Consider the following 54,327-nt stretch of genomic DNA (forward strand, 5'->3'; position numbering starts at 1 on the left):
AATAGAAGTGCGGTGGCGATAGCGAGAAGGATACACCTGTTCCCATGCCGAACACAGAAGTTAAGCTTCTCAACGCCGAGAGTAGTTGGTGGGTGACTGCCTGCGAGGGTAGGAAGCTGCCGCGCTTTTAAAGAGTCGATGATATCGGCTCTTTTTTTGTGCATCATGGGAAGTGGCGGCCAAACCGTGTTAGAATGAGGAACACGACAGAACGGGGGCACGAAATGGCGACGAAGGTAACGAGTGAGACGATGGCGCAACACCTGGGGGCAGGCCTGACGGTGGTGGATCTGTGGGCGCCTTGGTGCGGCCCCTGCAAGATTCTCAGCCCGATGCTGCGCGAGCTTGAGCAGACGCTTGGCTTCACGCTGCTGACGCTTGACGTCGACGGTGACACCGCCGTCGCGACGCAGTACGGTATCCAAAGCGTACCAACTATGCTGGTGTTCAGGGATGGCAAGGCGGTGGAGAAAATCACCGGCGCTTACCCCAAGGCCAAGCTTGTGGCCCACTTCACCGGACTGATGGAGGACGAGCATGGAAAATGAGCTGCTGGCGACCTGCCTCTTGGCGGGGCGCATCATGATTGAAGGCGGCAGCGAGATGTACCGCGTCGACGACACGATGTCGCGGATTGCCCGCAACGGCGGGGCCGGTCGTGTACTAGTTTTCACCACACCGACCGGGCTGTTCATCGCGGTCAACGGTGAGCCGCCGGTCGAGCTGGAGCCGGTGCAAAAGCGCGGCATCGACATGGAAAAGGTCGCCGGGGTCAACCAGCTCTCCCGCGAGTTCCAGGCGGGACGGCTGACTTTGACCGAGTTGCGGCGCAAACTTGAGCAGCTGGACACCAACACGCCGTACTTTCCGGTGTGGCTGCAGATTCTGGCCGCGGCCGTCTGCAGCACCACGCTGATGGTGATTTTTGCCCAGCAGTACGACTGGTTCGACATGCCGCTGTCGGCAGTCGTCGGAGCCCTGGGCTTTGCCGCCTACCTGCGCCTCAGCAGCCTGACGCGGGTGCGGTTCATCTCCGAGCTGATCGGGGCCGTGGTGGTCGGCGTCAGTGCTTGGGCCGGGGTACGGCTGGGCGTCGGGCACAACCTCGACAACGTGATCATCGGCGCCGTGATGCCGCTGGTGCCGGGGGTGGCGATCACTAACTCGATTCGCGACATGCTGGCGGGACACCTGCTGTCCGGCATGGCTCGCGGCATGGAGGCGATTCTGTCGTCCTGCGCCATCGGGGTCGGCATCGCCATGATTTTCAGATTCTTCTAGTCAGGAGGCACCGAGATGCCGTACTGGATTCAGCTGCTCGTGCAGATCAGCTTCAGCTACCTCTCCACGGTGGCGTTCGCCATCATCATCAACGTTCCGCACCGGGCGCTTAACCTGGCCGGCTGGGCCGGGGCCATCGGTTGGCTGGTGTACTGGCTGCTGATGGCGGCCCACAGCGGCCGCATGCTGGCCAACCTACTGGGGGCCTTGGCCATCGGCGTCTGCGGGATGCTGTTCGCCCGGCGCAAAAAGATGCCGGTGATCATTTTCAACATTCCGGGCCTGGTGCCGCTGGTGCCGGGAGCCACGGCCTATCAGGCGGTGCGAGCCCTGGTGCTGGGCCAAATCGACCAGGCGATCTCGCTGACCATTCGCGTCGCGATGGTGGCCGGGGCCATCGCCGTGGGGTTCATGCTCGCCCAGCTTCTGGCCGAGGTCAGCTACCGCAAAACCGCGCCGCAACGGCTCGGCAAGTGAGCGGCCGGGCCGATGCGGCGGTTGCGAGACGCGTATCCATCAGCTGCACCGGAACCGCTGGTTGCGGGACTCGTACCCATTGGCGGTCCTGATGCCGCCTGGTCGCCGGCCTTGTACCCGCCGGCAGCCGCAGCACGGCCGGCCAACGGGACCACGACGAAAGTTCGGCACGGTCGCTTGGTAAGTGATATACTAGATACATGCGATGAGTCGAGTAACCAGCAATGGTGAAAGCGCAGCTGACCGGTTTCCCGCCGGATTTGCGGGGGTCAGTGATCCAAGGTTGTGGAGCCAGCGGATCTTACCTGCTTGCAGGTACTGTGAAGCGGTGAACCCTAGTGGCTCACCGCTTTTTTTGTACGCGAAAACGCGCCGTGGCTGCCTCTTGGGCGGTCGCGGTGCGTTGCTTATTGGTCACCATCTCAGCTGGCTGAGGCCGAGCCCGGCCTTCCTGCCGCCGAGCTGGTAGCCGGCGACGCTGGCCAGCAGCGCCGCGACCGGTTGGCTCAGGCGTTGCTGCACCGCAGGCAGATCCAGGCCGGCTCTCAGCACGGCCAGGACGCGGTCGTCGTTGTGGCCGGCGGCGAGCTCGCGGCTGACCTGCTCCAGAACCGGCCGCTCGGTGGTGTTGAGCGGCGCGGTCGCCAGCAGCGTTGCGACCTCTTGGCTGAAGGCCGTGCGATTGAATTTGGTCATTTTATCCCCTCCAATGCGACTAGTATACACCCCGGGCTCGGCGCAGATTCGGACAATTTTTGCCAAAAGTGAGTTGAAACTCACCTCGGTCGGGCGTACAGTAGTCCCATTGAGTGAGTGCCAACTCACTATTTGGAGGCGAGAGCATGACGGCAACACAGATGAACCTGAATCACGTGGTCAAGCGCTTCGGCAAGCAGACCGTGCTGCAAGGCGTCGACCTGACCGTTCAGGCCGGCGAAATCGTCGGGCTGATCGGGCCTTCCGGGGCCGGCAAGTCGACGGTGATCAAAACTGCACTTGGCATGGAGGTCGCAGACGGCGGCTCGGCCACGGTGCTGGACACGCAGATGCCCAACCGGGCGCTGCTCGGCCGCATCGGCTACATGGCGCAGGACGATGCGCTGTACGAGACGCTGAGCGGCCGCGAGAACCTGACGTTTTTCGGTCGAATGAAGAACGTGGGGAAAAACGCACTACCGGCGGCCATTGCCCATGTGGCGGCGGTGGTCGAGCTGACGGCCGACCTCGACAAGCGCGTCGCCGGCTACTCCGGCGGCATGAAGCGGCGGCTGTCGTTGGCCATCGCGTTGCTCGGCGACCCGGAGCTGCTGATTCTGGACGAGCCGACCGTCGGCATCGACCCGGCGCTGCGGCGCAAAATCTGGCGGGAGCTCGGCGCCGTTCGCGACGCCGGCCGCGGCGTGTTGATCACGACGCACGTGATGGACGAGGCCGAGCTGGTCGACCGCGTCGCGCTGCTGCTCGACGGCAAGCTGATGGCCTTCGATGCGCCGGCGAAACTGGAGCAGCAGTACGGGGTTGCGACCATCGAAGACGTGTTCCTTAAGGCGGAAGGGGTGGCGCTATGATTCACGCATGGTTCATTGCACGGCGCGTGATTGCGGAGCTATTGCGCGACAAGCGGACGCTGGCGTTGATGTTCGTCGCGCCGGTTTTGATTATGTTCTTGATGAAGCTGATTTTCGCCGCGAATTCGACCACCAGCGTCACGGTGGCGACGGTCGGGGTGCCGAGCAACATTCGCACGGCGCTGAACGACGTCAAGCACGTCGCGGTGGTGAAAAAGGGCAGTGAGCAGGCGGCCAAAACCGCGCTGAAGGCGCAAAAAGTTGACGCCTACATCGAAAAAACCGGCAGCGATCGCTACCGCGTGACCTACGCCAACACCGACGCGACTAAGACCGCGCTGGTCAAGCAGGGCTTCGGCGCCGCAATGACCGCCGCCGGGGTCAAAACGCTGCGGCAGACGGTGACCAAGATGGGCAAGACCATCACCGTGATGTCGGCCACCATCAAGAAGCTGACCGCGGCCCAAGCCGCGGCGGCGAAGGCGGCCGCCCAGGCGAGCGGCAGCGCCACTGCAGGGGATACGACGAGCGGCAGCGCCACGACCGGCGTCGGTTCGACCGCCGCAACTGGCAGCGTCGCGGCCAAGGCGGCGGCCGCCGGGAAGACCGCGGCGGTCAAGGTCACCAACCGCTACCGTTACGGGAACAAGGACACCGGCTTCTTCGACAAGATTGTGCCGATCCTGATGGGCTTTTTCGTCTTCTTCTTCGTCTTCCTGATCTCGGGGATGGCGCTTCTGAAGGAGCGAACCACCGGCACTCTGGACCGGCTGCTGGCGACGCCGGTGCGGCGCGGTGAAATCGTCGCCGGCTACATGCTGAGCTACGGCGCTTTGGCCATCATTCAGACGGTGATCATCGTGCTGACGACGGTCGGGTTCATGAACGTCGAGATCACCGGCTCGCTTTTCGCCGTGATGGTGATTAACTTCCTGCTGGCCCTGGTCGCGCTGGCGTTCGGCATTCTGATGTCGACCTTCGCCCAATCCGAGTTCCAGATGATGCAGTTCATCCCGATCATCGTGATTCCGCAGGTGTTCTTCTCCGGCATCGTGCCGCTGGACTCCTTGGCAACCTGGGTCAAGGACATCTCGTACGTGCTGCCGTTGACCTACGCCGGCCACGCGATGACGCAGATCATCATGTACGGCAAGGGGCTGGACGGCCTCGGGCTGGACATCGCGGTGTTGCTGCTGTTCTTGGTGGTGCTGTCGGCGCTGAACGTGCGGGGGATGCGGCGGTACCGCAAGGTGTGACAAAACAGACGAGGCGGCTTGCGGATGCGACGTGCATCCGTGAGCCGCCTCGTTTTTAGTAGGCTGAGATCTTAGTTTTCGGTATAATCAAGCAAGAGACGACTACGACGCCGCGGCGGCGCCAATGACTTAGGAGGGCAGCATGTTCAAACTGATCGGGGCATCAATTACTCACCGAACTTGGGGGCATGGGGTGATTGAGGCGGCGGATAACGAGCTGATCACCGCCGATTTTGGTCTGGCCGGGCATCGAAAGCTGGCGGTGCCACGGGCATTCGAGGCGGGACTCGTGTGGTTCGACAACCCCGCTCAGCAAGCGGCTTACCTGAACGCGCTGCCGGGCCGAAACGCCGGTGGTCAAACGGTGGCCGAAACCGGCGGCGCGGCGCGTGAAGCCACGCTGCGAGCGGATGTGACGCCAACCGTGCCGCGACCACGCAACACGAAGCCCGGCGAGGTCCCGGACAGGCCGACGGTTGGGGCCGCGCTGGTGGTCGGCGAGGTGTATCCAAACGCGACGATCACGGCCACGTTTCAGGTTTCCTCCCAGGCGGGGATGCGGCGATCCAAGAAAACCAATTCATTGGTGCTGATTGCCAAGCACGACGGCGAGCCGGAGCGCAATCCCTACCAGGACGGCTGGGATGAAGAAGGACGCTTTTTGTACACCGGCATGGGTCGCATCGGCGATCAATCGCTGACGTATGCGCAGAACCGAACGCTGGCCGAGTCCGCCACCAACGGCGTCAGGGTCTACCTCTTCGAGTCGCTGACGCGCGGTCAGTACACGTACCGCGGCCGGGTGGTACTGGCCGGCGAACCGTTCGCGGTGCAGGAGCATGACGCCGAAGGCCGACCGCGGCGAGTCTACCGTTTTCCGCTGCGGGTGGTCGACTGATATCAGGCGTATAATGATCTCGGAGGTGTTACCATGACCCGAGACGATTTCATTCAGTACTGCAAGGACCACTACCCGGCCGTGGTGGACCGACCGTTCAAGCATTTTCCGGATTACGTGGCGCTGCGGCACCCCGACGGCAAGTGGTTCGCCCTGGTGATGAACGTGCCGGCGGCCAAAATGGGTCTGGCCGGTGACGCCGAGTGCGACATCGTGGATCTGAAGTGCGACCCGGAGCTCAACTCAATTCTGCAGGCGCAGCCGAATTTTCGGCCCGGCTACCACATGGCCAAGGCCCACTGGCTGACGGCGCTGCTGCCGAACTTCGAAAGGCCCGAGGACCTGGCCGAACTGATCGCCGGGAGCTACGAGGCGACGCGATAAGGCCCAGCCCGACGGTTGCAGCCGAGGCGAGGACAGCAACGCGGCCAGGACCGGTAACGCGGCCAGCATCGGCCGCACGGCCAAGACCGGCCGCATGGCCATGGCCGGCAACGTGGCCAGGATTAGCGCCGTGGTGCGGAATCGGGTTTGCCGGTCGGGGATGCGCTGCGCCGGTAGCCGCGGCGGGTCTGACGGTTCGGTGACGCGACAGTCGCCGGGAGGTCATCGCGTGAGCAAGCCAAGGGCGGGTCGTTATGCGACCCGCTTCTTTTTTGCGCAAACCGAATCTGCACCGAAGCGTTTTCAGCACTTCCCCGCCCGATGATGGTAGAATGGGTTTAACAACGCAACGCGCAAACAGGAGGAATCGGCATGGAGAAGCCATTAGCCAAGTACATCGATCACACGCTGCTGAAACCGGAGGCGACGCAGGAACAGGTCGCCCAGATTCTGGCCGAGGCCAAGCAGTACGGATTTGCCAGCGTCTGCATCAACCCGTACTGGGTGCCGCTGGCCGCGGCCGAACTGGCCGGGTCCGGCGTCAACGTCTGCACGGTCATCGGTTTTCCGCTGGGGGCCAACGCGACCAGCATCAAGGCGGCGGAGGCGACGCAGGCGATTGAAGCCGGCGCCTCCGAGGTCGACATGGTGATCAACATCGGCGAGCTGCGTGCCGGCCACGACGCGGCGGTGCAGCAAGACATCGCCGCAGTGGCGGCCGCGGCTCACGCCGGGCATGCGTTGCTCAAGGTGATCATCGAGTGCGTGTTGCTCACGGATGCGCAAAAAGTTCGGGCCTGCGAGCTCAGCAAGGCGGCCGGGGCGGACTATGTGAAAACGTCCACGGGTTTTGCCGGCGGTGGCGCGACGGTTCCCGACGTCGCACTGATGCGCAAGACGGTCGGCGATCGGCTGGGCGTCAAGGCGGCCGGGGGGATTCACACGCTGAAGGACGCCCAGGCGCTGATCGCCGCCGGGGCGAGTCGCTTGGGCGCAAGCGCCGGGGTGGCGATTATGAAGGAGGCGCAAGCCCATGCCTGAGTTCAAGCGGATCATTGCCATCGTCACGGATTCCATCGGCATCGGCGCGGCGCCTGATGCGGCCAAGTACCAAGACGCCGGTTCCGACACGCTGGGGCACATCGGGGACCATTTTGACGGCCAGCTGCGCCTGCCGAACTGGCAGCGGCTGGGGCTGGGCAACATCGCCCGGCCGCGGCCAATTCCAGGCGTCGGGCCGGTGGCCGCGCCGATCGGGTACTTCGGCAAAATGTTCGAGGTGTCGGCCGGCAAGGACAGCATGGACGGCCACTGGGAGATGATGGGGCTGCCGGTGCTGGAGCCGCTGGGCTTTTTCCCGCACGGTTTTCCCCGCGAGCTGATCGCCCAGATCGAGGCGTTCTCCGGCCGCAAGGTGATCGTGAACCTGCCGTACTCTGGCACCGAGGTAATCGCCAAGTACGGCGAGCAGCAACTGGCGACCGGTGATCTGATCGTCTACACCAGCGGCGACTCGGTGCTGCAGATTGCGGCCAACACGGCGGTGATCCCACTTGAGGAGCTGTACCGCATCTGCGAGTACGTGCGAAGCATCACGACCGAGCAGCCTTACCGCATCGGCCGGGTGATCGCGCGGCCTTACGTCGGCGAGACGGCGGCGACGTTCACCCGCACCAGCGACCGCCACGACTACGCGCTGATGCCCAACGCGCCGACCGACCTCGACCGCCTGCAGGCCGCCGGGGTGGCGACGTACGGCGTCGGCAAAATCAACGACATTTTCTCCGGCCAAGGGCTGGACGCCGGCGTTCACACGGTGTCCAACGCGGATGGTATGGCCAAAACCATTGAGGCGGTGCAAAGCGACCGCACCGGGTTCATTTTCACCAACCTGGTCGACTTCGACGCGATGTACGGCCACCGGCGCAACGCGCAAGGCGACGGCGAGGCACTTGAGGCCTTCGACCGCCAGCTGGGCGAGCTGCTGGCAGCGATGGCGCCGGACGATCTGCTTTTGATCACCTCCGACCACGGCAACGACCCGGGCTTCACCGGCACCGACCACACCCGCGAGTACGTGCCGCTGATCGCCTACAGCAAGGCGCTGCCGGGTGGCGGCGACCTCGGCGTTCGCTCGCCGTTCGCCGACCTCGGCGCCACGGTGCTGGCCAACTTCGGCGTCGCCGGCAATGGCATCGGCGCGTCGTTCCTGGGCCTTTTGCAGTAGCGACGTGCCTGGTTCCGCGGCCGGGGCCACCCGGCGCCGCCGCAACCGGGCCACTTGGTCACCGACCTACCACAACAGTTCAATAGGTAAACTTTCGTCGATTCAATCAAGGAGGCGCATTGTATGAGTACCCACATTGAAGCCCAGCCCGGGGCCATCGCCGACGTCGTGCTGCTACCCGGCGACCCGCTGCGAGCCCAGTACATCGCCGAGCATTACCTCGATCGGCCCGAGCGGTACAACACGGTTCGCAACGCGTTCGGCTACACCGGCACCTACGAGGGCCGGCGCGTGTCGGTTCAGGCCACGGGGATGGGCATTCCGTCCATCGGCATCTACGCCACCGAGCTGATTCAAGACTACGGGGTCCAGACGCTGATTCGCGTCGGCACCACCGGTGGCCTGGCCCCGGATGTCCACGTTCGCGACCTGGTGCTGGCGCAAGGCGCAAGCACCGACTCCAGCATCATTTTGAACACGTTCGGCGCCGGCATCTACTACAGCCCCCTTGCGGACTTCGGGCTGCTGCGGCTGGCCGACCAGCTGGCGGAGCAAGCGGGACAAAAGGTTCACGTCGGCAACGTGCTGGGCGAGGACCGCTTCTACAACGATGAAATCGACCGCCAAAAGCTGTGCGACTACGGCGTGTTGGCCAGCGAGATGGAGACGCCGGCGCTGTACCTGCTGGCGGCCAAGTACCACCGCAAGGCGTTGGCGATTCTCACCGTATCCAATCACCTGGTGACCGGCGAGGAAACCACGGCGGAAGAGCGGCAGACCAGCTTCGACGACATGATCCGCCTGGCGCTGGCCGTAGCCAAAAAGGTGTAACATAAATGTTAAATAACGGTCATGCCCGGCCAAAACGCCGGCATGACCGCTTTCTTTTGCCTTTTTCACCAGTTGCGGCCGCGAACGAACACGCTTTCTGGTGCAATGGCGGGGTCAACGTGGTAATCTTTAAGTAACTCTTTAAGAAATACTAAAAGAACTTACGAAATAATCAAGCACCAAATGGGAGGACTCAGAGCGTATGGGAAAGACAACTAAAGCACTCGCGTTAACAGCAGGGATCGCCGGTGCTGCCGGGCTTGCCGCGCTTGCCACAACCCCGAATCAGGTGAGCGCAGCCACTGGCACGGTGACGTACCAGGAAGGCGCCACCACTGTTTGGCAGACGCCGGCCTTCAACCAGGCCAAGCGTTACGTGCTTTACAACCAACAAATCGAAATCAAGGGCCAAAAGACCATCAACGGCACGACCTGGTACCAGATCGGCGCCAACGAGTGGATCCCAGAGGTCTACTTGAGCGTGGCCGGCAGCACCAAGACCACCGCGACCCAGACCGGCACCAGCCAGCCCGGTGATTTTGCGCTGACCGTGACCTACACCCAAGGCGCAACGACGGTGTGGGGTAGCACCAGCTACACCGCCCCGACCGGCCGCTACCTGACCGCCGGCCAAACCGTCAAGGCGGTGGCCAAGACCACCAACGGCGGCGAGACCTGGTACCGCCTGAGCAACGGTGGCTACGTGCCGGCGCGTTACGCGAGCGTTAATGGCGCGGCCCAGACGACGACCACGCCGGCTACGACGACCACGACGGCCCCAGCCAAGACCACCACGACCACCGCAACGACGACGCCGGCTAAGACCACGACGCCAGCCCAGACCACAACCACACCGGCGGCAACGACGACGCCGGCCAAGACCGAGACCGCGACGACCAGCACGGCCACCACGACGCCGGCCAAGACCACCACGACGCCGGCCGCAACGACGGAAACCCCGGCTAAGACCGAGACCGCGACGACCGACACCTCGACCAAGACGGAGGCCCCGGCTAAGACCGAGACGCCAGCCAAGACCGAGACCCCGGCGACCAGCACCACGACCGAGACGCCGGCGAAGACCGAGACCCCGGCCGCGACGACCACGCCGGTGACGGCCGGCAACTACACGCTGACCGTGTCCAACCCGGGCAGCGTCGTGACCGTCTGGACCACCGCGGGTTACAGCAAGGCCAACGGCACGTACCTCAGCGACGGCCAAAGCGTCAAGGCCAACGGCAAGACCACGGCTGACGGCGAGGTTTGGTACCGCCTGAGCGCTGGCGGTTTCATTCCGGCCCGCTTCACCAAGACCGGCACGACCGCGACGACCCCGGCCAAGGACACCACGACCCCGGCCCAGCCGTCCACCCCAGCCAAGGACACGACGACGCCAAGCAAGCCAACGACACCGACGACCCCAACCACGCCGGCTAAGCCGACCACGCCGACGGTTTCCCGCTCGGCCAAGATCGAGGCCATCATCAAGGTGGCCCGTCAGCAGATCGGCAAGCCTTACACTTGGGGCGCCAAGGGTCCGTCGAGTTTCGACTGCTCCGGCTTGATGTACTACGCCTTCCAAAACGGCGCCGGCATCACGCTGGGCGGCTACACCGGCACCCAGCAGTACAACGGTACCCGCGTCTCCGTGGCCAACGCGCAGCGCGGCGACCTGATTTTCTGGGCGACCGCCGGCACCCCGTACCACGTGGCGCTGTACTTGGGCAACGGCCAGTACATCCACTCCCCGCAGCCGGGCCAAACCGTCACCACGGCGGCGATTTCCCAGTACTTCTACCCATCCTTCGCGGTTCGGGTCTTCTAATTCCGACAAAAAACAACCCGCGTCTCGCTGACGATAGCGAGACGCGGGTTTTTGTGTGGAATCAGACGGAATGGCCGCTGCTGCAATCAAGCGGCTTAACGGTCGCTCAGTTGGCCAGCCACCGCCCCATCACGGTCATGAAGTGTTCCAGCTGCAGTCGCCGCACGGTGCCGAGGCCGGGAAAGTGGCGGGTGGCGGCGAGCTCAAGCAGCGCGGTTGTCGCCGGCGTGGCCGCCTGGGGATGCGCGGCCAGCCACGGGGCCAGCGGCACCAAGGCCTCGAGGAATTTGGCCTTGGGGTTTTGGTAGTCGGCGTTGTTGACCGAGGTGAAGTGGCGCAGGTAGAGCATGCCGCGGTCTTGGTACAGCAGGTGCAGCGCGATGGCGCGTTGCGGGTAACCGTGTTCGTCGTACCAGTGGCTGCTCAGCGGGTAATCGGCGAAGCCCGATCCCGGCAGCAGCGCCTGGGGGTACTGGTAAAAATCGCGCTGCAGCCGGTAGTAGTCCTCGGTGGCCGCCCGGGTCGGGTAGTGGTCGCTCAAATAGATCGCCTGCGGGTGGCCGGCCGCCCGGAACCTGGCGGCGTCCGGCACCACCACGGGTTGATCGGGCGCAAGCGCCGCCAGCTGGGCGGTGGTGGTCGCGATCACCAGGGCGGCCGGCTGGGCGTCGAAGTACCGGGCCGCTCGCACCCAGGTGCCGTCGTAGGCCACGCGGTGCCGCGGCGTTTCGAGTAGGCCGTACGTGCCGACCTGGGGATTGGCGATGATGTACAGCGGGTGCTTGGCCTGGGCGAAGGCCTTGGTCACCCGCGTGAGGCTCGGCAGGTCCTTGACCGGCTCGATGATCGGCACGATGCTTGGCGACAGCGTTGTGGCTAGCCCGGCCAGCGCCAGCAGGTCGAACTGGCGGCCGCGAATCAGCGGGTAATAGATCATGCGCCGGCCGCCTTGAGCTTGGCTGCGGCCAGCTCCGCCGCCAGCGCGTCGACCTCTTCTTGTAGGGTGGCGACGGTGGTGTCCGTCAGCTCGCCGAAGAAGCGGTCGTAGAGGTTGGCCGCCGGGTCGTAAACCGCGTAGTCGCTGCCGCGGCGGCGCAGCTCGCGCATCAGCTCGTCGTCTGAAAACGCGTTCGGGCCCCGGGCGGCGCGTTTGGCCTTTTGGACCTCGCGGTTGAGGCTGGCGATGAAGCGGTCGCACAGCGCGGCCTCCGGCACCTGCAGGGCCTGACGGGTCGGCTTTCGCGCGACCGTCAGTTGCCCCGGGGCGGCCGGTGGCACAAGCGTCGCGGCCATCAGCGCCGCCGCATAAGGCGTGTAGGTCATCACGCCGATGCCGGCCGGAATCTCCGCGACGACCTGCTGGTACAGCTTGACCGGCAGCACGAAGTAGTTGTAGTGGCCGACGAAGCTCAAGGCGGCGCTTGAGTGAAAATCCGCCTTGGTGACCTTCAGCTCAAAGCAGCGCCAGGTGGTGCCGGTCTCGTCTTGCTGGCGAACCAGCGTGTCGACGATGCCGTTGTCGTCGGGCATGGTGACCTCCTCGACGGCCACGGCGCCGAGCTCCTCCCAGTAGGCGTAAAGGGTGCGTTCCAGATCCAGGGTCAGTGCGGTTTTAGACATGCGCGTCCTCCTTTCTCGAGTCGCCGGTCGGCAAGGCGTCATGCGCCGTCCAAAACGCGGTGAGCTGGTCGGCCAGGTCGTCGATGCCGTAAGCGACGGTGGCATGGGCCCAGTGCGGCGGAAACAGCGGGGCATAACGTGGTCCGGCGAAGCGGCTGTCGGCAAGCAGGATCACGCCGACGTCGTGAGCCCCGCGAATCACGCGGCCCCCGGCCTGCAACACGTTGTTGAAGCCGGGCAGCTGGTAGGCGTAGGCGAAGCCGTCCTTGCCCTGGGCGTTGAAGTAGTCGCGCAGCCGGTCGGTCTCGGGGTTCAGCCCCGGCAGCCCGACGGTGACCACCGCCGCCCCGACCAAGGCGGCGCCGCCGAGGTCGATGCCCTCGGCGAAAATACCGCCGAGTACGGCGAAGCCGACCACCGGGCGGTCGTCGTCCGTGAACCGCGCGATGAACGCCGCCCGGGCGGCCGCGTCCATGCCGGCCTCCTGGGCAATCACCGCAAGCGTCGGCGCCGCCGCCTTGAACGCGGCCAGAACCGTCGCCTGGTAGCTGTGCGACGGCAAAAATACCAGGTAGTGGCCGGGCTTGGTGGTGGCCAGCAGAATCAGGCTGGCCACCAGGTCCGGCAGCGAGCTCTCCCGGTTGCGGTAGGTCGGCGTGATGTTTTGGGTGACGACGACCTTCAGGTTTTCCTGGGGGAACGGCGAGGTCAGGCGGTAGGCCAGGCTGTCTGCTTGGCCGCCCAGCAGGTCCTGGTAGTAATCCAGGGGCGAGAGGGTGGCGGAGAACAGCACGGCGCCGCGCCCCTTGGCCAGGCAGTTGGCGACGAAATCGCTTGGGTCCAGGCACAGCTGCTTGATGGTGATGGCACCGGCCGCGATCGCGATCTCGGTTTCGTAAGCCGCATTGTACAGGTCGACGATGCGCAGGTAGCCGGTGACGGTGAAAAACACCGGCAGCACCAAGTCGACCAGCGCCTCGTCGCGGGTGTCGGGCGGCTGGCTCAGCCAGTCGTGGACGCTGCTTGCGAAGCGGTCCAACGCGCCGGCGAAGTCGTCCAGCGGGTCTTTTTGGAAGGTCAAAGGGGTCTGGTCGACGCTGGCCGCCACCGCGTCAAAGGCGGTGATGACGCGCGTCAGGTCGCCCTTGACGGCGGTCAGCCCCAGCCCCCGCTTAGGCCGCAACGCGCGGCTCAGGTCGACCAGCGCGGTGTCGGTCAGCTCGGCGCTGTACATGCTGCGAGCCCGGTCGACCAGGTTATGCGCCTCGTCGACCAGAAAAAAGTTGTCGGGATCCGGGCCGGCGAAGAAGCGCTGCAGAAACACCGCCGGGTCGAACAGGTAGTTGTAATCGCAGATGATGACGTCGCAAAACAGGCTGGCGTCCAGTGAGAACTCGAAGGGATCCAGCGTGTGCTTTTTTGCGTAGGTCTCGATCACGTCGCGAGTCAGCGCCGCCTCGTGGTCCAGCATGTCCTTTAAGGCGGGCCGCAGCCGGTCGTAGTAGCCGAGCATGTAGGGATTTTGGGTCGGGTCGTCCGATTCGTCTGCGAAGCGAATCACGTCCTTGGCCGTCAGGGTGATCGACTTGGCGGCAAGGCCCTGGTCTTGCATCAGCGCCATCGCCTGCTCGGCCACGTGCCGGGTGCTTTGCTTGGCGGTCAGGTAGAACGCGCGTTGAATCAGCCCGGCCCCCATCGCCTGAATGGTGGGAAAAAGCGTCGAGATCGTTTTGCCGGTGCCGGTCGGGGCCTCGACGAACAGCCGCGTCTTGGCCGCGATGGTCTTGTAAACCGCCACGGCGAGCTCGCGCTGGCCCTTGCGGTAGGCGCCGAAGGGGAAGGACAGCCCGTGAATCGAGGCGTCACGCGCCGCCACGATGTCCGAGCGCATCCGCAGCCAGTCCGCCCAATCGGCAATCAGGTCCTCGAAAAACAGGGCGAGGTCCGGCGCCCTCTGCACCTCGCTGAACCGCGTCACCTCGTCGGTTGCGGTTTGGTAGTAGATCAGATCCAGCTGGACTTTATCCCACCCGCGGTCCAGGCAGAGAAAATGGCCGTAGATTCGGGCCTGGGCCCAGTAGCGGTCCTTGGTGTTTTGGGTGACGTCGGCCCAGTCCCGCGCAGATGTCTTGATCTCCTCAATCACCGGCGTGGCGCCGCTGGTGTCGAGGCCATCGGCGCGGCCGTCGATGGTGTAGGTCTGGCCGTTGACGGTGACGTCTTGGGTCAGGTAGACCTCTTTTTCGTAGTCTTCCTTGTGGGCGGCCTGGAGGCGTCGGTGAATCTGGCTGCCCAGCTGCGCGGTGTTGTTCGAGTTGCTGGTGGCCGGGTCGAGGTCGCCGGTGCGAACCGTGAGCTCGACCAGCTCGCGGATACCGATGCGGTGTTCGGACATGGGGACGCCTCCTTTCTTGTTGTTAGGGTGTTTGCGTTGCCGGCAGCGAATGATGACTGGGCTCCGGGCGGCGTGGCGAGGGAGCTGTGCGGCCGGTTTCCGCCCGGTGGGCTCCAACCTAAAGCCAGAGCCAACCGTCGCCTGCGGCTCCATTGGTTGTCTCTGGCTTTACCGGGATTGGCCACGCGAATGCCCCGCAAAAAGCGCGGGTCATCCGGGCGGCCAATCCTTTCACGGCTCCCTCGCCACGCCGCCCTCCGCCCTTGCAGCAAGCGGCTGGTTGGCGCAGCGGGGTCGGTCGAACAATTGATGTACAATCACTGTGGAAAACGCGGGTCAGGTCCAATGCCCGGCCTCACGCTTGGTGGTACCCGAAAATAAAACCAGGCTATTTTTTTCTCGAACGCCGTTGGTTGGTGGATTAACCACTGGGTAGGGCGGAGGCTCGGACGGCACCATTGCTGGAGGCGTAGGGCCGGGGCGAGCCAGCGTGAAATTCCTGTTAGTCGGCCGGGCTTGCCGGCTTACAGGAAGGGCGGGTCCTGAGACCGCAACGGGCTCAGGAGAGCCCCACGCGTTCCGCCGCCCCGGGTCGGAGCCGGAAGTAGTGGTGCGTCCGGGCCGGAGCCCGGATTTTCAGATACGTCGCTACCCGTCCCGCTAAACCCGCCCAGCTTCGCTCTTCCCTGTCGAGCTACGCCGAGCATCGCGGGAGCGGCTAGCTACGCACCGTGATTTGGGACCAGGTGCGGGTCCCAACTCACGGCGCTAGGCTACCCGTCCCGCTAACTCCGCCCAGCTTCGCTCTTCCCTGTCGAGCTACGCCGAGCAACGGCGACGCGCCTAGCTCAGGCCGCCACTTGGGCCAAGTGCAGGCCCAAGTGTCAGCCTCACGCTAGCCGGTCGCCTAAACCCGCTCGGCTTCGCTCTTCCCATTATAGAACACCAGTTTTCTTGCGGGAAGGCGTGGCGGTTGAAACCGGGCGCGAAAGTACGGTAGAATGGGCCGTGATGTGTTGCCGCCGCGGCGGCGACCGACGAACAGTGGGGCCGAGACGGCCGCCAAGCAACGGTCCAGCGGGGCCGACAAACGGAGACGAAAACAATGGAAATCAACGTAACGGCCTTTCAAGAGGCCATCGAAAACGGTAACTACCAAACCACGCAGTTCACGGCGACGCCCGAGCAGGTGAGCCGAGACGGGGTGGAGAAGGCCCTGCAGCCGGCGTTTGCCGCGCTGGACGCGGCGCTTGACCAAGGCGTTTTGGCCCAAGTCGACCTGGTGATCGAAAGCGCGGAGCCGACCACGGTGCGGCTTGAAACCGGCGTGATCAACCTGCCCTTCGCCGACTCGCGCAAGGTCAACAACTTCCTGGCCGAGGACGCGACGGTGCCGCTGCGGGTCAACCTGATCGTGATTTCGCCCTACGTCAATCAGTCCGGGCTGCGCATCGACATCGTGGCGGAGGCCGACGCCTATGTGCAAAACCGCACAGCCAACCAGGCGGCGGTGATCGCCGAGGTCCAAGAGAAGCTGGCCTTGATTGCGGCCGAAGCCGCCGCCCCTAAGCCGGTGGTCAAGGAAGCGCCGGCCAGCCGGGCCAAGGCGACGACGACCAAGAAGGCCACGACCCGCAAGCCGGCGGCCAAGAAGGCCACCACGCGCAAGACCGCGGCCAAGAAGACCACGACCCGCAAGACCGCGGCGAAGAAAACCGCGGCCAAGACGGTGTCGGCCAAAACCGCGCCGAAGCCCAAGCAATAGGCCGCACGGACGGCCGAAGCCCAGGTGGTAGTCGGCGCGAACAGTCGAGGCCCAAGCAATAGGCCGCACGAACAGTCGAGGCCCAGGCGGTAGGCCGCGCCGCAACCGAAGCTAGCGGGGTACCCGATCGGCCGCGGCGGCACCGTGGCCGACCGGGCCCGTGCGTGGCGGCCGCAGGGACCGACAAGCACTGGGTCGCGGTACCGGTGAGGAGGCAAGCATGGCAGAGGACGAAACCATCGGCGCGTTTTTCCGGAAGGTGCGGCAGGGGCTGAACATCACGCTGGCCCAGGCGGCCGGCGCCGGCGGTAGCGCTGCGGGGCTGTCGCGCTTTGAGCGCGGTGCCACCGACCTGTCCGTGGCCAGCGCCGAGGTGGTGATGCACAACCTGATGCTGGACGCGCATGACCTGATGTACTGGCAGGACCGGCAAAAAGGGTCGTGGCCGCTGGCCGTGCCCAGCCTCCTGAACCAAGAAGCCGCCGCCGAACTCGCGCCGCTTTTGGAGCGCTACCTGGCCGCGCATCGAGCCGACTGCGGCACCGTGCTTCAGGCCGCCGCCCGGCTGGTGGCCGCTTACGGCTCGCAACCCGAAGCCGCGGGTCGCGAGCTGACCCCGGCTTCGGAGCAGCTGGTGGCCGACTTGCTGCGCTATCCCGATTCGTGGAACACGCTGCAGACCAGCCTGCTGATCGCCGTGACGCCCTTTGCCAGCAGCGAGCTTTTGGCGCTGCTGTTGACCCGGCTGGCGGCCTTGGGGCAAGCGCAGCAAGGTCAGCCGCGGTGGGGGCTGCGCCAGCGGCTGGACACGCTGGGCTGGGCGATCATCGCAAGCAACGACGCGGGGCTTTTGGCCCAGCTGGACGCGGTGGTGGCCCAGCAGGAAGAAGACCGGGTGCCGGCGAATGTGAACTGGCAGTGCGAGTGCTTGGTGCTGCGCCGCGGCATCGCCTGGGCCAAGGACCCGAGTGCGGCCAACGCGGCGGCTGTGACCCGCACCCTGGCGCTGACGGACAAGTACGCGCATGCGCCGGTCGGCAACCGGGCCCGGTCGCTGATGCAGGCGCGGGTGGCCGGCAAGCGGCCGCATCACAACCCCGACTTGCGCGACACGCCGGCGGATGCGACGCTGGTGTTCGATGGCCGGCGCGGCTTCACGGACGGGCCGCAGCTCGGCGTGTTGCGCCGGCGGCTGGGGCTGACGCTGAGCCAGGCCGCGGTCGCCTGGTCGAGCTCGACGCAATCGCGCTTTGAAAACGGCGAGTCGGCCCTTGGCTTCGGTCGGGTGCTGGCGCTTTACCAGCGGCTGGGGCAGTCCGATCTGTTCACCAACTGGCTGGAAAGCCCCTTGAACCGGCACGTGCGACTGCAAAACGAGCTGCAGGAGGTGCGGGTTCACCCCAAGCGCTTCGCGGCCCAAGACGCTGCCGCCTTGATCCACAAGGTGGCCGAACACGACACCGGGATGCCGACCTGGATGACGCTGATTGAGCAAGAAGGGGTGCGACAGGTGTTCGTCAACGAGGGCATCTTGCCGGATACACCGGCCGACCCCGTGATGGTGCGAGCGGTGCTGAGTGGCACCGCGGCGGTCACGTTTTGGCCGGACAACGTGGCCAAGGCGATGAATGATTTTATTTACAACGCCGGGAACCTGGCGCAGATCGAGGCGGTGTATCGCCGCACCGTTCTTTGCGAACGCACCACCGGCGCGAACATGATGGCCTTCGACTGGTCCAACTACGCCAAGTTCATCGGTGACAACCGCGACGCCGCGTTCGCCCGGCGAATGCGGCGCGACATGGCGCAGCGGCCGCTCGCCGACATGTTCCTCAACCCCGGGGCCAGCTACGAGGTGGCCAAGCTGATTCTGGGCTACACCGTGGCGCCGAGCCAGCACGTGATCGACGCGCTGGTCGCGCTGGTCGCCGACATGCGCTTTTTGGGTAACACCTTCCGCGCCGAATTCTATCCCGAGTGGCTGGTGTCGGTCGGCATTCCCGCGGCGGCGTGGCGCTAGACCGCATCGAAAAAACAACGAATTGGTTGCACCGGCCGCGGGACGTCGAGCTTTTACGACTGGCGAGACGAATTGCTTGACGGCAAATTGGTCTGGTGTTAAGCTACACTCGAATGATTATTCTTGCACGGGGAGGCAGCAAAAGGCCACAGCTGCTTTGTTATCCACCGCGCGGGGCACATCCTGCGGCTCGCACCGCAGCCCCCACCCATGACAAGCCGCAGTGTATTGCCACACGGCTTTTAGCTCGAGAGTTTTAGTGCAACCCCGGAATCAAACGAGGGGAAACCAGGGACCCGGATTCGCACCACCCCACCGGCTGCAGGCCGGCCACCGCCACTCCCAAGCGAGTTAGCCGCGCGGATGACCGGAACCGTTGGGCGCAGTGGCACCACCACGGTAAGACGAAGCCAGGAACGTAACCGAATAGGCCAAGGCCACCGGCTTCACACAGTCCGGTGGCTTCGGCGCGGCCGGGGGATGTGCGTGATTGCGCCGCAGCCCCCGGCCTTTTTGCTGCGCAAGGCCGAGCGGTTGCGACGTGGCGGTGCGAAATTACCCGGGCGACCGGGGCAGAATGCGCGGCGGTCGCCGCGCAAGCCGGTGAATTTTTCGGTGCCTTCGCTTGCACTTTTGGGCGAAAGGCGTCATGCTTGAGATGGTTACAAATAATCAGTGGGAGGTGGCACGGTGAGCGTCATCACGGACTACCTGCGCGACCTGCCGGCGGCCCAGCGACCGCAGACGCAGGCGCTGTACGAGCTGCTGCGCCGACTTTTGCCTGCGGCGGTTGAGACCTTCAGCTACGGCATGCCGGCGCTGCGCCAGCCCGGGGGCCCGGTGCTGGTGTACTTCAGCGCCTTCAAGGGCTGGGTCGGCTTCTACCCGACCAGCGCCCCGCTCGCGGCGCTTGCGTCCGAGCTGGCCAGCTTCAGCCACAGCAAGGGCGCGTTGCGGTTGCCTTACGACCGGCCGCTGCCGGAAGCACTGATTGCCAAGCTGGTCGCGGTGCGGCTGGCGGCGTTGAACTGACAAGTTTTGGGGGAACCGGTAAGCATCGACCGGTAAGTGAACCTTGCCACAAGGAGGGTACTATGAAATCTGCGAACATCATCCTGGTCGGCGACGGGGCCATCGGCTCTAGCTACGCCTTCAACTGCCTGACCACCGGCGTCGGCAAGAGCATCGGCATCATCGACGTCAACCGCGAGCGCGTTCAAGGCGACGTCGAGGACCTAGTCGACGCGCTGCCTTACGTCGCCCAGAAAAACATCTACGCCGCCAACTACGAGGACTGCCGCTACGCCGACATCGTGGTGATCACGGCCGGCGTCGCCCAAAAGCCGGGCGAGACGCGCCTGCAGCTTTTGCAAAAAAACGCGGCGATTATCAAGTCCGTGGTGGCCAACATCATGAAGAACGGCTTCGACGGCATCATCTTGGTCGCGTCCAACCCCGTCGACATCCTGACGGAGCTGACCTTGCGCCTGTCCGGCTTGCCGAAAAACCGGGTGCTGGGCTCCGGCACCGCGCTGGACTCCGCGCGGCTGCGCTCTGAAATCGGGCGGCGCTACAACGTCGACGTTCGCGCCGTTCATGGCTACATCATGGGCGAGCACGGCGACTCCGAGTTCCCGGTGTGGGACTTCACCACCATCGGCGGCCAGCCGATCCGCGAGTTCGTCCCGGCCGCTCGCCAGGACGCCGATTTTGAAGCCATCGGCGAGCGGGTCAAAACCGCGGCCTACTCGATCATCCAAAAAAAGGGCGCGACCTTCTACGGCATCGCGGCCAGCCTGACGCGCCTGACCCAGGCGGTCTTGAACGACGACCACGCGGCCTTTGCGATGTCCGTTCACCTGGACGGCGAGTACGGCCTCCACGACGTCTCGATCGGGGTGCCGGTGCTGCTCGGCGCCAACGGCCTGGACCGGATTTTGGAGCTCGACTTGAACCCGGACGACCTGCGCCGGCTGCAGGAATCAGCCCAGATCCTGCAGGACAACCTGCAGCAGGTGCTGGATTGAGCCAAGCAGACCGTAGTCTTTCGACGCGCGACGCGGCGGCTCGGCGCTTGGCGGCGCTTGACGCGGCGATTCAGGCCGACCCGCAAAACCGCGCCTTCACGCTGGCCGGGATGCGGCCGCTTTACCACATCACCCCGGACGCGACGATGCTCTTGATCAGCCAGGCCCCGAGCAACAAGGCCCAGTCCTCGATGGTGTTTTGGAACGACCCCAGCGGGGTGCGACTGCGCCAGTGGATGGGCATCAGCGATGACGAGTTTTACCGCTCGGGGAAGCTGGCGGTGATGCCGTTGGACTTCTACTACCCGGGCAAGGGGGCCCACGGCGACCTGCCGCCGCGCAAGGGGTTTGCCGCCAAGTGGCACCCGCAATTCCTGCCGCTGATGCCCAAGGTCCAGCTGATCCTCCTGGTCGGCGCCTACGCGCAGAAGTTCTACCTGAAAAAACGGGCGGCTAAGAGCCTGACGGCGACGGTGCGGCAGTTCGAAGACTACGCGCCGTACTTCCCGCTGGTTCACCCGTCGCCTTTGAACTACGGCTGGCTGGCCAAGAATCCCTGGTTCGAAACCACGGTGGTGCCGGCCTTGCAGCGGCAGGTACACGCGGCGCTGAAGGCGTGAGGCTGCCGGGTTGTGGCCCGGCGGCGGCGTGAGCAACGGCGGCGCAACCCGGTGACGTTGGCACAGTGAAACACGAGGTGTGGCATGACGGAAGAGACGAAAGAACGCATTGCCCAGGCGACCAAGGCGCTGGTCGGCACGGTCCCCTTTGCGGACATCAACGTGACCAGCATCATGAAGCAGGCCGGGCTGCGGCGCCAGACGTTTTATGATTACTACCGCGACAAGTTCGACGTGCTCGGCCACATCTATCGCACCGAAATCGACGCGGCGGCGGCCTTTTGCGGGCATTACCGGTACTGGCCGCAGACGCTGCACACGATGCTCGCCTACTTTGCGGCCAACGCGCGGTTTTACCGCATCGTGATCGCCATCGACGAGCAAAACGCGCCGGAGGACGTGATTCGCGGCCACCTGAGCGACATGATCCAGGCGATTTTGACCGACCTCAGCCGCACCCACCACCTCACGATTGACCCGGACTACCGGCGCTTTTTGCAGGACATGCTGAGCACGGCCTTCGTGGACGCGCTCAGGCGCTGGCTGACGGCGCCTGAGCCGGTGCCGGTGGCGACGCTTGAGACGCACCTCGGCACCTTCCTGGACGGCAGCTTCGCCGGCCTCTTGGGTCAGGCGGCCGGCCCGGTGATGAAGCAAGAGGCGTGACGACTGCACGAACAGGCGACTTCACCGCGTGAGGCCGCCTGTTTTTTTTGCGCCAAAAGGCCTTCCGGTCGGGCGGCATTGACGTTCGGGTCTAGCGTCGGGGGTTAATCTCACGGGCTCCGCTTAGCGCGGCGCCGGACACCTGCCGGCATCTGTCCGTTTACTTACTAATCCATAGTGGTAAGCTAAACATGTAAGAACGGAAGGGAAGTTATCATATGACTAAAGTTTTGATTCTTGGCGCCAACGGTCAGATTGCGCAGTTGGCGGAGGCTCAGTTGCTCAAGGACACCGATGCGACGCTCACGCTTTTTTTGCGCAAGGCCAAGCGCCTGACCGTGCAGGATGCGGCGCGTGAAACCGTCGTGGAAGGCGATGCGACCGACGCGGCCGCCATCGCCAAGGCGGCGCAAGGCGCCGACATCGTCTACGCCAACCTCGGCAACCGCGGCATCGAGGCCCAGGCCCAGGCCGTGGTCGCCGGGCTCGACCAGGCCGGCGTCAAGCGGCTGATCTGGATCTCGACGCTGGGCATTTACGACGAGGTGCCGGGCGCTTACGGCAAGTGGAACCACCAGATGCTCGACGGCGGCTACCTGGAGACCTACGCCGCGGCGGCCAAGGTGATCGAGGCCAGCGACCTGGCCTACACCATCATTCGCCCGGCCTGGCTGTCCAACAAGGACCTCGTGTCCTACGAGCTGACCGAAAAGGGTGAGGCGTTCAAGGGGACCGAGGTGTCCCGCAAGAGCATCGCGGATCTGATCGTCAAGCTGATCCAGGCGCCGACGCAGCACGTTCGCGCGTCGCTGGGCGTCAACCAGCCGAACACGGACGGGGCCAAGCCATCGTTTTACTAGTACAATTTTTCACAATTGATTTGTAAAAAATACTCCACAAAAGAAACAGACACCGTGTCACATTTGTGGTAGCATTAGTGAGAATATTGTGTACGGGGCATACTAGTTGTGCCGGCGGCCACCGTCAGACGGGGTGTAAGCTGTCAGCACGAACACGATTACCATTGCCTGTACTGAACGCCGTGGGGGCGGTGCAGCACGGGAGTATGACGCACACACTTCAAGGGCGGCTACTGCGGTGGCGGCCTTTTTTGAGTTGCCCGATAAGAAAGCGCTTGCGGCCGGGCTGCGCCGGTGGGACAATGGGCGAAAATTCCCTGGGGGAACGCGATGACTCACCTCAAGTATGGCTTACTACTGTTGCCAATTCTGCTTTTGACGGCCTGCCGCCAGCCGGCCGCCGCACCGAAGGCCGCGACCGCACCGAAGGCCGCGACTGCGCTGCCGGCCGTCAAGGTCACTATCGGCGGTCAGCCGGTGGCAGACGGGGCGACGGCGGCGGCCGGGGACCTGAGCGTCACCGTGACCAAACTCGCCGCCAAGGCCACGGGCAAGCTGACCGTCGATGGCCACCAGGTCGCGGTGCTGGGGGACGGCGCGGCCGCGCCCGGTAGCGCCAAGCTGACTTACGGTGTCAAGCTTGCGCAGCGCGACCGCCCAGCGATGCTGACGGTCGGCCGCCACCGCGTCGGCTTCACCGTCACGGCCCCGGGCCGCCGCACGGCCAGCGGCCACCTGATTTACATCGTGAAATGACGCACCGCACAAACAAGCGGTCAGGCCTTTACGGGCTTGACCGCTTGTTTTGCGCCACGAGTCGGCGTCCCGCGGTTGCGATTGGGTGATCTGGGTCAGGCCTCGCCCCAAAACGCCTTGGCCAGGCGCTGGCCCTGGTCGATTTTGGCCCATTGCTGGGCCGAAGTCAGCTCGTTGCCGCCGTCGCAGCTGGCAAAGCCGCACTGGTGGGAGAGGTAGAGGTGGTCCTTGGGCAGGATCGCGGCGGCCTGGTTCAGCAGGCGCAAGGCGCGGTCTTCGTCATCCAAGGCGCTGGTCTTGGAGCTCAGGACCCCGAGCACGACCTCGACTTCCGGCCGGTTTTGCAAGGCGGCCAAGGCGCTGATGGCACCGGCGCGGTCGTCGTCCCACTCCAGGAAGAAGCGGTCGTAGTGCTGGTCGCCCAGGAACTTCTTGGCGATGGTCGCATAGGAGCCGCCGGCCGCGTGGCGGGAGGCGTAGTTGCCGCGGCAGTTGTGGGTCCAGACCTTGAGGCCAAGCGCGTGGCCGAAGTCGCAGACCGCGTTGTTGATCGCGACGAACTCGTCGGCCAGCGCCTCGATGTTTTCGCCGTTGGCGGCGTAGAAGCCGGACGGGTTGTCGCTTGAGAACAGCTCCCACAGGCAGTCGTCGAACTGGACGATTTCCCCGCCGGCGGCCTTGTACTCGGTCAAAAATTCCTGGTAGGCGTGGATCAGCCCGGCCTTCAGCGCCGCCTTGGTCTCGTAGACCTGCCCCGCGCCGTACAGGTGATCGAAGAAGGTCAGCTCGGTGTAGGCATGCGCGGCCCCCCACACCGTGGTTTTGACCGCGGTGCCACCGGCCTGGGCCTTCAGCGCCTTGAAAACGTCGATGAAGTGGTGGTGCTTGCCGGACAGCGGCGCCGTGATGGCGAGCCCGATGTCCTTTCTGGTCTCGAAGTCACCGCCGTCGTGGTCCTCGAAGCGGTAGCCGTGGTCCACGATTTTGCGCTGGATGCCGCCAAAGCCCCAGAGAAAATCTAGGTGCCACATCGACTTGGAGTACTCGCCGTCGGTCAAGACGTCGAGGCCATGCGCCTTTTCCTTGGCCACGACGTCTCGAATCGCCGCGGTTTCCGTTGCCTGGTAGCCGGGAAAATCAGTGTAAAACGGGTAGGTGATGTCGTCTCGGTGTTCGATCTGGTCCTTGTAGCCGAGCAGCGCGGCCGGCCGCAGCAGCGAGCCGACAATCTGAAAACGGGTTTGAGTCATGAGCGAGTCCTCCATCGCAATGTGTTTAGGCTTATCTTAGCAGGCACCGCAACAAATAGATAATACCCGCTTTGTTCATGCTATAATAGGCAGCGCCTATAACGAGTCGGCATCAACCGCGCGTCAAGCCGGCGAGCGGTTCGGTGCCGCAAGGAGGACACCATGCGCATTCAACAACTCGAGTACCTGGAGGCCATCGCGGCCACCGGTTCCATCAACGAGGCCGCCAAGCGGCTGTTCATCTCCCAGCCGTCCCTCTCGCAGGCGATGAAGGAGCTTGAAAAAGAGTACCAGCTTCAGCTCTTCTACCGCTCGAAGGTCGGCATCACGCTGACCGATGCCGGGCGGGAGTTTCTCAACTACGCCCGGGGGGTCTTGGACCAAGTCGACCTGCTGGACGGCCATTTTCGCCGCGGTAACGGGCGCAAGCAGCACTTCTCCGTTTCGGCGCAGCACTACGCCTTCGTGGTCAACGCCTTCGTCGAGCTGGTCAAGGAAATCGGCGGGGCGGCCTACGACTTCACGCTGCGTGAGACCCAGACCCGCGCCGTTTTGGCCGACATTCAGACCAGCCAGTCCGAGCTTGGCATCGTCTACCTCAACGGCTTCAACGCGCCGGTGATGCGCCGGCTGATTGCCGAAAAGGGGCTGACCTTCACGCCGCTGTTCGTCGCCCAACCGCACGTCTTCGTCGGCCGCGACAATCCGTTGACGGCCAAAAGCCAACTGACCTTGGCCGACCTGGCGCCGTACCCCTACCTGTCCTACGAGCAAGGCGACGCGAGCTCCTTTTACTTCGCCGAGGAGATCCAAAGCACCCTGGCCCATGCCACGCACGTGCGGGTGTCCGACCGCGCCACCATTTTCAACCTGATGGTCGGCCTGAACGGCTACACCATCAGCTCGGGCATCATCTCAAGCGACTTGAACGACGAGAAAATCGTCGCGATTCCCTTGGCCATCGCCGACCCGATCACCCTGGGCTACCTGCGCCGCAAGCAGCTGGCGCTGTCGCCGACCGCCACGCGCTACCTGGCGCTGCTCAAGCGCTACATTCGCCACTACGGCTTCGCAATTCTGGACTGAGGCCGGCAGCCGGGCCAGGTGAAGCCGGCGGCCGACCAGGTGAAACGGGCAGTTGGCCTGGATGGAACCGGCGGCCGACCGGGCCACGCGGTCACGGCCGCAGGCCACGGCCGCCAGTCGCGGTCGCCCCCAGAACGTGCAAACAGGCGCCGCCACCCGTATGGGCAGCGGCGCCTGTTGGGCTGCAGCTACTTGGCCTGCATCTGGTTGAGCTCCTCGCGGCAGTGAATCAGCGCCGTCAGGGTGTTGTTGATCGGGGTGGGAATGCCGAGCTCGGCGCCTTTTTTGGCCACGTAGCCGTTGAGGTAGTCGATTTCGGTCAGGCGGTGTTTGGCCAGGTCCTGGTACATCGAGGCGTAATGGGCCCCGTTTTGGCCCGGGGCGAACTGGCTCATGATCAGGGCCAGGGTCGCGGGTTCGTCGAACGGCACCTTGAGGCCGGCGGCGACCTGCGCGATTTCGTGCAGGGTGGCGGTGATCAGAGCGTCGCGGTGGGAGAAGCGGCCGAACTCGCCGACGTTGCAGCTGATCAGGCTGGTGTAGGTGTTCAAGACGCTGTTGAAGGCGGCCTTCTTCCAGATCGCCTCGATGACGCTCGGCGACACCGTGACGTTGAGGTGAGCCTGGTTCATCACCGCGACCAGCTGGGTCAAAAACGCGTCGTTGGCGGCATCCGGGGCGACGGCCTGCAGGCTGACGGAGCCGGTGCCGGTCAGCGTGACTTCACCCGGGCCGTCGAGCTCGGCCGACCAGACGGTGACGCCGGCGATGATCTGCTTGCGCGGCACGAACCGCTCGATGGTTTCGACGTTGCCGATGCCGTTGGCCAGCACCAAAATCTTGGTGTCCTGGTCGATCACGCCTTGAATGTCTTCGAGCATGCCGGCCATTTGCATGGCCTTGGTGAACAGAATAATCAGGTCAAAATGCTGCGGCTTGAGTGCGGCCGGGGTGAAGGCCGGAAAGGCGACGGTGGCGTCGCCCTCCGGCAGGTGAAACAGCAGCCCGCGCTGCTGAATCTGGGTGACATGGGCGGCCCAGTTGTCGATCAAGGTGACGTCTTGGTCGGCATCTTGGAGCATTTTTCCGAAGCGACTGCCCATTGCGCCGGCGCCAGCGATTGCGATTTTCATCATGTGTTCCTTCTTTCCGTGTTACTTGCTCAGGTCGACCTTCCAGTCGGCCTCGTTGTAAATGTTTGGCAGGAATTTCTTGAACAGGGCCCAGACGATCAGGCAGTAGACCAAGGGCAGGATGTAGTAGGCCAAGGCGACCACGAGGAGCTTCACCAAGGCGCTGCCGCCGACGGTTGCGTAGGCGTGAATCGCGGCGACGGGCTGGCCGAAGCCGGAGAACTGGGCGACGGCGGTGATTTTGAACAGCAAGGCGTTGGTCAAGCCACCGATGGCGCCGACCACGGCGATGGGAATCATCATGCGGGGATGCTTGACGAAGTTGGCCAGCATCATCTTGACGGAGCCGAAGAACATGGCGATCGACAGGCCGATGCCGTTAGTCTTGTAGGTCGCGATGCCGACGAACATGAAGCAGGCGGTGATGGCGACGCTCGGGGTACCGCCGGCCAGGCCGCTGAGCCCGATCGCGTAGCCCAAGGCGATGGTCGAGATCGGGGTGACGATCAACACCGCGAAGGCCGTGCCGAGCAGCAGGCACATCAAGACGGGCTGCAGGTCGGTGAAGGTGTTCAACAGCTTGCCGATCCAGGTCGAAATCATGTGAACGTAAGGGTAGCTCCAGGTGCCAAAGGCCCCCATCAGCGAACCGCCGACGATCGAGTCGACGATCAAGGCGAAGCTGCCGACGCGCTTGCGAATCAAAAACATCACGACGATGGTCAAGGCGATGATGATGATCGTGTTGATCAGATCGCCCATGCCGACCAGGGTGAAGGTCCCGTTCTTGACGGCGATGGCGCCGCTGCCGATCATCGCGGCCAGGCCGACCGAGGCCGACTCAACCATGGTGAGGTTGAAGCGCGTGGCCGCCAGGATCCCGGCCGCAAGCGGCACGGAGAACTGGCAGAGGCTGGTGGCGGTGCTGATGGCGGCCCAAAACGGACTGGTCGAGGCGAGTCCGGAGATGAACGGCGAGACGATGGCGGAAGGGGTGACCCCGACCACGATGGCCATGGCGACGGCCGACAGCAGGCGCTGCCAGAAGTCGCCGGGTTTGTACTGCTTCAACTCATTCATTGATTGTCCTCCTTGAGGTGACAAGTGTGCCGACGCCGCAACCCGCGGCACCGGGCAAATGATGGCGGCGCGGCGGCGTTGATCAGGCGCCGGTCACGCACGAACAAATTCTGTGAATGATTTCACTCAACAAGGCAAAGATACGGCGTTGCTCAATAATTAACAATGACCAAAGCAGAATCAGTATGATAGGATGAAGCTATCAGATGTGGAAGGGGTTGTCACCATTGAGCTTACGAACGCTGGAATCGTTCCTCGCCCTCAGCAAGATTTTGAATTACCGGCAAACCGCGGAGAGCTTGTTCATCTCTGAACCGTCGCTGTCGAACCAAATCCGCCAGCTTGAGGCGGAGTACAACTGTCAGCTAATCGACCGCTCCAAGCGCCAGATCCGGTTGACGCCGGCCGGCGAGCAGCTGGCGCTGTCGGCCACGCGCATTTTTGACGAGGTGCAGCGAACCAACCGGCTGATGTACCGGTTCAACAGCGCCAACAATCAGCGCTTCACCATCGGCGCGTCGGGGGTTCACCTGGTGTTCCCGCTGAGCCAGGAGCTGCAGGCGGCCTACCCCAAGGCGCGGTTCACCTTCGCCGAGACCTTCAACCGCGACATCATCCAGCGCGTGACCGACCGCTCGCTGACGGTCGGCTTCAGCTTCCTGGACACGGTGCCCAAGACGCTTGAGACCAGCGGGGTGTTCATCGATCACCTGGTCGCCGTCACCCGCGTGGGGGATCCGAACTTCAACGGCGTGGCGCAGCTGTCGGCCCTAGAGCTGCTCGCCCATCCGCTGGCGGTGCTGCGCGACGGGTTTTACATCAACAATTCGGTGACCCAGTTCTTCCGCTTCGCCGGCATCGCGCCGAGCTACACCTACACGCTTGAAAGCTACCACGCCTGCATCGACCAGGTGAAGCAGCAAAGCTGCGTGACCATCGTGCCGCGGTCGTTCTTCGACTCGCTGGCCGATTCGACGCTGCGCGGCATTCCGCTGGCCGGCAAGCAGCCGGCGCTGCCGATGGGACTGGTCTACCTCAAGGAGGAATCGGCCAACCCGATCATTCGCTCGCTCAAGCGCATGGCCCGAGACCTCTACGTCACCGGTGGCCGGTCGCACTAAAAAACGCCGCGTCACCGGCGGCTGTTGCCGCAAGGTGGCGAGGCGTTTTGGAAAATCAATCAATCAGGCGTGGCTGTGGCGTCGGGCCGCGGCCACGCGCCACTGGTGAATCAGCGACCGGTGGTACCACAGTACCGGCACCAGCAGGATCAGCGCTAGGAAGCCGCAGGACGGAAAGCCCCACAAGCCGCCGGCCACGTCCATCACGCCGCCGACGTAGAGGCTGCCGATCGGCGTGGTGCCTTGGTTGAGCAGCACGTAGACGCTCATGATGCGACCGCGCAGGTTGTGCGGGATATCGTACTGGAAGCTCGCGTTGCTCTGGTTGAGAAAGGCCATGTTGCAAAAGCCGACGGCGACCATCACGACGACGGCCAGGGCATAGCTGTGAACCAGAATCATCGCCGCCTGCAGGGTGGCGGTCGCCACGGCGACGGCCACGTACAGGTTGCGCTGCAGGCCGTAGCGCGACAGGTAGCTGAGCAGAATCGCGGCGGCCAGGCTGCCGACACCGGTGGCCGACAGCAGGTTGGCGTAGGTCTGGGCTCCGGAATGCAGGACCTCCTTGGCAAAAATGGGGATGATCACGTTGTTGTTGTAGTTGAGGGTGCAGACCACAAGCATCATCTCGGCGGAAAGTCGCACCTCCGCGTGGGTCCAGACGTAGCGCAGCCCGTCCAGCACGTCGCGCCAGATGCGCTGCTTGGACGGCGTCGCCACCGCGTGGGTCTGGTGAATCAAAAACAGCCCGAGCAGCACGGCGAGGTAGGAAATCGCGTCGACCAGGAAGCAGAAGCCGACGGAGAACTGCACCATCAGCACCCCGGCGATCGAGGGACCGGCGATTTTGGCCAAGTTAAAAACGGTCGAGTTCAAAGAAATCCCGTTCATCAGGTCCTTTTGCCCGACCAGCTCGACCACAAAGGACTGGCGCGTCGGCGTGTCGAAGCTTTGAAGCACCCCGTAGCCGATGGCAATCAACAGCACCTGCCAGTAGGCGACGACCTTGAGGTAGACGATCAAGGTCATGATGACGCCCAGCAGCAGGAAGCCGGTCTGGGTGATCATCAGGATGCGGCGCTTGGGGAAGCGGTCGATCAAAGAGCCTGCAATCAGGGTCAACCCCAGGATCGGCACGAACTGGCAGGCCGAAAGAATCCCGACCAAAAGCGCCGAGCCGGTCATCTGATACACCAACCAGGTCTGGGCGGTGCGTTGGATCCACGTGCCCATCACCGACAGCAGCTGGCCGAGCCAGAAGTAGCGGAAGTTGGGGTTGCGCAGGGAGGAGAAGGTGCTGCGAAGGACGTTCAAGCCGGGTCATCTCTTTTTCTGAAATATAACCAGTCTTGTCCTCCCGCTAACAAAAGTCAAGCGGCCGCGGCGATTGGTCGCGCATGCAAAAAAAGCGCGGCCAACCGCCGCGCCGAAGCACTCACACCCGGCGGCGCCGGTCCCGGTGCCATGCCCCATAGCGTTTTGGATTGGGCCGAACCGCCTTGTGTGTGGTGAAGCGTTCGAAGAAGCCGTCGCGGCTCAGGAAGATTGCGACAGTGGTGGCCAGCACCACGGCCAAAAAGCCGGTGGCCACCCACAAAATAGTGTCTGCCATGCTGATGCGCCCCCTTCGCCCCTTATTGTACCGCCGCGGCGGTCGGCGACGCACGTTTGAGCATCGTTGGTTAGCACTCTTAACCATAAAGTGCTAAAAATTTGCGTCACCGCCCGACTTCTGCGTTATAATAAAGGTGTTCGAAAATATAGTAGAAAACAACGGAGGTAGGAATCATGGCAGAAGATGTTGAGAAGACTTTGGTGCTTGATGAGCCGATGAACGCGGTGTTCGACTGGAGTGACAGCGAGCTTCCTGTTCGCGATGCGTTGTGGGATTACTACATGGAACACAACGGCAAGGACACGATCAAGACCGAAGAGACCATGAAGCCACTGCTTGACCAAAGCGATGACGAGATCAAGGCCTTGGCAGAGAAGCTGCTGAAGAAGTAACCAGAGCGCAGCGCGGCGCATTTAGGCGGCCGGCTAGCGTAAGGCGGGCGCTTGGGCCGCACTTTGGCCCGGGTGCTCGCCTTAGCTGGACGGGCCGCCGTTGCCGCGCGGAGCTCGACGAAACCAGAGCGCAGCGCGGCGCATTTAGGCGACCCGCGTGAACCAGGCCGCCCGTGCAGGCGCCCGTTAATTTTACATCACAGATTTTACACAGGCTCGGCCCCAGCGGTCGGGCCTTTTATTCTGGAAAAGGACTTTGAAAAGACTGTTTAAAGTTTTTTAAAAACGTGATAAAATGTTCTTGAGGTGATTCGCGTGAAAATATTGGATGTGCCAACGGTCAGCACGACAGATGTTAAGAAGAGTCCTGCAGAGGTTGCTAAACTTGCCGAAAAGCTCAACACAGGTGTTTACGTCTTGAATCGTGGCAAGGCCATTAGTGTGACGCTGACGCCGGATCAGTATCGTGAGCTGGTTGAGGATCAGGAACTTCTCCTGGATTTGCAGGCGGAGCAGCAGGCACGACTCAACCTAAGTCGTGATAATGGTCATCGGACGCCAATCGAGGCGGTCGTTAAAAATTTACCGAAAGAGATTGATCCCGATGACGGGTGGGAATAATGAAGCCACCGTATCAGATTGTATTTTTTGACGAGGCGCTAGAAGCGTACGAGCATCTCGATGGCAGTCAGCTTGTTTTTGTGAATAAGGCGTTGGTGCGTCTCGCCAATCTGGGCATGGCAGCCGGCCAGCCATTGGTTGGAGATCTTGTAGGGTATCGGAAACTCAAGAACAAACGGCTCGGCCTGAGGGTTGTGTTTGGCGCGGCCGAAAACGGGGTCGTTCAGGTTATCGACATTGTTGCCATCGGCAAGCGAGATGGTAAGCGTGTGTATCGCGATGCGGCCACTCGAATTAATGATCATCGATAGCTAAGGGACCGACACGCGCAGCCTATTCACTGTCATCACAGATTTTACACAGGCTCGGCCCCAGCGGTCGGGCCTTTTATTTGCCGCGACCCGCGAGGCCAGCCGCCGTGGTACAATGGGGCGAACCCGACAGGAGGCACAATCATGATTCGACCGATTAACCGCGACACCCTTTTTCTGCAGCGCAAGGCCCGACCGGCGACGCCGGCCGACCGCGCCGTCATCCAGGACCTCAAGGACACGCTGGCGGCCCACCGCGCCGGGTGCGTGGGGATGGCCGCCAACATGATCGGCGCCGACTGCCGCATGATCATCGCTGCGGTCGGCCCCGGCGCGATGGTGCTGGTCAACCCGCGCATCACCAAGCGAGCCGGCGCCTACCAGACCCAGGAGGGGTGCCTGTCCTTGAGCGGCGAGCGGCCGGCCGAGCGCTACGAGTCAATCACCGTCGCCTACCAAGACGAGCGGTTCCGGCCGCAGACGCAGGCCTTCAGCGGTTTTCTCGCCCAGGTGATTCAACACGAGGTGGCGCATTGCGACGGGGTGCTGATTTGATTGCCGCACCGCGCGTCGATGCGGCGGCGCTGGTTGACCGCCGCTGGGCCGACCTGCTGGCGGCCGAAGACCACCTGCTGACTGAGGTAAAAATGGTTCCGGAAGTCATTCCCAATGGTACCCTTCACCACGCGACGCTGGAAAACAGCGCCGTCGACCACCTCGGCCTGGCCGGCGCCGACCTCCCGCGGTTCGAGGCGACGGACACCGTCTGGACCGGTTGCGATCTGGCCAACGCTGACGTCGGGTCGGCCAGCCTGCTGCGGGTGGCCTTCACCGGCTGCCGGCTGACCGGCACCGTTTTGGCCGGCAGCTACCTGGCCGACGTCACCTTCCGCGACTGCCAGTTGGAGATGGTGAACCTGGCGGAGACGACGCTCAAAAACGTGCGGTTCGAACGCTGCCGCCTGGTCGCCGCGACGCTGGACGCGGCCAAGCTCAAGGCCGTCACCTTCAGCGATTGCGACCTCGATCGCGCCAGCCTCGCCGGCCTGCGCCTGCGTGGTCTGGACCTGCGCGACTGCCGCTTCCAGACCCTGGAAGTCGAACCCAGCCAGCTGCGCGGCGTCATCGTCACGCCGCAGCAGGCGGCCAACCTCGCCGTGCGGGTGCTGGGGCTGGATGTGCGGGAGTAGGGCCGCGACTTGTTGGGCCGGCACCGGGCGGCACCAGTTGCGGCCGGCACCGGTTGCAGCGGCCAATCCCACTGGCGCTGCTTGGCGCCGCGACGCCGCTTCCGCCAGTCGTCCTCGTGAACGCGGCCGGCGACCGTTCCCGCCACGCCAAAGGCCGGCCGATTCATTCCACCACCATGGTGAACGAATCGGCCGGCCTTTTTGCCGTGCATGCGGTTAGATGAAGTGCAGCACGATGAAGAACAGCGGCGGCACCGCCAGCGCCGGCAGGAGGTTCAGCGTCTTGATGTCGGCGAGGTGCAGCAGGTTGATGCCGGACGCGAAGATTAGGATGCCACCGACCACCGACAGCTCGGTGAGCAGCGCCGAGGAAATCGCACCGGCCGCCAAAAGCGTCAGCAGGTAAATCGCGCCTTGCCACAAGAACAGCACCGGCGCCGCCAGCGCGATGCCAAAGCCAAAGGTCGAGGCCAGCACCACCGCGGTGATCAAGTCGAGCGTCCCGTTGGTGAACAAGAAGGTGTAGTCCTGATTCAGTGCGGCCTGCATCGGCCCGACAATCGACAGGGTGCCGATACAAAACAGCAGGATGGCGGTGGAGAGTCCCTGGGCCAGCGCCGATTGGCCACCGGCCTTGGCCATCAGGCGGTTGAAGCGGGTGTCTAGATCCAGCGCCTGGCCGACGACGGCGCCGATCGCCATGCTGGCCAAGAACAGCACGGGGTACTTGCTTTTGGGCATCGCCTGCACGGTGGCGTTGGCGCCGAGCAGCATCACGGCCAGCCCCATCGCCTGCATCAGGCTGGCCTGGAATCTATCGCCGATGCCTTTTTTGAACAGGGCCCCCAAGGCGCTGCCGACCAGAATCATCCCGGTGTTAAAAATCGTTCCCCACATGTCGTCGTCCTCCCGGTTGTGCGTTAACGGTTAGTATACGCCTGTGAACCCGGAATTTCGGCACCGGTCGCCAAAATTGCCACAAAAAAAGTCCAACACCGTCTGTTGGACTTTCGGGTCAACTCATTTCCAGGCCTTCCTGGACGCTGACGACCAAGACCAATCGGGGATTGGTTAGGGGGGTGGTCGGCAGTGGGATGTTATGCAATGACGTGGTCATTTTAACGCAGAACGGTGGACAAGTAAAGGGTTCCTGAGCAAGCCACAAGTTGTACCCACCAATGAACGACGTGCCTACCAACCGTGATCGCCAGGCATAGACCACTGCGGTTGCCCGGCAGTCAAAAAAGCGGCGCCGCACGAGGCAGCACCGCTTGGGGTTACTTGAGGGCGTCCAGCGCCTTTTGCGGAATCGCGGATTCGTCGACGTAAGACGGGCCCTTGATCACGCGCTTGTCGGAGATCTCGGCCTTGAGGTACTTGCCCTCGGCGTAAGGTTGCGGGTTTTTGCTGGAGAGTTCGAAGTTGACGGTTTTGGTCGTGCCGTCCTTCAGCGCCCAGGTGAAGCTGTAATCGTAGGAGTAGTAGCCGGCGATGACCTTGCCGGAGTCGTCGGTGGTCTTGTGCCGCGCCGGGGTGGTGGTCACCTTGGTGTAGCCGGTTGCGCCGGCGTAGGTGCTGGCGTAGTACTTGTAGCCGAACCAGCCGCCGGCAAAAACAATAACGATGCCGATGACGGCGAGAATTTTTTTCATAAGTGAGACGCTCCCATCTGTGTTTGTCTGAGTCCATCTTACCAGACCTGGCGCCGGCGTCACTAGCAAACCGGTGACAGTCGCCTTCCACTTTTGTCACCTGGGTGTAAAATGGCCAAGATGCAAGGAGGCATGATGGTGGCAAAAACAGCGCGAGGCGGTCAACCGCCGGCTTTTTATTCCTTGGCGGCGACGTCTTTGGGCACCGGCTTCGCCACGTACGGCGTGTCGGCGATTCTGATTCTGTACCTCTACGCGGCGCCGAGTGCGGGGCTTGGGTTCGACCGGGTGGCCGCGACGCAGATTCTAGCGGTGTTCGCCACGGTGGGGTTCATCGCCGGCACCGCCGGCAGCTTTGCGGCCGACCGGCTGGTGGGGATGCGCAAGCTGGTGTTGGCTGGCAACTTAATCAAGGCGGCCGGGGTGACGCTTTTGGCGGTGCCCGGCGGCGGGGCGGCCCTGCTGTGGGGCAGCCTGGCGTTGCAGGTCTGCGGCTCTGCGGTCTGTGGCCAAAGCCTCAACGCGCTGGCCGGGGCCTTGTACGACCGCGACAGCCCCCAACGCGCCGCGGCCTTTTCGCTGCTGTACATCACCGCCAACATCGGGGCGGCGGCGCCTTTGCTCACCGGCGTCGTAGCCCAGCGCTTCGGCTACCACGCGGGATTTGCCGTTGCGGCCGCGGCGCTTTTGCTCAGCCTGATGCCGTATTGGTGGGGGCAGCGGCGGTGGTTCGGCAGCATCGGGCTAACACCGGTCGATCCGCTGCCACCGGTCGCCCGGCGGCGGCTCCTGGCCGGGGCGGCGGCCGTGCTGATCGCGGTCGGGTTGCTCGCGGCGGTGGCGGCAAGCAACCGCTGGCTGAGCGTGGCCGGCGTCACCACGGTGATCGGCTGGCTCAGCCTGGCGCTGCCAATCGGTTACGCCGTCGTGATGGTGAACTCGGCCAAAACCAGCGCGAGCGAGGCCCGGCGGGTGCGGTACTTCGTCGTGTTCATGATCGGCAACGCCATCAGCATCGCCGTTTACGGGCAGGCGACCGGCATCCTGGCGCTTTACGCGGCGGATTCCGTGCGGCTGACCTACTTTGGGCTACACCTGACGCCGGCCGGCTTCCAGACCGTGCCGGCGGTGTTTGCGATCCTGTTCGGCGCCGCGGCGAGTGTCGCCTGGACGCGGCTGGGGCGTCGGCAGCCGAGCGACACCGTGAAGTTTGGCCTGGGGATGGTGCTGTGGGGCCTCGGGCCGCTGTTCATGGCGGTGCCACTGGCGCTTTTTCCTTCCGGGGTGCGGGTGTCGCCGCTGTGGCTGGTCGGCTTCTACGCGCTGATCACGCTGGGCGAGGCGCTGACCTCGCCGATCGGCACGGCCATGGCGACGCGCATCGCGCCTTTGGCCTTCACCACCCAGCTGGTGACCGTCTATGCGCTGTCGCAGGCCGGTGGCAACGGGCTGGCCGCGCTGTTGGTCACGCTGTACCGGCCGGGCCACGAGGCGGCCTACTTCGCGGTGCTCGGCTCGGTCACCATGGTGTTCGGGCTGGGGATGCTGGCCTGGCGCCGGCGGCTCTCGGCTGGGGTGACCAGCGGGTTGACGCGGTAGTCGGGTCGGCAGGCGGCTTGCGGCGGCGGTCGGCAGGCGAATGACCACCGGCCGCCGCTCGCGGCACGGTCACGACGGTCCTACTCGGCACATTCGGTGAATCGTCTCATTGCGACAGCGCTTGCGTTTTAATTAATCACATGGTAATCTAATGGAAACATGAGAAGGAGGGGCCGGGATGAATTTGATCAATCGGCGACTGCAAAAGCAGTCGAATTAGGTACGCGAGACCTAATGGCACACGTTCGGTACGTCTGCGGCGCAATTGCGTCGCGCAGGCGTCATGGTTTCGTGCGCGCCGATGAGATCAGTTCATCCTTGCCCCCGACGGTGGAGTCCGCGGTGCGGGCTCCTTTTTGATGGCCGCAGTTTCGTGCGGTCGCGGCATCTGATCTCCGGGCGCACCCTGGAGGAAAAATGTTCAAACATGTTCTGACGCGAAAGGGCGAATTCACTCGCGTCATCGTTTTGCAGGCCGTCAACAACGCCTTTCTGGTCTGCTGGTCGTTTTTGTTTCAGCTCATCGTCGACACCGCGATGGGCAAGACCCAGTGGCGGTTCGTGCCGCTGACCATTTTCATCATGGGCTACGTCTTGGTGATGGACATCGTCTTCACCGCCGACCACTACCAGACCAACCTGCTGAAGTTCCGCACCACCGCCAGCTTGCGCGAGGCGGTGGTCGCCCAGACCGCGCGGCTGTCCCCGGCGGCGTTCGGCGAGCTCGGCGTCGGCGGCATCATCGCCAAGCTGACCAAGCAGCTAGACAAGGTCGAGACCGACTACTACGGCAGCCTGCTCGGCATGTCGCGCCTGCTGTTCCAGTTCCTGTTCGCCGTCGCCGGCACCCTGGTGATCAACCCGCTGGTGACGCTGGTCGCGCTGGGCCTGGCGCTGCCGTCTCTGGCGTTGCCCTACCTGACGAAAAAGGCGATCACCAACGCCTCGGCCAAGCAGGTGGCGGAGATCGAGCGCTACACCACGCGCATCACGGATCTTTTGGGCGGCTTCACCACCCTGAAGTTCGCGCTGGCGCCGGCCGCGTTGATCGGCCAGCACCGGCTGGCGAACCGCAAGATGCTCGCCGCGCAAAAGGACAACGAGCGCATCAACCAGATCACGTCCGGCCTCGCGATTTTCCTGAACGACGTGACCACCCTGATGATCTGGGTCGTCGGCGCCGTCCTGGTGCAGCGCGGCGAGATGGGCATGGGCCAGCTGGTCGCCTTCGCCAACCTGACCGGCTTCATGGCGTGGCCCCTGACCGAGCTGACCCAGACGATTCCGACCATCATCGGCGGCGGCAAGGCGGCCGCGGTGATCGGCGAGTTCCTGGACCGGCCGACGCAGGCGGACGACGCGCCGGCGCTGATTGGCGGGACGGTCGGCGACCCGATGAACGTGACCGCGGGGTCGGTGGCCTCGGCCGCAGACGGTGAGACGAGCGGCGACAGGGTTGCTGGGACGACGACTGTTCCGGTCAGCGACGGCTTACCGGCCGCCGCCGCACCGGTGGCGGCGCCAACGACCGCGGCCACCGCGTCGCGCGTCACGGCTCGGGCCAGCGGCCTTGGCCTGACCATCGGCGACCGCCGCGTGTTGCAAGGCGTCGACCTGGTGCTGGATCAAGGCAAGAAGTACCTGCTGGTCGGTGCCAGCGGTAGCGGCAAATCGACTTTGGTGCGGCTGCTGCTGGGTGAACTGGCACCAACGGCTGGCGAGTTGACGCTGATGGGTGCGGCCCCGGCGAGCCTGCCGCGAACGGTGGTGTACTCGCGCATCGGGCTTTTGGCGCAAAAGGGTTACGTGTTCGCCGCGACCGTGCGGGAGAACATGACGCTGTTCACCGAAGGCTACGCCGACGCCGCGATTGTCGCCGCCTTGACCCGGGCGGGGCTTGGCCCGTGGCTGGCCGACCACGGCCTGGACACCTTGGTGTCCGAGGCCGGCGCCGAGCTGTCCGGCGGGGAAAAGCAGCGCTTGGCGCTGGCCCGGCTGTTTTTGCGCGGCTACCCATTCTACGTCTTCGACGAGCTGACCACCGGGCTTGACCCGCACATCGCCGACCGCCTGCAGAAAGACATCTGCGCGATGCCGCAGGGCTTCTTGATGATCACCCACACCTACAACCGCGACGCCTTTGCGGCCGTCGACGAGATTTTGGTGATGCGGGCGGGACGTCTGGCAGCCCGCGGCCGGGTCGAGACCCCGGCGGTTCAGGCGGCGCTGCGCGAGCTGGCGATGATCTGAGGAGATGGTGACCATGAATGACTTAACTTACCGGCCGGTCGAACCGACCGACTACCCGCTGATGGCCGCCTGGTACCGGAATCCGCGCGTGATGGCGCCGGTCGGCTTTCCGACGGGCTTGACCAAGACCGTGGATCAGATTACCAGCACCGTGGCGCGGCATCTGGCCAAGCCCGGTGCCGGATGGGAGACCATTGTGTCCGGTGGACGCCCGATTGGTGAGTTCCTGTACGCACTTGAGGCACCGGGCGTGATGACGTTTGACATCACAATCGGCGAGTTCGACTGTCAGCAGTTGGGCCTGGGCACCCGCGTGCTGCGCGAGCACCTGCCGGCTGTGGCACACAAGCTGGGCGCCACGCGCGTCGCCATTGAAGTCGATGCGCATAACGCGGTGGCCCTGCACGTCTACGCCAAGGTGGGCTTTGTCAAAAGCAATCTGCCGGTCGCGCCGTGGCGCGATCCGGCGGGGCAGCTGCACACGGCGGTTGGCCTGGTCCTGGCGGTGACGCGATGAGCAGGTGGCCGATTCTGAGTGCGAGCCAAACGGCGTGGCCAGTGACTGATTGTCCGCTTTAACGGCTGAAACCGCGGCCGGTCGGGGATGGCATGCATTCCCCGAAGGAATCAAATGGCGACACCCGACTGATTGGGCTCATCGGCAACCGCACAGCGGCCGGCCGGTGAGCCCTTTTGGTGTCGGCGCGGTTAGGTGAAAGCCGGCCGGACCACGGCCCAGGTCAGCTCGAAGTTTTGTTGAAAGTCGGCGTCCCACCGCGCGGCGTATTCAGGCGCCGAGAAAAACATGAAGCTGTACAATACGCCGGTGGTGAAGGCGGCGTCCTTGCCCGTCGCGGCCATGAAGCTTCGGCCTAGCGCTTGCGCGTGTTGGGTGTAGGCCGCGGTGTCGGCGGCGATGTAGGCGGTGTAGACCGCAAACATGGCGGGGTCGCGCAGCCGGGCCTGGCGCTTGGCGTCGGCCAGCGTCCAGAGCCAATCGTGTGCGATGGTCGCGTCGTCGGCTGCGACCGTGGCCCGGTACGGGAACAGGGCCGCAAGCTCGCGGTTCAGCCAGCGAAGGGCCAGCGCGGTCCACAGGGCCTGCTTGCTCGCGAAGTGCTTGTACAACGCCGCGTGGCTGACGCCCAAGGCGGCGCCGACGTCTTGCAGCGTCACCTTCAGGCCGCCGGTTTGTCGCACCAGCTCGGCCGCGGTTTGGAGAATTGCATCATCGGTAAGTTTTGTCATGGGGACATTTTACCACGAGTTACAAAAATAAAATATTGTAACTTTAATCAAGTTGCTGTACCCTACTGGGGAGCAGGCGCTTGGACCTGCAATTCCAGATAAAGGATCCACAATCATGAAACTCACCCACAACACCATTCTCATCACCGGCGGCACCTCGGGACTCGGTCTGCGTCTCGCCCAGGCCCTGCTGCGCCGCGGCAATGTGGTCATTGTGACCTCGCGTCGCCAGGCCGTCATTGACCAGGCGGTGGCCGCCAACCCGGGGCTGGTCGGCTACCCGGTCGATGTGGCCGACCGGCAAAGCGTTCAGGCGCTGGCGGCCACGGTGCGAAGCCAGCACCCAGCCCTGAATATGGTAATCAACTCGGCCGGTATCATGCGCGGCGTGAACTTTTTCGCCCCGCAAACGCCGCTGACCGCCGAGATTGAGACCAATCTGATTGGCACCGCCAACGTCGACTGGGCCTTCCTCCCGCAGCTGGTCGCAGCCCCCGAGGCGGCGCTGGTCAACGTCAGCTCGGGTCTGGGCTACCTGCCCAGCACCGCCCATCCGCTGTATGCCGCCAGCAAGGCCGGGGTAAACGCCTTGACGACCGCGCTGCGCAACCAGGCCGCGTATTGGGGCTACCGCCACTTGCACGTCATTCGGGTCGCGCCGCCCTTGGTCGCGGCCACGAACCTGGAGCCGACGATGCATGCCAACGGCGAGCGCAACCCGCTCAACATGGACATCGACGCGTTCGTCGCGGCGGTGCTCAAGGGCATCGGGCAAAATCGCGCCGTGATCAACCCCGGGGCCAGCCGCCTGCTGGCCGCCGCGGGTCGCCTGGCGCCGCGCTGGCTGGTGGCCCGGCTGATGCGCCGCACGATGCAGACCGAGTTTCCAAAGAACGCCGGTGAGGCCAAGGTGTGACGCCTTGCCGGCAGTGGTCCGACGATGATTCGGGGACGGGAGTCGGACTTGTCTGTGCTGGGGTTCGACGTTTTGCCACGGCCGAACCGCGTTCGGACGGCGATTCGGCGCGATTGCGGCGACGGCTGGGCCGGGCTGTGATATAGTAGCGGCAAGGAGGGGATGACATGCAGTACCCGGACAAGTACCACCTGACGCGCGACCAGAATCGGCGCTTCACGCGCAGCAACTTCACGCGGCTGGTGCATACCACGGCGCGGTTCGAAGGGGTCAACACAACGCTGCCGCAGACGCAGACGGTTCCGGATGGGCTCGGGGTCGCCGGCGTGACGCTGGCCGACATCAACGTGATTGTGCAGCTGAAGCGCGGCTTCGAGGCCATCACGACGGTGGATGCGCCCCTCACGCTGGATTTGGAAAAAAAGCTGAACGCGATTGTCGCCAGGAACGATGCCCCGGTGCCGGGCGAGCTGCGTTCCAGCCAAGGGGGCGTCGACATGGGTGCCGCCGGGCTGATCAACGTGCCGCTGGACCGGTGGGGCGAGTGGCACGACCTGATCAGCGCGTTTGACCTCTCGGGCGACGCGCAGGCCATCAAGGATTGGACCTACGCGAACGCGATTCAAGGCGTTACTCTGGCGTAACCCGCCGAAAGGAGCCGCTCATGCAACTGTATTTTCTCTGCACCGGCAATTCCTGCCGCAGCCAGATGGCAGAAGGCCTCGCCAAGGCGCTGCTGCCCAACACCTGGCGCATTCAAAGCGCCGGCGTCGAGGTCCACGGCCTCAATCCGCAGGCCGTCGCCGCAATGGCGGCGCGGGGCCTGGACATCTCCCAGGCCCAGTCCAAGCTGATCGACCCGGCCTACCTGGCGACCAGCGACGTCGTGATCACGCTGTGCGGTGACGCCAGGGACCGCTGCCCGGCGCTTGCACCCGGCACCCACGCGCTGCACTGGCCGCTGCAAGATCCCGCCCAGGCGGCCGGCAGCGCAACCGAACGCGCCGCGGTTTTTGCCACGGTGCGAGACCAGATCGAGACCCTGATCCGCGCGACCTGGCCACAGGCGGTGCAGGCATGAGCAAGCGGCTAATTCTGATCGGGGGGCCGATGGGGATCGGTAAGACCACGCTGGGCCGGTACCTGGTCGACCACAGCTCGGACCGCGCCGTTTTCCTCGACGGCGACTGGTGCTGGGCGATGCACCCGTGGGACTTCAGTACCGAAAATAAAAAAATGGTGATGACTAACATCCAGTTTCTGCTCAACGCGTTCATCGCCAACTCGCGTTTCGACACTATCGTCTTCGTCTGGGTGATGCACCAGCAGGCGATCATCGATTCGCTGCTGGACGGCCTGCGCGGCGATTTCACTGCGTATTCGGTCTCGCTGGTCGCCACCCCGGCCGAGCTGACGCGGCGCTTCGAGCAAGATGTCGCCGCCGGGGTTCGCGAGCAGGCGGCGCTGGCCGAGACGCTGGCACGGTTGCCGCTGTACGACGCGGTCGCCTCGCTGAAGCTGGATGTGACCGGATTTGATTGCGCCGAAAGCGCTGCGCGGCTCTTGGCGCTGGTCGCCGCGGCGACGCCGATTTTTCCGAAAAAATCATGAGAAATCATTGACAGCCGCATGAGAGAGGCGTAGTTTAGCGGTAATCAAAACATTTCGTCCTAAACCGTTGAAGTGGAGATCAAGACTGTTGTGCCCGTAAAGAGAGCGACCGGAGCTGAGAGTGTCGTCGAACGCAGGCAGTTAAATGGACCACTGAGGGTCAGCCCAAAAGCCGCGTGCGGCGAGTCAGGCTGAACGTCGGGCATACGTCAGTTGCCGGGAGGGTGTTGGCCCTTCGCTAAGGGGGAGCGTGCATACGTGTTTGCACGTGCCAATTAAGGTGGTACCGCGGAGCAATTCCGTCCTTAATCAGTCAAAAAGACTGGTTTAGGGCGGAATTTTTTGTATCCAGAGCGCAGCGCGGCGCTTCGCCGCTGCCCGACACCCACCACATTTTTTGGAGGCACAACATGTCAATCACCTTTGCACGAATCGATGAACGCCTGGTTCACGGCCAGATTATGACCACCTGGATCAAGCAGTACCCCGCCGACACCATCCTGATCGTCGACGACGCCTTGGCCGCCGACGACTTCACCAGCTCGATTCTGGCGATGTCGGCGCCGGCCGGGCTGACCATCGCCATTCAAGGCGTGGCCGCCGCCGCGGCGACGTTGAACGACGCCGGCGCCGAGCCCGTGTTCGTTTTGTTCAAAACGCCGCAGGCCGCCTTGGCGCTGGCCCAGGCCGGGGTGGTGCTGTCGGCCCTGAACGTCGGCAACATGGGCAGCCGGCCGGACCGCCAGCCGCTGACGCACCGGGTCTTCGCCAGCGCCGCCGAGGTGGCCGCACTACAAGCGCTGAAGGCCGCCGGTACCGACGTCTACCTGCAGATGCTGCCGAGCGACGCCAGGCAGGAATTGGAGGATGTGAAATGACGACTTTAGTCTTTGCCTTGATCATCGCCGCCCTTTGCTGGCTGACCAGCTCCGCGATTCCGATGTGGTCGCGCTGGGCGTTTTACTTCGGGGCGCCGCTGGTGGCCGGGCTGATCGACGGGCTGCTGCTCGGCGAGCTGACGTACGGGTTGCAGGTCGGCGCCACGATTCAGGCCGCCTACATCGGGCTCTTGGCGATCGGCGGGTCTTTGCCCAACGAGATGGCGATCGCCGGCTACCTCGGCGTCGCGATGACGATGCTGTCGCACAGCGACCCGGCGACGGGACTGGCGATCGCCACGCCGCTGGGGCTGCTCGGGGTGCTGTGCCTGAACGCCAAAATGGCGCTGAACCCGATCTGGGTGCATAAGGCCGACAGTTACGCCGCCGCCGGCGACATCCGCGGTCTGCGGCGCATGAACCTTTTGGCCTCGCAAATCGTGCCGTTCATCACTTACTTCATTCCGGCCTTCCTGTGCGTGTACTTCGGCGGCCACTACTTCACCGCGTTCATGGCGGCGCTGCCGGCGCAGATCACCGCGGTGCTGACTTTGATCGGCAAGCTGATGCCGGCGCTGGGCCTGGCGATGCTGATGCAGGCGTTGGCCAAGCGAACCACGCTGCCGTTCTTGCTGGTTGGCTTCGTCTTGGCGGCCTACCTCAAGCTCAACATCACCGCCGTGGCCATCATCGGCACCGGTTGCGCGTTGCTTCACTACTACTACATGCCGATGGGAGGCAAGCAACATGACTAAGACAATCAGCAAAAAGGCGCTGCGTCAGACCTGGTTCGCCTGGCAGTCCTGGGGGCAGATCTGTTACAACTACGAGCGGATGATGGGGCTGGGCTTCGCGCATGCCATGTCTTACACGCTCGCCGATCTGTACCCCGATGACGATGACGCCTTGGCCGCCGGGCTGACCCGCGAGCTGACGTATTTCAACACCGAAAACACCTGGGGGGCGATGATTCCCGGCATCGTCGCGTCGCTGGAGGAGCAAAAGGCCAACGGGCAACCGGTGTCCGGCGACATGATCAACAACCTCAAGGCCGCCTTAATGGGCCCCCTGGCCGGTATCGGCGACACCATCACCCAGTCGTTGGTCAAGGTGATTCTCTTAGGCATCGGCATCGACATGGCCAAAAGCGGCAGCGCCTTGGGGCCGATCCTGTTCGTCCTGCTGTTTTGCGCCTACGCCTTGATCGTCGGTCACACCACCTTCTACGCCGGCTACCGGCTGGGTAAAACGGCGGTGACCAACCTGCTGGCCGGCGGTCGCATCGCCCGGGTGACCGAGGCCATCGGCGCCTTGGGGATGATGGTGCTCGGCGCCTTGATTCCCACCACCATCACCGTCACCACGCCGCTGAAGGCCACCTTCGGCCAGCTGAAGCTCGAACCGCAGAAGATTCTCGACTCGGTGGTGCCAAGCCTTCTGCCGCTGGTGGCCTTCGTGATCTTGTACCTGCTGCTCAAAAAAGGGGTGCGGCCGACCCGCCTGATGGTCGGCCTGATCGCCTTTGCCGTCGTCGCCGGGCTGCTGGGCATCCTGGCGTGACGATTGGCGGGGCCGCGGCGTAGGCCGTCAACCCGTCGCAACTGAATGCGTCTTTGCAAGCCCGGTGCGGCGTCGTCGCACCGGGCTTGTTCGTGCCGGCGGTTGACTTTTCGGGGTTTCCCGTGCTACCCTGCAAAGGTCGCTAATGAGGAACCGTTACGATTAACGCGGCGTTAATCGTAACGGCCGCGCGGTTTGGACCAGCTTCGACTTACTATTGACAAGCGGATGCAGGCTGGTATGATGGAACTTGTTAATCGTAATGGTTACGGTTATCACGACTCGGGGGGAACACATGCAAGGGAGACACAAGACACACTGGCTAGTCGCGGCGCTGCTGACGCTGGCCGTCGCCAGCGGGCTGAGCGGCTGCGGCAAGGCCGCCGCCCCGCAGGCCAAGGGGCTGCAGGTGGTGGCCAGCGTCGATTTTTACGCCGACGTCGCCCGGGCGGTGGTCGGCGATCACGGCACGGTCACCGCGGTGATCAACCGGCCGGACATCGACCCGCACGACTACGAGCCGACCGTCGACGTCGCCAAGACCGTGGCCAAGGCCCAGATCGTGATCCAAAACGGCGCCGGCTACGACGACTGGATGAATCGCCTGCTGGCCGCCGACGACACCGGCATCACCCAGGTCACCGCGGCCAAGGTGGTCGGCATCAAGGACGGCGACAACGAGCACGTCTGGTACAAGCCCGACGTGATGCCGAAGCTGGCCCGTGCCCTGGCCGCCGCCTGCGCCAAGCAGGACCCTAAGCACAAGGCGGCCTACGCGAAGAACGCCGCGGCCTACATCAAAAGCCTCAAGCCCCTGACCGCCAAAATCGCGGCGCTGAAAAAGGGCGCTTCGGGGCAGGCGGTGGCCGTGTCCGAGCCCGTTTTCGACAACGCGCTCAACGCCATGGGCTACCGCATCGTCAACAACCACTTCGCCCAGGCCATCGAGGAGGGCACCGACCCCAGCCCGGCCGACATTCGCGAGCTGGAGGCCGCCATCGCGGCCGGCAAGCTGGCCTTTTTCGTCCAAAACACGCAGGCCGAGAGCAAAGTGGTCACCAATATCGTCAAAAAAGTTCGCGCGGCCAAGATTCCGGTGCTGAAGGTGACCGAAACCATGCCGACTAACGCGACCTACACCAGCTGGATGATGCAACAATACAACGCGCTGGCCAAGATTCAGCGCGACCACAATGGAGGGAATTGAATGGCAAAACGTTCGAAGATCGAAAAGGCCAAGCGCCAAGAAGCGCTGGTCGTGAAGTTCGCCGCCAAACGCGCGGCCCTGAAAGCCGCCGGCGACTACGCGGGGCTGGCTAAGCTGCCGCGAGATTCCAGCCCGGTGCGGATGCACCACCGCGACGCCCTGGACGGCCGGCCCCACGCCTACCTGCGCAAGTTCGGCCTGTCGCGGCTGAACTTCCGTGAGCTGGCACACAAGGGCCAGATTCCTGGCGTGAAGAAAGCGAGCTGGTAACATGAGCAAACAAGACACCGCAACCGCCTACCGCGAGCTGAAAAGCCCGAACCGCAAGACCCGCAGCCGCGCCTTGCGAACGCTTAAGGACGCCAAGAAGCGCGGCAAGTAACCGCTCTGCGTGAGCGACCCACAACCGGGTCGCTTTTTGCTTGCTTCTGTGACGGACAAGCAGGGGCTTTCACGTAATTTCAAGAATATCAGGGTTGAAGAAACCGCTTTCTCTCCCTATAATTGGGTTGATTCGTGAGCGAGAATTGTTGAAAACAGCCGGAAATTGGCGATGGGGAGGCGTCGAAATGACACGAAAAAGGGATGGGTTGGCTCGCGTGGTCGCGGTTTTGTTGGGGTTGGCAGCTTTGGCCGCCATCGCCGTGGTGGTGGCGACGGCGGCGGGGCAGGTGACGGTGACCCGGGTGGATCTGGGGCCCGGGCACGTCTACCGCGATGCGGTGGTGGCGCAGTTCGACGGGTGGCACCGCGTGGGTAGCGGGGCCGCCGGCTGGTGGTAGGTCGCACTCGGCCTTGGCGTGATGGGACCGGTGACCGCCGGGCTGCGCGTCGGGCTGACCGCAGTCACCTTGGTCGAGGCCCTGCCGACGCTGGTTTTGGTGGTCGCGCTGTGGCCACTGCTTCAGGCGGCGCTGCACCAGCGGCCGCTGGCGACGGCCGCCAAGCGGTTGGTGAATGGCAGCTGGTGGGGGCTTGGCCTGAGCCTGTTCAACGCGCTTTTGCTGCCGCTGGTGGTCAAGGGGCTGTCCGGTGATCACCTTCAGATGGACTTGCACTTCAATTCGCTGGCGGATCTCCTGTTGTGGCTGCTTTTGGCGCTACTGGGGGTACTGCTGGCCGAACGGAATCAGTGAGATGCGACAGTCGCAAGCCAATGCGGCTGTTTTTTTGCGCCGAGTTGCGGTACCTTATAGCCATGCATACGATTCTGGAGGTAGATTATGGACTGGACCATGATCAAGGCGATTATCAGCGTGTTGTACCTGCTGAACGTGATTGCCGCTATTATCACCGTGTTTCGCGAAAAGCGCGACATCGCCGCGACCTGGGCGTGGCTGTTGGTGCTCAACTTCATTCCCGTCGCCGGGTTCTTGTTCTATTACTTCTTCGGCCGCAAGCTGTCGCACCGGCAGTTGGCCAAGGTTCGGGCCCAGCCGCACGGTGAGCTCGGGGCGGTGCTCAAGCGCCAGCAGGAGCTGATCCCCAAGGCCGCGCCGAGCGACACGCAGATGGAGGCGACGGCCAAAAACATGATCACGCTGTTCCAAAACACGGATCAAAGCTACGTGACCACCAACAATCAGGTCGCCATTTTCACCGCTGGCACCGCCTTGTTCACCGACCTGCGCCAGGAGATCGCGGCGGCTGAACACAGCGTCTTCGTGGAGTTCTACACGTTCTACGGCGACAAGCTCGGCGCCAGCATCCTGGCCGCCCTGACCGCCAAGGCCCAAGAAGGCGTGGCGGTGCGGGTGCTGTACGATGCCTGGGGGTCGCTTGGCACCAAGGCCGAGTTCTTCGCCCCGCTTCGCGCGGCTGGCGGCATTGTCGAGCCGTTCCTGGGCATTCACCACCGGCTGGACTTTCGCCTGAACTTCCGCAACCACCGCAAAATCGTCGCGATCGACGGCTGGACCGGCTACATCGGCGGGTTCAACATCGGCGATCAGTACGTCGGCCGCCTGAAGAAGTTCGGCGCCTGGCGCGACACCCACCTGAAGGTCGAAGGCGATGCGGCGCTGGCCCTGCAGCAGCAGTTCATCCGCGACTGGAACGCGACCACCGGCGGGGCGCATCCGCTGGACATCAACCAGACGCATTTTCCCAAGGTCAACAACGGGCTGGGCACCGCGATGATGCAGATCGTCGCCAGCGGCCCCCAAAACGACTTGGCCCAGATCAAGCTGGGTTACATGAAAATGATTAACGCCGCCCGGGTCAGCCTGGACATTCAGACCCCGTACCTGATTCCCGACGAAAGCGTCCTGACCAGCCTTCGCACCGCGATTCACAGCGGGGTGCGGGTGCGGATCATGATTCCGCACATGCCCGACCACGCCTTCGTCTACCGCGCCAGTCAGTACTACGCCCGGGGCCTGGCCCAGGACGGCGCCGAGATCTACTTCTATGAGGCCGGCTTCCTTCACGCCAAGGTGATGGTGGTCGACGGGGCGATCGCCTCGGTCGGCTCGGCCAACATGGATTTTCGCAGCTTCGGCCTGAACTTCGAGGCCAACGCCTTCATCTACGACCACGCTTTGGCCGCCCAGCTGCAGGACATCTTCACGGCCGATGTCGCCAAAAGTCGCCGCGTTACCGCGGCCGACTTCGCGGCGATGCCCCGCTGGCTGCGCTTCAAGCAGACCTTCTCGCGGCTGATCTCACCGATTCTATAGAGGGCGGAAGGCCGCGGGGTTAGCCGGGCGGCTAGCCTAGCGCTGGCGCTTGGGCCGCACCTTGGCCCGAGTGCCGGTGCGTAGCTAGACGCACCGGCGTTGCGGCCTGGAGCCCGTTTACGCAAGCGGCCGCGGCCTCCGGGCCCCGGGACGGGTCGGGCTGTGCGGCCGGTTTCCGCCCGTTGGGCTCCAACCTAAAATTCGAGCCGAGCCGGTGCCTGCGGCCCCATGCTCGTCTTGAATTTTGCCGGAAACAGTGGCGCGAATGCCCCGCAAGAACCGCGGGTCATCCGGGCCACTGTTTCTTTCACGGCCCGACCCGTCCCGGGGCCCTGCGGCTGCTACCGAGTGGGTGAGCGGCAACGGTGCGAATCGGTGTTAGGCCGCAAAAAGCGGCGAAGATGGCCCGATTTGAATAGGCCACGAAGCGAATTCTGTCCGCGACGGCTCGAAAAGGATTGGCGAGGGGCTGTCGGTTCGTGCCTGAAGCGGCCCCGTCGCAGCGGTTGTGACGCCTTGCAACCGGAGCGACCGGCCTCACCGCCTTTATTAGTTTGATTATAAATTGTTTGCAATCAATATTGCCTGAAACGCCCATTTTGCGCGGCCGCCGTGCTATACTGGAGTCATTCAGCGGCCAGTTGGTCGCGGGTTATGGAGGTATCATTGATGCAAAAACTTGTTTCGGAATTCTTGGGCACCTTCCTGCTGGTTTTCCTCGGTAGCGGCGCCGTGCTGTTCGCCAAGGGGGACGCGTTGACCATCGCCATCGGCTTCGGCCTGGCCATCACCGTGTCGGCCTACGCGTTCGGCGGCATTTCCGGGGGCCACTTCAACCCGGCGGTCACCACCGCGATGATGATCAATGGCCGCACCCCGGTCGGCGAAGGGTTCGCCTACATGGTCGCCCAGATTATCGGCGCGATTGCGGCCAGCGGCGCGGTTCGCGTGGTGGTCGGCGCTTTGAAGCTGCCGACCAACCAGCTGGCGCAGACCGATTTTCCTAAGCTCGACGTCGGCACGGCCTTCTTCGTGGAGGCCCTGGCCACCTTCCTGTTCTTGATGGTGATTCTCGCCGTTACGGCCAAAACCGGCAACGGTGACTTCGCCGGCCTGACCATCGGCGTGACGCTGATGCTTTTGATCATCTTCTCCGTCAACCTGACCGGCGCCTCCCTGAACCCGGCGCGGTCGATTGGCCCTGCGCTTTTCGCCGGCGGCTCGGCCTTGAGCCACCTGTGGCTGTACATCGTCGCCCCGGAGGTCGGGGCGGTCGTCGCGGCCTTCGCTGGCCGGTTCCTGCTCGGCACGGAAGACTAGACACGTTGGGTACCCCTGTTGCCACGAATGCGGCGGCAGGGGTTTTTGTTGTGGCCGCCAAAAATAAAAAGTTTCTGGCAACAAATTTCGTATCAAATTTTTGAAACAAAATTTATATTCGGGGTGCCGGCGCTTTCTGCCGAGGTTAGTTGCCATCCTAAACTAATCGTTATAAAATCGCTCGGCACTTATTTTACGTCAGCTTTTGTAAAAAGGCTTTGTTACATTTCGACGGGGAGATAAAGAACGGCCATATTATGAGAATCCCCTTGGAATCAGGGCCGACGGAACATTTTATCGGTTCATATAACGATTCAAGTATATTTTAACGAGATTTCGTTCCGGGCGATCACACCGCCAATTGTGTCCGATTGACGAAATATTTGTGAATTGCTATAGTCAATTTGTTATCTAAGAACTTCGCTGGGCGTTGGAACACCGTGGGGCAGCGAGTCAAATAGGAGGAATTCACTGATGAAGAAATCTTTGCTTGTTAGTGCCGCTGCACTTGCTTTGGCCGCTGCCACCACGGTTGCACCGCTCGGCGTTTCCGCCGCGGGTGAGCCTCAAGGGACCACCAAGGCCGAATTCACCGTGACCGCCGGTGACGAGGGCACCACCACGCCCGGTGGTGACGAAGGGACCGGCGATTACAAGAACCTTTGGCTGGTGAAGGCACCGGATCTGAACTTCGATAAGACCAGCGTGGCCAGCGTCATCGCCGGTGTCACGCTGAACTACAAGGACGGCATCACGCTTGCCAAGACCGGTGATGCCGCCGAGAACCAAGAGGGTGATTTGCAGGTGACCGACCTGCGTGGTACCAGCGCTGGCTGGAAGCTGAGTGCCTCGGTTTCCGACTTTGACAACACCGCCGCAACCGCAGAACAGCTGGACGATCGCGACGCCGCAATTAAGGCCGGTGACAAGCTGACCGGGAGCTTGACCCTCGGGCTCGGGGCCGTGACCGCCGACAACTTTGACCAAGGCGCGACGACCGCTGCTTTGACCACCAACGGCGGGGACGTGACGATCTGGAACGCCGCCAAGACCTTTGGCCAAGGCGACAACAAGGCGACCGTCGACGCCGGCACCACGAAGCTGGCCCTCAACAAGAACGCCAGCGTTAAGGAAGCCCAGTACGACGCAACCGTGACCTGGACGCTTTCCAGCACCGTTACCGCAGAATAAGCCACTCATGTGAGTACGTAACGCGATCGAGGGGCCACCCCTCGGTCGCGTTTTTTCAGAGGTCGTATTTCGTTCCCATCTGTCGAAAGGAGTTTCACCTTGCGTCTTAAAACCTTGCTGCTCATCGCCTTGGCGGCCCTCGGTCTGGGGGTTGCCCAGGCCAACCCCACCCAGGCCGCGACCGGTGCGGCCTACACCGTTAGCCCGGTGATTCCCGCCAACCAGCGCAGCGCGGTGTCGAGCTATTTTGACCTTGTCGTCAAGCCCGGCGCCAACCAGCCGCTGACCGTGGCGGTGACCAACGAGACGGCAGCCACGCGCCGCATCCGGCTGTCTTTGACGCATGCCTACACGCAGGCCAACGGTGAAATCGGCTACAGGCCCAACGGTCCGACCGACCAGTCGGCCCAGTACCGCCTGGATCAGCTGGGCACCAAAAGCCAGGTGATCACGCTCGCCGGCCACCAGACCAAGCGCGTCTCCGTGACGCTCAAGATTCCGGCCAAAGGCTTCACCGGCGTGATTCTCGGCGGCTTGTACATCGTCGATCAAAAAGAGACGGCCGGGGCCAGCAGCGACGGGGTGCAGTTCAAGAACCGCTACGCCACGCTGGTCGGCGTTCAGCTGCAGACCAGCACCGGCGCGATGAACCACGTCTTGCCGAACCTCAAGCTGCTGAGCGTCGGCACCGGCATCCAAAACAACCAGCCCGGCGTCTTGGCGACGGTGCAAAACCCGATGCCGACGTACTGGGGCAAGATGCTTTACACGGCCAAGGTCTACAAGCGCAACTCCGACACGGTGGTGATGAAGCGCGTCGCCAGCAACTACACGACGGCGCCGAACAGCCATTTTGACTTCGGCATCACCCAAAAAACCGGCCTGACCCCCGGCGACTACACGCTGGACCTGCTGGTGACCGGACCGCACGGCCGCTGGCACTGGCGCCGCAACTTCTCGATTCTGACCGAGCAGGCGCAAAAAATTAACAAGCAGCTGGCGCTGAAGACGCCGTTCGTCATGCCGTGGTGGGGCTGGGTCCTAATCGGGCTGGGCATCGTCTTGCTAATCGGACTGCTGTGGTGGCTGATCTTGCTGCTGCTGCGCCGCCGCAAGAAGGACGAAGACGACGATGAGAACGCGAACGCTCCTCAACAATAACAAAGGAGAGTGGCCTATGCGATATTGGAAAATGGGCCTGGCCGTCGCGCTGACGCTGGCCGGCCTGACTTTCGGCGGTGCCGGCGTGGCCGCGGCGACTGACGACGGCGCGGCCGTCGGCACCACCGTGGCCGAGCTCGTGGTGGTCGCAGACGGCCCGAGTCAGCCGACGAACCCGGACCAACCGGGTAAGCCGACGAACCCGGACAAGCCGGGGCAACCCGGCAAGCCGAGCCGGCCGACCACCCCGAGCAAGCGGCCGCCGCGGGTGACCCCGCTGGACCGGCTGCCGGGGACGGGGCCGACGGTTGGCACCGCGACGCACGTGGCCGGCAAGCCGCAGCGCTTTTTACCGCAAACCGGCGAGGCCATCGCCTTCGTGGTGGCCGGCGTCGGCAGCGGCCTGTTGGGATTGATCGGATTGTTCGGCCTGCTGCTGTTGCGGCGGCGAAGGGAGGAAGCGGCGGATGAAGCATTCAATTAGGCATCACCTGAGCCGCTGGCTGACCCTCACCGCGGTGGCCACGCTGGGCGTCGGGGTCGGCGGATTCGCTGGCCTCGGCGACTTCGGCGGCGCGGTGCGGCCGGTCAAGGCGGCGACGGATATGTGGACGACCACTAAAAGTGTATCCGGGGCCGATTTCCCGGAACCGCTTGACCCAGACACCTTGTTGCCGGCTTACGTGCCGTTTGACCAGGCGATGACCATCGACGGAATTGCGGCTGGCAGCGATGGCATCGGGAGCAGCAGTAAAGTGCTTCAGAATCCGATTGGCAACCAGGTTGCGGTGCAAGTGACCAATTCAACGACGCAATCGGGGTCGATTTGGAGTACCTCGACGCTGTCACTGAGGCAGAGCTGGGCGACCAAGATGCACATTTACTTCGGGAGTAATAGTGATCCGGCCGATGGGCTGGCCTTTGCCCTTGCCGGAGCTCGACCAACCGTGATTGGAAATCGCGGGGCCGGGATTGGTGTGTGGGGAATTCCTTCGAAGGCCCTTGCCGGTAAAAGAGCTGGTGAGTTGCAAAACGCTTTTGCCATCACCTTCGACACGTATAACAACGGTGATAATACCGATGCAAACGTGAAACCCGTTAGTGCTCAGCACGTCGCTTGGGGATATCCTTCGTTGAAGGAGCAGTACACAAGCGTTACTAGTCAAACTTTGGCTTTCGATACGTCAGGCTCGGCAAATGGTGGGCTTGCAAAAGTCGGCAAGCTGCCGGTCACCAGTGGATTAGGCGGATATACTGTTCTCTCTAATGGCGACAAGTTCACCGACGGTAAGTGGCATACAGTCGAAGTTAAGTGGGTGCCCAACGGTGGTACTGGTGGTGGCGGGACGCTGACGTTCAGCGTGGCGGTTAGCGCCAGCACAACAATCACGAAGTCTCTAACTTGGAGTGATGCAGATCTGACCACCGTCTTCGGTAGTAGTGCTTTGACGAAGGGCGTCTACTGGGGCTTTACCGGTTCCACCGGTAATCAATGGGAAGAGGGCCTGGTCACTTTCGAAACCATCCCGGGCCTGGTCGACGGCGGCGTTTCCGCCACGGTCACCAATCCGGACGGCACCGCGGCCTCTGACGTTTACCAAGGCACAACGCTGGCTCAGACCTACAAGCTGACCTACAACGGCAGCACCAGCAAGCAGGACTGGCCGGTGCAAAGCACGGGCAACACCACGAGCCTGACCGCAACGCTGCGAACCACGGATGACTATGCCTTCCAGCTCGATGACAACAACCAGATCTCGGTGACCATCAAAGACGATAAG

At 63.5% G+C, this 54,327-nt stretch carries 59 protein-coding genes and 1 rRNA gene (1 of these 60 only partly in view); 48 read left to right on the forward strand and 12 right to left on the reverse strand.

Translation table 11 applies throughout. The features are described from left to right. Positions 1-8: 8 nt before the first annotated feature. From rrf to ACYVRZ_RS07405, 4 genes are all read left to right on the forward strand, one after another. Positions 9-125 (forward strand): 5S ribosomal RNA (rrf, locus tag ACYVRZ_RS07390). A gap of 99 nt (positions 126-224) precedes the next feature. Then, entirely contained in the window at positions 225-548 is a 324-nt protein-coding gene (locus ACYVRZ_RS07395) for a thioredoxin family protein (RefSeq protein ID WP_461225990.1), read from the forward strand. Further along, the gene (locus ACYVRZ_RS07400; RefSeq protein ID WP_461225991.1) at positions 538-1,281 is read left to right on the forward strand and encodes a threonine/serine exporter family protein; all 744 of its coding nucleotides are present in this window, start codon (positions 538-540) and stop codon (positions 1,279-1,281) included. The genes ACYVRZ_RS07395 and ACYVRZ_RS07400 overlap by 11 nt, the downstream gene beginning before the upstream one ends. A gap of 15 nt (positions 1,282-1,296) precedes the next feature. Beyond that, positions 1,297-1,758, forward strand: a complete 462-nt coding sequence (locus ACYVRZ_RS07405; protein WP_461225992.1) for a threonine/serine exporter family protein — start codon at positions 1,297-1,299, stop codon at positions 1,756-1,758. A 414-nt stretch (positions 1,759-2,172) separates the two neighbouring features. Here the strand turns inward: ACYVRZ_RS07405 and ACYVRZ_RS07410 are convergent, their stop codons facing one another. Then, entirely contained in the window at positions 2,173-2,454 is a 282-nt protein-coding gene (locus ACYVRZ_RS07410) for a hypothetical protein (RefSeq protein WP_461225993.1), read from the reverse strand. 146 nt (positions 2,455-2,600) lie between these two features. Here ACYVRZ_RS07410 and ACYVRZ_RS07415 point away from each other — a divergent pair, with 146 nt between their 5' ends. The 8 genes from ACYVRZ_RS07415 (at position 2,601) to ACYVRZ_RS07450 (ending at position 10,747) form a co-directional block, all read left to right on the forward strand. After that, positions 2,601-3,326, forward strand: a complete 726-nt coding sequence (locus ACYVRZ_RS07415) for an ABC transporter ATP-binding protein (protein ID WP_461225994.1) — start codon at positions 2,601-2,603, stop codon at positions 3,324-3,326. Continuing rightward, positions 3,323-4,582: an ABC transporter permease gene (locus ACYVRZ_RS07420; RefSeq protein ID WP_461225995.1), complete on the forward strand. Its 1,260-nt coding sequence runs from the start codon at positions 3,323-3,325 to the stop codon at positions 4,580-4,582. Before ACYVRZ_RS07415 ends, ACYVRZ_RS07420 begins: the two co-directional genes overlap by 4 nt. A 142-nt stretch (positions 4,583-4,724) precedes the next feature. After that, complete coding sequence (locus ACYVRZ_RS07425; RefSeq protein ID WP_461225996.1) at positions 4,725-5,480, forward strand: hypothetical protein; 756 nt, start codon at positions 4,725-4,727, stop codon at positions 5,478-5,480. A 33-nt stretch (positions 5,481-5,513) separates the two neighbouring features. Then, the gene (locus tag ACYVRZ_RS07430) at positions 5,514-5,864 is read left to right on the forward strand and encodes an MmcQ/YjbR family DNA-binding protein (RefSeq protein ID WP_461225997.1); all 351 of its coding nucleotides are present in this window, start codon (positions 5,514-5,516) and stop codon (positions 5,862-5,864) included. Positions 5,865-6,236: 372 nt separating this feature from the next. After that, on the forward strand, positions 6,237-6,905 hold the full coding sequence (gene deoC / locus ACYVRZ_RS07435) for a deoxyribose-phosphate aldolase (protein ID WP_461225998.1): 669 nt from the start codon (positions 6,237-6,239) through the stop codon (positions 6,903-6,905). Then, positions 6,898-8,091, forward strand: a complete 1,194-nt coding sequence (locus ACYVRZ_RS07440; RefSeq protein ID WP_461225999.1) for a phosphopentomutase — start codon at positions 6,898-6,900, stop codon at positions 8,089-8,091. Before deoC ends, ACYVRZ_RS07440 begins: the two co-directional genes overlap by 8 nt. 123 nt (positions 8,092-8,214) lie before the next feature. Further along, positions 8,215-8,922 carry a purine-nucleoside phosphorylase gene (gene deoD / locus ACYVRZ_RS07445; RefSeq protein ID WP_461226000.1) on the forward strand — a complete coding sequence of 236 codons (708 nt, stop codon included), beginning with the start codon at positions 8,215-8,217 and terminating at the stop codon, positions 8,920-8,922. 202 nt (positions 8,923-9,124) lie between these two features. Continuing rightward, positions 9,125-10,747, forward strand: coding sequence for a C40 family peptidase (locus ACYVRZ_RS07450; RefSeq protein WP_461226001.1), 1,623 nt, complete (start codon positions 9,125-9,127; stop codon positions 10,745-10,747). A gap of 106 nt (positions 10,748-10,853) precedes the next feature. On the opposite strand, the gene ACYVRZ_RS07455 is transcribed toward ACYVRZ_RS07450, so the two are convergent. The 3 genes from ACYVRZ_RS07455 to ACYVRZ_RS07465 are packed head-to-tail and all read right to left on the reverse strand — an operon-like array spanning position 10,854 to position 14,762. Then, positions 10,854-11,684, reverse strand: a complete 831-nt coding sequence (locus ACYVRZ_RS07455) for a sce7725 family protein (protein ID WP_461226002.1) — start codon at positions 11,682-11,684, stop codon at positions 10,854-10,856. Next, positions 11,681-12,367 (reverse strand): hypothetical protein, encoded by a 687-nt coding sequence (locus ACYVRZ_RS07460; RefSeq protein ID WP_461226003.1) that lies wholly within the window; start codon positions 12,365-12,367, stop codon positions 11,681-11,683. The genes ACYVRZ_RS07455 and ACYVRZ_RS07460 overlap by 4 nt, the downstream gene beginning before the upstream one ends. Next, a complete protein-coding gene (locus ACYVRZ_RS07465; protein ID WP_461226004.1) occupies positions 12,360-14,762 on the reverse strand; it encodes an ATP-dependent DNA helicase in 2,403 nt (800 codons plus the stop codon). Before ACYVRZ_RS07465 ends, ACYVRZ_RS07460 begins: the two co-directional genes overlap by 8 nt. Before the next feature lie 1,105 nt (positions 14,763-15,867). On the opposite strand from ACYVRZ_RS07465, the gene ACYVRZ_RS07470 reads away from it, so the two are divergent. From ACYVRZ_RS07470 to ACYVRZ_RS07505, 8 genes are all read left to right on the forward strand, one after another. Continuing rightward, positions 15,868-16,527, forward strand: coding sequence for a hypothetical protein (locus ACYVRZ_RS07470; protein ID WP_461226005.1), 660 nt, complete (start codon positions 15,868-15,870; stop codon positions 16,525-16,527). A 220-nt stretch (positions 16,528-16,747) separates the two neighbouring features. Then, entirely contained in the window at positions 16,748-18,547 is a 1,800-nt protein-coding gene (locus ACYVRZ_RS07475) for a hypothetical protein (protein WP_461226006.1), read from the forward strand. 690 nt (positions 18,548-19,237) lie between these two features. Beyond that, the gene (locus tag ACYVRZ_RS07480) at positions 19,238-19,579 is read left to right on the forward strand and encodes an iron chaperone (RefSeq protein ID WP_461226007.1); all 342 of its coding nucleotides are present in this window, start codon (positions 19,238-19,240) and stop codon (positions 19,577-19,579) included. 62 nt (positions 19,580-19,641) lie between these two features. After that, complete coding sequence (locus ACYVRZ_RS07485; protein WP_461226008.1) at positions 19,642-20,574, forward strand: L-lactate dehydrogenase; 933 nt, start codon at positions 19,642-19,644, stop codon at positions 20,572-20,574. A gap of 47 nt (positions 20,575-20,621) precedes the next feature. Further along, positions 20,622-21,194 carry a uracil-DNA glycosylase family protein gene (locus ACYVRZ_RS07490; RefSeq protein ID WP_461226137.1) on the forward strand — a complete coding sequence of 191 codons (573 nt, stop codon included), beginning with the start codon at positions 20,622-20,624 and terminating at the stop codon, positions 21,192-21,194. An 84-nt stretch (positions 21,195-21,278) separates the two neighbouring features. Further along, entirely contained in the window at positions 21,279-21,860 is a 582-nt protein-coding gene (locus tag ACYVRZ_RS07495) for a TetR/AcrR family transcriptional regulator C-terminal domain-containing protein (protein WP_461226009.1), read from the forward strand. Between the two features lie 218 nt (positions 21,861-22,078). Further along, positions 22,079-22,720, forward strand: a complete 642-nt coding sequence (locus ACYVRZ_RS07500) for an NAD(P)H-binding protein (RefSeq protein WP_461226010.1) — start codon at positions 22,079-22,081, stop codon at positions 22,718-22,720. A 330-nt stretch (positions 22,721-23,050) separates the two neighbouring features. After that, positions 23,051-23,476 (forward strand): hypothetical protein, encoded by a 426-nt coding sequence (locus ACYVRZ_RS07505; protein ID WP_461226011.1) that lies wholly within the window; start codon positions 23,051-23,053, stop codon positions 23,474-23,476. 95 nt (positions 23,477-23,571) lie between these two features. Here ACYVRZ_RS07505 and ACYVRZ_RS07510 read toward each other — a convergent pair whose 3' ends face one another. Continuing rightward, on the reverse strand, positions 23,572-24,726 hold the full coding sequence (locus ACYVRZ_RS07510) for a cobalamin-independent methionine synthase II family protein (protein ID WP_461226012.1): 1,155 nt from the start codon (positions 24,724-24,726) through the stop codon (positions 23,572-23,574). Positions 24,727-24,888: 162 nt separating this feature from the next. Here ACYVRZ_RS07510 and ACYVRZ_RS07515 point away from each other — a divergent pair, with 162 nt between their 5' ends. Then, positions 24,889-25,812 carry a LysR family transcriptional regulator gene (locus ACYVRZ_RS07515; protein WP_461226013.1) on the forward strand — a complete coding sequence of 308 codons (924 nt, stop codon included), beginning with the start codon at positions 24,889-24,891 and terminating at the stop codon, positions 25,810-25,812. 188 nt (positions 25,813-26,000) lie between these two features. Here the strand turns inward: ACYVRZ_RS07515 and ACYVRZ_RS07520 are convergent, their stop codons facing one another. Both ACYVRZ_RS07520 and ACYVRZ_RS07525 read right to left on the reverse strand, forming a co-directional pair. Beyond that, a complete protein-coding gene (locus ACYVRZ_RS07520) occupies positions 26,001-26,948 on the reverse strand; it encodes a 2-dehydropantoate 2-reductase (protein ID WP_461226014.1) in 948 nt (315 codons plus the stop codon). Between the two features lie 18 nt (positions 26,949-26,966). Beyond that, positions 26,967-28,025 carry a PTS sugar transporter subunit IIC gene (locus ACYVRZ_RS07525; protein ID WP_262315335.1) on the reverse strand — a complete coding sequence of 353 codons (1,059 nt, stop codon included), beginning with the start codon at positions 28,023-28,025 and terminating at the stop codon, positions 26,967-26,969. 227 nt (positions 28,026-28,252) lie between these two features. On the opposite strand from ACYVRZ_RS07525, the gene ACYVRZ_RS07530 reads away from it, so the two are divergent. Beyond that, the gene (locus ACYVRZ_RS07530) at positions 28,253-29,146 is read left to right on the forward strand and encodes a LysR family transcriptional regulator (protein ID WP_461226015.1); all 894 of its coding nucleotides are present in this window, start codon (positions 28,253-28,255) and stop codon (positions 29,144-29,146) included. Between the two features lie 63 nt (positions 29,147-29,209). Here ACYVRZ_RS07530 and ACYVRZ_RS07535 read toward each other — a convergent pair whose 3' ends face one another. Next, positions 29,210-30,460: an MFS transporter gene (locus tag ACYVRZ_RS07535; protein ID WP_461226016.1), complete on the reverse strand. Its 1,251-nt coding sequence runs from the start codon at positions 30,458-30,460 to the stop codon at positions 29,210-29,212. Between the two features lie 121 nt (positions 30,461-30,581). Next, the gene (locus tag ACYVRZ_RS07540; protein ID WP_461226017.1) at positions 30,582-30,758 is read right to left on the reverse strand and encodes a hypothetical protein; all 177 of its coding nucleotides are present in this window, start codon (positions 30,756-30,758) and stop codon (positions 30,582-30,584) included. Positions 30,759-30,934: 176 nt separating this feature from the next. On the opposite strand from ACYVRZ_RS07540, the gene ACYVRZ_RS07545 reads away from it, so the two are divergent. The 5 genes from ACYVRZ_RS07545 (at position 30,935) to ACYVRZ_RS07565 (ending at position 33,275) form a co-directional block, all read left to right on the forward strand. Continuing rightward, complete coding sequence (locus ACYVRZ_RS07545; RefSeq protein WP_276580142.1) at positions 30,935-31,153, forward strand: P8 family protein; 219 nt, start codon at positions 30,935-30,937, stop codon at positions 31,151-31,153. Between the two features lie 315 nt (positions 31,154-31,468). Beyond that, positions 31,469-31,774 (forward strand): type II toxin-antitoxin system Phd/YefM family antitoxin, encoded by a 306-nt coding sequence (locus ACYVRZ_RS07550; protein WP_461226018.1) that lies wholly within the window; start codon positions 31,469-31,471, stop codon positions 31,772-31,774. Then, positions 31,774-32,085: a type II toxin-antitoxin system RelE family toxin gene (locus tag ACYVRZ_RS07555; protein ID WP_461226019.1), complete on the forward strand. Its 312-nt coding sequence runs from the start codon at positions 31,774-31,776 to the stop codon at positions 32,083-32,085. Before ACYVRZ_RS07550 ends, ACYVRZ_RS07555 begins: the two co-directional genes overlap by 1 nt. A gap of 144 nt (positions 32,086-32,229) precedes the next feature. Next, positions 32,230-32,640, forward strand: coding sequence for a peptide deformylase (locus ACYVRZ_RS07560; RefSeq protein ID WP_461226020.1), 411 nt, complete (start codon positions 32,230-32,232; stop codon positions 32,638-32,640). Continuing rightward, the gene (locus ACYVRZ_RS07565; protein ID WP_461226021.1) at positions 32,619-33,275 is read left to right on the forward strand and encodes a pentapeptide repeat-containing protein; all 657 of its coding nucleotides are present in this window, start codon (positions 32,619-32,621) and stop codon (positions 33,273-33,275) included. The genes ACYVRZ_RS07560 and ACYVRZ_RS07565 overlap by 22 nt, the downstream gene beginning before the upstream one ends. A 216-nt stretch (positions 33,276-33,491) precedes the next feature. Here the strand turns inward: ACYVRZ_RS07565 and ACYVRZ_RS07570 are convergent, their stop codons facing one another. Together ACYVRZ_RS07570 and ACYVRZ_RS07575 are read right to left on the reverse strand one after the other, a co-directional pair. After that, positions 33,492-34,172, reverse strand: a complete 681-nt coding sequence (locus tag ACYVRZ_RS07570; RefSeq protein ID WP_461226022.1) for a DUF554 domain-containing protein — start codon at positions 34,170-34,172, stop codon at positions 33,492-33,494. A 380-nt stretch (positions 34,173-34,552) separates the two neighbouring features. Then, a complete protein-coding gene (locus ACYVRZ_RS07575; protein ID WP_461226023.1) occupies positions 34,553-34,927 on the reverse strand; it encodes a DUF1093 domain-containing protein in 375 nt (124 codons plus the stop codon). 138 nt (positions 34,928-35,065) lie between these two features. Here ACYVRZ_RS07575 and ACYVRZ_RS07580 point away from each other — a divergent pair, with 138 nt between their 5' ends. The 3 genes from ACYVRZ_RS07580 to ACYVRZ_RS07590 all read left to right on the forward strand — a co-directional run bounded on the left by ACYVRZ_RS07580 (position 35,066) and on the right by ACYVRZ_RS07590 (position 39,293). After that, positions 35,066-36,526, forward strand: a complete 1,461-nt coding sequence (locus tag ACYVRZ_RS07580) for a peptide MFS transporter (RefSeq protein ID WP_461226024.1) — start codon at positions 35,066-35,068, stop codon at positions 36,524-36,526. 417 nt (positions 36,527-36,943) lie between these two features. Further along, positions 36,944-38,776, forward strand: coding sequence for an ATP-binding cassette domain-containing protein (locus ACYVRZ_RS07585; RefSeq protein ID WP_461226025.1), 1,833 nt, complete (start codon positions 36,944-36,946; stop codon positions 38,774-38,776). Between the two features lie 13 nt (positions 38,777-38,789). Then, complete coding sequence (locus ACYVRZ_RS07590) at positions 38,790-39,293, forward strand: GNAT family N-acetyltransferase (RefSeq protein ID WP_461226026.1); 504 nt, start codon at positions 38,790-38,792, stop codon at positions 39,291-39,293. Between the two features lie 191 nt (positions 39,294-39,484). Here the strand turns inward: ACYVRZ_RS07590 and ACYVRZ_RS07595 are convergent, their stop codons facing one another. Further along, complete coding sequence (locus tag ACYVRZ_RS07595) at positions 39,485-40,024, reverse strand: TetR/AcrR family transcriptional regulator (protein WP_461226027.1); 540 nt, start codon at positions 40,022-40,024, stop codon at positions 39,485-39,487. 115 nt (positions 40,025-40,139) lie between these two features. Here ACYVRZ_RS07595 and ACYVRZ_RS07600 point away from each other — a divergent pair, with 115 nt between their 5' ends. From ACYVRZ_RS07600 to ACYVRZ_RS07685, 18 genes are all read left to right on the forward strand, one after another. Further along, positions 40,140-40,940, forward strand: coding sequence for an SDR family oxidoreductase (locus ACYVRZ_RS07600; protein WP_461226028.1), 801 nt, complete (start codon positions 40,140-40,142; stop codon positions 40,938-40,940). A 167-nt stretch (positions 40,941-41,107) separates the two neighbouring features. Continuing rightward, on the forward strand, positions 41,108-41,584 hold the full coding sequence (locus ACYVRZ_RS07605; protein ID WP_461226029.1) for a hypothetical protein: 477 nt from the start codon (positions 41,108-41,110) through the stop codon (positions 41,582-41,584). A 20-nt stretch (positions 41,585-41,604) separates the two neighbouring features. Next, complete coding sequence (gene arsC / locus ACYVRZ_RS07610) at positions 41,605-42,021, forward strand: arsenate reductase (thioredoxin) (RefSeq protein ID WP_461226030.1); 417 nt, start codon at positions 41,605-41,607, stop codon at positions 42,019-42,021. Beyond that, positions 42,018-42,551 (forward strand): AAA family ATPase, encoded by a 534-nt coding sequence (locus ACYVRZ_RS07615; protein WP_461226031.1) that lies wholly within the window; start codon positions 42,018-42,020, stop codon positions 42,549-42,551. The genes arsC and ACYVRZ_RS07615 overlap by 4 nt, the downstream gene beginning before the upstream one ends. Positions 42,552-42,961: 410 nt before the next feature. Continuing rightward, a complete protein-coding gene (locus tag ACYVRZ_RS07620) occupies positions 42,962-43,429 on the forward strand; it encodes a PTS system mannose/fructose/N-acetylgalactosamine-transporter subunit IIB (protein WP_461226032.1) in 468 nt (155 codons plus the stop codon). Continuing rightward, a complete protein-coding gene (locus tag ACYVRZ_RS07625; RefSeq protein ID WP_461226033.1) occupies positions 43,426-44,184 on the forward strand; it encodes a PTS mannose/fructose/sorbose/N-acetylgalactosamine transporter subunit IIC in 759 nt (252 codons plus the stop codon). The genes ACYVRZ_RS07620 and ACYVRZ_RS07625 overlap by 4 nt, the downstream gene beginning before the upstream one ends. After that, the gene (locus ACYVRZ_RS07630) at positions 44,177-44,989 is read left to right on the forward strand and encodes a PTS system mannose/fructose/sorbose family transporter subunit IID (RefSeq protein ID WP_461226034.1); all 813 of its coding nucleotides are present in this window, start codon (positions 44,177-44,179) and stop codon (positions 44,987-44,989) included. Before ACYVRZ_RS07625 ends, ACYVRZ_RS07630 begins: the two co-directional genes overlap by 8 nt. A 295-nt stretch (positions 44,990-45,284) precedes the next feature. After that, positions 45,285-46,196: a metal ABC transporter solute-binding protein, Zn/Mn family gene (locus tag ACYVRZ_RS07635; RefSeq protein ID WP_461226035.1), complete on the forward strand. Its 912-nt coding sequence runs from the start codon at positions 45,285-45,287 to the stop codon at positions 46,194-46,196. After that, complete coding sequence (gene rpsN / locus ACYVRZ_RS07640; protein ID WP_461226036.1) at positions 46,197-46,466, forward strand: 30S ribosomal protein S14; 270 nt, start codon at positions 46,197-46,199, stop codon at positions 46,464-46,466. 1 nt (position 46,467) lies between these two features. After that, on the forward strand, positions 46,468-46,578 hold the full coding sequence (locus tag ACYVRZ_RS07645) for a putative metal homeostasis protein (RefSeq protein ID WP_461226037.1): 111 nt from the start codon (positions 46,468-46,470) through the stop codon (positions 46,576-46,578). Between the two features lie 187 nt (positions 46,579-46,765). After that, complete coding sequence (locus tag ACYVRZ_RS07650; protein ID WP_461226038.1) at positions 46,766-46,978, forward strand: hypothetical protein; 213 nt, start codon at positions 46,766-46,768, stop codon at positions 46,976-46,978. A 21-nt stretch (positions 46,979-46,999) separates the two neighbouring features. After that, the gene (locus tag ACYVRZ_RS07655) at positions 47,000-47,332 is read left to right on the forward strand and encodes a hypothetical protein (RefSeq protein WP_461226039.1); all 333 of its coding nucleotides are present in this window, start codon (positions 47,000-47,002) and stop codon (positions 47,330-47,332) included. A gap of 87 nt (positions 47,333-47,419) precedes the next feature. Further along, positions 47,420-48,874, forward strand: a complete 1,455-nt coding sequence (cls, locus tag ACYVRZ_RS07660; protein WP_461226040.1) for a cardiolipin synthase — start codon at positions 47,420-47,422, stop codon at positions 48,872-48,874. A gap of 669 nt (positions 48,875-49,543) precedes the next feature. Next, positions 49,544-50,194, forward strand: a complete 651-nt coding sequence (locus ACYVRZ_RS07665; RefSeq protein WP_461226041.1) for an MIP/aquaporin family protein — start codon at positions 49,544-49,546, stop codon at positions 50,192-50,194. A gap of 474 nt (positions 50,195-50,668) precedes the next feature. Further along, positions 50,669-51,385 (forward strand): WxL domain-containing protein, encoded by a 717-nt coding sequence (locus tag ACYVRZ_RS07670; protein ID WP_461226042.1) that lies wholly within the window; start codon positions 50,669-50,671, stop codon positions 51,383-51,385. A 99-nt stretch (positions 51,386-51,484) separates the two neighbouring features. Continuing rightward, on the forward strand, positions 51,485-52,546 hold the full coding sequence (locus ACYVRZ_RS07675; protein ID WP_461226043.1) for a DUF916 and DUF3324 domain-containing protein: 1,062 nt from the start codon (positions 51,485-51,487) through the stop codon (positions 52,544-52,546). Between the two features lie 16 nt (positions 52,547-52,562). Continuing rightward, on the forward strand, positions 52,563-53,030 hold the full coding sequence (locus ACYVRZ_RS07680; RefSeq protein ID WP_461226044.1) for an LPXTG cell wall anchor domain-containing protein: 468 nt from the start codon (positions 52,563-52,565) through the stop codon (positions 53,028-53,030). Beyond that, positions 53,014-54,327 carry the 5' portion of a lectin-like domain-containing protein gene (locus tag ACYVRZ_RS07685; RefSeq protein WP_461226045.1) on the forward strand. 672 nt of this gene lie beyond the right edge of the window, so only the first 1,314 of its 1,986 coding nucleotides appear in the window; the start codon lies at positions 53,014-53,016; the stop codon falls past the right edge of the window. The genes ACYVRZ_RS07680 and ACYVRZ_RS07685 overlap by 17 nt, the downstream gene beginning before the upstream one ends.

It is taken from the genome of Lacticaseibacillus suihuaensis, from assembly GCF_054785075.1.

Coding starts and splice junctions, on each gene's coding strand:
- deoC (WP_461225998.1), top strand. CDS start 6,237: ATGGAGAAGCCATTAGCCAAGTACATCGATCACACGCTGCTGAAACCG.
- ACYVRZ_RS07440 (WP_461225999.1), top strand. CDS start 6,898: ATGCCTGAGTTCAAGCGGATCATTGCCATCGTCACGGATTCCATCGGC.
- ACYVRZ_RS07595 (WP_461226027.1), bottom strand. CDS start 40,024: ATGACAAAACTTACCGATGATGCAATTCTCCAAACCGCGGCCGAGCTG.
- ACYVRZ_RS07455 (WP_461226002.1), bottom strand. CDS start 11,684: ATGATCTATTACCCGCTGATTCGCGGCCGCCAGTTCGACCTGCTGGCG.
- ACYVRZ_RS07485 (WP_461226008.1), top strand. CDS start 19,642: ATGAAATCTGCGAACATCATCCTGGTCGGCGACGGGGCCATCGGCTCT.
- ACYVRZ_RS07420 (WP_461225995.1), top strand. CDS start 3,323: ATGATTCACGCATGGTTCATTGCACGGCGCGTGATTGCGGAGCTATTG.
- ACYVRZ_RS07560 (WP_461226020.1), top strand. CDS start 32,230: ATGATTCGACCGATTAACCGCGACACCCTTTTTCTGCAGCGCAAGGCC.
- ACYVRZ_RS07620 (WP_461226032.1), top strand. CDS start 42,962: ATGTCAATCACCTTTGCACGAATCGATGAACGCCTGGTTCACGGCCAG.
- ACYVRZ_RS07670 (WP_461226042.1), top strand. CDS start 50,669: ATGAAGAAATCTTTGCTTGTTAGTGCCGCTGCACTTGCTTTGGCCGCT.
- deoD (WP_461226000.1), top strand. CDS start 8,215: ATGAGTACCCACATTGAAGCCCAGCCCGGGGCCATCGCCGACGTCGTG.
- ACYVRZ_RS07430 (WP_461225997.1), top strand. CDS start 5,514: ATGACCCGAGACGATTTCATTCAGTACTGCAAGGACCACTACCCGGCC.
- ACYVRZ_RS07650 (WP_461226038.1), top strand. CDS start 46,766: ATGACACGAAAAAGGGATGGGTTGGCTCGCGTGGTCGCGGTTTTGTTG.
- ACYVRZ_RS07465 (WP_461226004.1), bottom strand. CDS start 14,762: ATGTCCGAACACCGCATCGGTATCCGCGAGCTGGTCGAGCTCACGGTT.
- ACYVRZ_RS07545 (WP_276580142.1), top strand. CDS start 30,935: ATGGCAGAAGATGTTGAGAAGACTTTGGTGCTTGATGAGCCGATGAAC.
- ACYVRZ_RS07500 (WP_461226010.1), top strand. CDS start 22,079: ATGACTAAAGTTTTGATTCTTGGCGCCAACGGTCAGATTGCGCAGTTG.
- ACYVRZ_RS07585 (WP_461226025.1), top strand. CDS start 36,944: ATGTTCAAACATGTTCTGACGCGAAAGGGCGAATTCACTCGCGTCATC.
- ACYVRZ_RS07395 (WP_461225990.1), top strand. CDS start 225: ATGGCGACGAAGGTAACGAGTGAGACGATGGCGCAACACCTGGGGGCA.
- ACYVRZ_RS07575 (WP_461226023.1), bottom strand. CDS start 34,927: ATGAAAAAAATTCTCGCCGTCATCGGCATCGTTATTGTTTTTGCCGGC.
- ACYVRZ_RS07495 (WP_461226009.1), top strand. CDS start 21,279: ATGACGGAAGAGACGAAAGAACGCATTGCCCAGGCGACCAAGGCGCTG.
- ACYVRZ_RS07630 (WP_461226034.1), top strand. CDS start 44,177: ATGACTAAGACAATCAGCAAAAAGGCGCTGCGTCAGACCTGGTTCGCC.
- arsC (WP_461226030.1), top strand. CDS start 41,605: ATGCAACTGTATTTTCTCTGCACCGGCAATTCCTGCCGCAGCCAGATG.
- ACYVRZ_RS07405 (WP_461225992.1), top strand. CDS start 1,297: ATGCCGTACTGGATTCAGCTGCTCGTGCAGATCAGCTTCAGCTACCTC.
- ACYVRZ_RS07540 (WP_461226017.1), bottom strand. CDS start 30,758: ATGGCAGACACTATTTTGTGGGTGGCCACCGGCTTTTTGGCCGTGGTG.
- ACYVRZ_RS07635 (WP_461226035.1), top strand. CDS start 45,285: ATGCAAGGGAGACACAAGACACACTGGCTAGTCGCGGCGCTGCTGACG.
- ACYVRZ_RS07625 (WP_461226033.1), top strand. CDS start 43,426: ATGACGACTTTAGTCTTTGCCTTGATCATCGCCGCCCTTTGCTGGCTG.
- ACYVRZ_RS07615 (WP_461226031.1), top strand. CDS start 42,018: ATGAGCAAGCGGCTAATTCTGATCGGGGGGCCGATGGGGATCGGTAAG.
- ACYVRZ_RS07410 (WP_461225993.1), bottom strand. CDS start 2,454: ATGACCAAATTCAATCGCACGGCCTTCAGCCAAGAGGTCGCAACGCTG.
- ACYVRZ_RS07570 (WP_461226022.1), bottom strand. CDS start 34,172: ATGTGGGGAACGATTTTTAACACCGGGATGATTCTGGTCGGCAGCGCC.
- cls (WP_461226040.1), top strand. CDS start 47,420: ATGGACTGGACCATGATCAAGGCGATTATCAGCGTGTTGTACCTGCTG.
- ACYVRZ_RS07415 (WP_461225994.1), top strand. CDS start 2,601: ATGACGGCAACACAGATGAACCTGAATCACGTGGTCAAGCGCTTCGGC.
- ACYVRZ_RS07505 (WP_461226011.1), top strand. CDS start 23,051: ATGACTCACCTCAAGTATGGCTTACTACTGTTGCCAATTCTGCTTTTG.
- ACYVRZ_RS07520 (WP_461226014.1), bottom strand. CDS start 26,948: ATGATGAAAATCGCAATCGCTGGCGCCGGCGCAATGGGCAGTCGCTTC.
- ACYVRZ_RS07590 (WP_461226026.1), top strand. CDS start 38,790: ATGAATGACTTAACTTACCGGCCGGTCGAACCGACCGACTACCCGCTG.
- ACYVRZ_RS07525 (WP_262315335.1), bottom strand. CDS start 28,025: ATGAATGAGTTGAAGCAGTACAAACCCGGCGACTTCTGGCAGCGCCTG.
- ACYVRZ_RS07680 (WP_461226044.1), top strand. CDS start 52,563: ATGCGATATTGGAAAATGGGCCTGGCCGTCGCGCTGACGCTGGCCGGC.
- ACYVRZ_RS07655 (WP_461226039.1), top strand. CDS start 47,000: ATGGGACCGGTGACCGCCGGGCTGCGCGTCGGGCTGACCGCAGTCACC.
- ACYVRZ_RS07400 (WP_461225991.1), top strand. CDS start 538: ATGGAAAATGAGCTGCTGGCGACCTGCCTCTTGGCGGGGCGCATCATG.
- ACYVRZ_RS07475 (WP_461226006.1), top strand. CDS start 16,748: ATGGCAGAGGACGAAACCATCGGCGCGTTTTTCCGGAAGGTGCGGCAG.
- ACYVRZ_RS07605 (WP_461226029.1), top strand. CDS start 41,108: ATGCAGTACCCGGACAAGTACCACCTGACGCGCGACCAGAATCGGCGC.
- ACYVRZ_RS07510 (WP_461226012.1), bottom strand. CDS start 24,726: ATGACTCAAACCCGTTTTCAGATTGTCGGCTCGCTGCTGCGGCCGGCC.
- ACYVRZ_RS07600 (WP_461226028.1), top strand. CDS start 40,140: ATGAAACTCACCCACAACACCATTCTCATCACCGGCGGCACCTCGGGA.
- rpsN (WP_461226036.1), top strand. CDS start 46,197: ATGGCAAAACGTTCGAAGATCGAAAAGGCCAAGCGCCAAGAAGCGCTG.
- ACYVRZ_RS07665 (WP_461226041.1), top strand. CDS start 49,544: ATGCAAAAACTTGTTTCGGAATTCTTGGGCACCTTCCTGCTGGTTTTC.
- ACYVRZ_RS07555 (WP_461226019.1), top strand. CDS start 31,774: ATGAAGCCACCGTATCAGATTGTATTTTTTGACGAGGCGCTAGAAGCG.
- ACYVRZ_RS07645 (WP_461226037.1), top strand. CDS start 46,468: ATGAGCAAACAAGACACCGCAACCGCCTACCGCGAGCTGAAAAGCCCG.
- ACYVRZ_RS07450 (WP_461226001.1), top strand. CDS start 9,125: ATGGGAAAGACAACTAAAGCACTCGCGTTAACAGCAGGGATCGCCGGT.
- ACYVRZ_RS07470 (WP_461226005.1), top strand. CDS start 15,868: ATGGAAATCAACGTAACGGCCTTTCAAGAGGCCATCGAAAACGGTAAC.
- ACYVRZ_RS07425 (WP_461225996.1), top strand. CDS start 4,725: ATGTTCAAACTGATCGGGGCATCAATTACTCACCGAACTTGGGGGCAT.
- ACYVRZ_RS07515 (WP_461226013.1), top strand. CDS start 24,889: ATGCGCATTCAACAACTCGAGTACCTGGAGGCCATCGCGGCCACCGGT.
- ACYVRZ_RS07460 (WP_461226003.1), bottom strand. CDS start 12,367: ATGTCTAAAACCGCACTGACCCTGGATCTGGAACGCACCCTTTACGCC.